This window comes from Paenibacillus sp. GSMTC-2017, assembly GCF_016019935.1.
In the GTDB taxonomy this organism is placed as follows: Bacteria; Bacillota; Bacilli; order Paenibacillales; family Paenibacillaceae; genus Pristimantibacillus.
Window position 1 is genome coordinate 230,686 of sequence record NZ_JAECMT010000006.1, and the last position, 52,793, is coordinate 283,478.

The window sequence follows — 52,793 nt, forward strand, 5'->3', positions numbered from 1 at the left end:
CATTAGATCGTAGAGTACGAATGCCTCGCAGTTCTTTCTCCATATGTCGTGCCAATATGTCCAGACTAATGTCCTGTCCTGTGATGACGATGGAACTGGACTGTACTTCAGTAGGTAGTATGGATAAGTTTATAGTTGCAGCCTTACTTTTTTGCTTGTATGCTTCCAAGTCGGAGGCGTCGACCCGCATTTGCTTACCTACTCGATAAGAGGATAATTCACCCTTTTTGATCAAGTCATAGACGGTCAGCTTAGATATTTTCAGTAACTTCGCTAGTTCGTCTACGGTATAAGATACCTCTTCTGACATTCAAAATCGCCTCTATTCACCTAAATGAAAGTCTTTTACGACTATTATTGTAACACACTCCAATTTGTACACGCGCCTGCAAAATAGTAGCTATACATATACATGTTTAAAGAAATAGATAGAGCTATATAAAAGAAACAGCGGCAGTTAAGAGTGAACATAACGCCCTAGACTGCTGCTGTTTTATTAAGTTATCGTTTTTTGTTAGTGCAACGATACTAACACTTGCAAATCATCAATAGGTTACCATCTGGATCTTTAAAGTTAAACCAATGTCCATTCTCTATTTCGGTAACAAGTTCTATTTTACGATCTTTTAAGAATTGGTAAGCCTTATGTATATCGTCAGTATTAAAATGAAAGGCAGGATTTCTTAAGTATGAATCGACATTGTAAATATTGCTGTCTAAGACAAGGTGCATTCCGTTATTATCAAATGGTATACAGCAAAGATGTTCAGCGATAATATCAAACGTAGGCTCTAAATCAAGAATAGAACAGTACCATTTTCTTGCTTCTTTAATGTCACTTACTGGGATGAAAATGGCTCCAACCTTACTCAAAATAATGCTCACATTACTCACACTCCCTCATTATCGTACCGACATAATATCGAATAAATTATACTATTTTTAGGTGAAAAAGGTTATTTTTTCATTTCGACTGCCGTTAGTTCATTAAAAAAGACTGCTTAACTTATACATGCAAAAGACGACCGTCTACGGCTGGCAGTCGTCTTTTGCATGTACCTAACAAGTTACAAACCTCTTTTTTGGGAAAATGATATAGTTGTATCAGGACAAATTATTTCATTTCGCTTATACTACCTATATCTATTTATATCTAAACATAACGAAAAGGGAGAATTGAGAATGAAGTTTTTCAAAAAAGGTGTCCTCTTAGTAACAATTCTTGTTATGGCCTTCACAATGAGCGCTTGCGGATCTTCAAAAGATTCGAGCGTTGCAAGTGGAGAAAAAGTAGAATTGACGATCTCAGCCGCGGCAAGTCTAACAGATGCGCTGAATGAGCTTGAGCTTACATTTGAAAAAGAGTATAAAACGATTGACCTCGTCTTTAACTATGGCGCATCCGGTGCTTTGCAACAGCAAATCGAGCAAGGTGCTCCAGCCGACATCTTTTTATCTGCAGCAGTCAAAAATATGAAAACACTCGTAGAAAAAGGGTTGGTTGAGAATGGAAAGCAACGTAATCTTCTATCGAACGAGCTTGTCGTAGTTGTGCCAAAGGATGGCATGCTGAAGCTGGCAGAGCTGAAGGATTTATTGCAAGAAGGCGTTAAGAAGATCGCAATAGGTATACCAGAGAGCGTACCAGCAGGAAGTTATGCAAAGGAAGCTTTAGTTAGTGCGAGTATTTGGGATCAAGTAGGAGTGAAGACGGTTCAAGCGAAAGACGTTAGAGGCGTACTTCAGTATGTAGAGACTGGCAATGTTGATGCTGGATTTGTATACAAAACAGATGCACTCGCTTCTAAAGCAGTGAGTATTGCGTTCCCTGTTGACCCAGCTACGTATTCGCCTGTACTTTATCCAGTCGGAATTGTGAAGGCAACTAAACATGCTGATGAAGCTCAAAATTTCTATGAATTCCTACAAACGAAAGAAGCAACTGACGTATTTGTGAAATACGGCTTTAACGCTGCAAAATAAGGGATGGTTATAGACTGGCCCCAATTTTGGCCACCGATTTTATTGTCGCTGCAAGTCACTTTGGTGGCAAGCGTAATAGCCGCTATCGCAGGAATTGCGGCGGCTTGGTGGATGTCGAAGAAACATTTTAGAGGGAAAATTATAGTTGAAACGTTATTTATGCTGCCGCTTGTTCTGCCGCCTACCGTTGTTGGTTTCTTGCTTCTAGTAGCACTCGGTAGACGAAGTATATTTGGTAAGTTCGCTGAATGGCTATTCTCTGCACCAGTATTGTTTTCCCCATGGGCAGCGGTTATCGCTGCCGTTGTTGTCGCATTCCCGCTCGTCTATCAGACGATGAGGGTTGGCTTCTCCTCGGTAGATCAGGAAGTAGAAGAGTCAGCCCGTTCAGCGGGAGCAAGTGAGTGGCAAGTGTTCCGCTATATTACGTTACCTATGGTAATACGTGCGGTCATGACGGGTTATATTCTCGGTTTCGCCCGCGGGTTAGGTGAATTTGGAGCGACTCTAATGATTGCTGGCAACATTCCAGGGAAAACACAAACGATCCCGACAGCGATTTATGTTGCTGTTGACTCAGGTAATATGCCAATGGCTTGGGCATGGACGATTGGTATGATTGCTATTTCGTTCATGATGTTGCTTGCAACGGGAAGATTAAAACGATAATGGTAGCAAACTAAAGACACCATTTTAGTAACAGCAAACAAGCGACAGAGCAGCGGGGTTAGTTCTCATCAACCGCTAATGTCGCTTTTTATCTCTCCATCAAATATTTTATAATACTTATTTTCTGATTGCTTGAAGGGCTTAAATACACCATTGTTGAAATCCGTACCATAAGCTTTGAAAAATAAACCTTCCTCTTCACCATTAGGTGCCGAGCCAAGTTTCAGCTCCTGGCCGTGTGTCATAGGAGTTAAATATGCTTTAACCCCGGGTTCATATTCGTCCTGAATATGAGCCTTTTCGCGTTCAACAGCAACGACATGTAAATCTATGAAATCGAGTTGTTTCAAAATATCATTGCTGATAGAACCCTTCATTATTACTTCCCAGCGAGTACGCGCGGATTGTCCCATAATGATATGGGTAATCTGCCTGCGCTTGGCCACAGCTACAATAGTATCAGCGATATGCCGAGTCTTGCTCTCTTCCGTTACAAACTCAGCTCGCAGCTCTGCAGCAAGTCCCTTCCATTCTGCAATGTAATGCAATTTCGTTTCGTTATACTCATTATCTCTAAGTGGATTAATGGTCAGAATGGTGAGTGTTGCTTGAAGAGCCGCGGCAATCTTTGCACCTCGACGAATTAACGTTTCTCCATTTGGCCCATAGCTGACACAAACTAATACATTTTCCTGTCGATATCGTTCACTCATTACAATAACCCCTTCTTTTGAGGACATGGCAAATAACCGTGGAAGAGAACAACCACAGTTTCTGGGGGTCCTCTCTCATTGTGTCTACGAGGTTAGCTGACGGATTCGGGTATGAGAGTACCCTACTCGGAACATTCCAAGATTCACCCCGCACCGATTCATGTATAGATTCGGTGATTGGTTCCCCCGATTTCCCTAATTGGAAATTCGACAATGAAGCTATTTTTTATTCATAATACTCGCTTAGTAATTTAATGTAAATATAAGATTTAGCCTAAATATGTTCTTGGTGCAGGCAGCAGCCCCTTAATTTGTGATAGTGAGAGATAACGAGAGAAAAGAAGAGTATTCTTTCGATAATGGTCATTGTAAACGCTAATTTCCATGTCAATATACGGAAAATGGAGCAAGAGGGGCCATTTATCAGCTTTGCACTTTACCAATAACAGGAGTAAGATTCGATTATGAATTGTTGCTTCCGAGTGGAGCAATGGAATTGCGTTCTTAATCGCTAAATTTCCCTTCGGGGAAAACGGGGGACCCAAACGTTAACTATCCGATCGGTGTGAGAGCCGTACGATAAGAGACATGGGGTGAATCACTTAAGTAGCCTTGCCATGGATAGGCGACTTAAGCGTAGGGCGACTCTCACTGCCCGAATCCGACAGCTAACCTCGTCAGCGTTATTTGAGAGAGGATGTGACTTGTGATCGTGTAAGTTAACGACCGCAGGGCGACATACGCCTCTGTGGTTTTTTGTTGTCTAAATTTCAATTTTCACATGTAAGACGCTGAGTTTCTGATATCAGAAAGCGGGGGAACCAACGGATTTCAATCATGAGAGAGTTCATGATTCGAAGTCCCGGGGTGAATCCGGACCTTGCTAGGTCCGGTAGGGCGACTCTCACGCCCGAATCCGACAGCTAACCTCGTAAGCGTACTCGAGAGAGGCAAATTGCTGCTCATTAGCATTAACGAAGTTTATTTCGTAATGCCTAAGAAGCCGTGAGGAACCCCTCCTCCACAGGCTTCTTTTTTTGTGCCCATTTGCTTCTATACACAAAGGAGGCTGCTGAAATGAGCGACACTAGGTTGACGCTTGTTTATGCACCGAACGAGAATGCTCGTCAATTTTTGAGATTACTAATGTCCAAAGGGATCCCAGTTGCCGCGGTTGTAAACAGTGGTCGGCAGAAGAGGGTTCTGGAAGGGTTCGGAATTAATAGCTTTGTACGACTCGATACAAAAAGTGCTGATTGCCCGCTGAAGAAGGGCTACATCGAAGATGTTTATTTGTTCGATGACTCTACACCGCTAACATGCAGGTATCTTCGATTATTCCGTCCGCTGGTTACTGGCCGAATTATAGTGGTTATGCAAGACGGAGGTATACCGGCATTGTATCGGTATCTTGGAGCAGATCGATTGTTTCATACAACGGCTCATCCGGCAGAGCTGGTCGTAGCAGAAGAAGAGATGATGAAGGAGGAAGCGGGATGCTAGATATTGCGATGATGGTTTTATTATTCGTATTAGTTCTCTCGATGTGGGGACTTGCGGCTTGGTCCGCAAAAGAAACAAAAAATGATGGGGGAAAAGAACAATGATGCTCTTGTTTTCCCTTATTGCAGCTATAGTTTTGTACTTATTGTATGTACTTGTGAACCCCGAACAATTTTGACGAAACGAGGGAATGGAATTGACCATGATAGGGATTGTTTCGATTGCCGTCTTATTATTGATTGCGGCACTGCTGGCGAAGCCAGTAGGTTTATATATTGCAAAAGCATTTGATTACTCGCCAACGGGTGTAGATAAAGCTTTCGGTTGGATAGAAAAGCCGCTTCTTTGGCTTAGTGGAATAAAGAATAACGATCAGAACTGGAAGCAATACGTTTTGTCGTTAATAGGCGTTAACGTTTTTATGATTATTATCGTGTATGCCATTTTCCGCTTACAGCATCTTTTGCCTTTAAATCCGAGTGGCATTTTGGCAATGGAGCCTACGCTCGCTTTTAATACGGCGATCAGTTTTATGGCAAATACAAACTTACAACATTATAGCGGTGAAAGTGGATTATCTTACCTCTCACAAATGATTGCTATTGTTTTCTTAATGTTCACGGCACCTGCTACGACGTTTGCAGCTGCAATTGCAATTATTCGCGGTCTAGCGGGTAAGCCATTAGGAAACTTCTTTATCGATCTAGTACGTGCAAATACGCGTGTTCTGCTACCTATAGCGTTTGTAACTGCGTTGATCTTTATTGCGCAAGGTGTTCCGCAGACGCTTGAGCCTACAGTTGTAGCAACTACACTTGAGGGTGCGGAGCAATCGATTGCCCGCGGACCAGTAGCTTCATTTTTATCTATAAAAGAACTAGGCAATAACGGTGGCGGCTTCTTCGGTGTAAACTCTGCCCATCCGTTTGAGAATCCAAACGTATTATCCAATATGCTTCAAATGTTGCTCATGCTGCTTGTAACGACATCACTTCCGTTTGTTTACGGTAAAATGGTCGGCAATAAAAAGCAAGGAAACGTATTGTTCGCGGCAATGGGCATTATGTTCGTTATTATGCTGACATTCTCTTTATTATCTGAAAATGCAGGTAACCCTGTTTTAAATGCACTTGGTATGGACTCCTCACAAGGTAGTATGGAAGGGAAGGAAGCAAGGTTTGGTGTCGCTCAATCCTCCGTATATTCGATTGTAACGACAGCTGCAGAGACGGGTGCAGTCAATACGATGCACGATACGTTAACGCCAATCGGAGGTATGCTTACCTTAACGAATATGATGCTGAACACCATTTACGGGGGGATTGGCGCAGGTTTCATCAATGTGTTGATGTATGCCATTATTGCGGTATTCCTAGCGGGGTTAATGGTTGGACGTACGCCAGAGTTTCTTGGGAAGAAGATCGAGAGCAGAGAGATGAAGCTAATTGCAATAACACTGCTGGTTCACCCAATTCTTATCTTGGTGCCTACAGCTATCGCAGTCACTCTTTATCCGGAAACGATATCAAACGGTGGTTTCCATGGACTAACTCAAGTGATGTATGAATTTACATCATCTGCTGCAAATAATGGCTCAGGCTTTGAAGGTCTTGGTGACAACACGCCGTTTTGGAATATTTCGACGGGAATAGTCATGTTCTTGGGTCGTTACTTTAGCCTTGTGACGCTGCTAGCCGTAGCTGGTTCATTGCTTGCTAAGAAGGCAGTTCCAGAATCTAGCGGAACATTCCGTACAGATAATTGGCTGTTTGCCACATTGTTCATTGGAACGGCAGTAATCGTTGGGGCATTAACGTTTTTCCCAGCGCTTGTGTTAGGTCCAATTGCTGAACAGCTTACCTTGAAGCCTTAATGAAAGAGAGGAACGTTCATTTATGAGTAAAAATAAATCTTCAATCACGGGAGCGATAGCACGTAAGGCGATGAAGGATGCCTTCGTCAAGCTTGATCCCCGCGTTATGATAAAAAATCCGATTATGTTCGTTGTAGAGATTGGCTTTCTAGTAACGCTATTGCTTGTTTTTGTCCCAGATATATTTGGTGCTTCACTTGTTACGACATGGTTTAATATAGCAGTTTCACTCATTCTCCTCTTGACGATATTATTCGCAAACTTTGCAGAAGCGCTTGCTGAGGGACGCGGCAAGGCACAAGCTGATTCTCTCAAAAGTGCTAAAAAAGAAATGTCTGCAAGAAAGCTTGTTCAAAATAGAATCGAAACGGTCGCTTCCCACACGCTTCGCAAGGGAGATATTGTCCTTGTGCAGCAAGGCGAGCTTATCCCTGGTGACGGAGAAGTAATCGAAGGATTAGCATCTGTAGATGAGTCGGCTATTACAGGTGAATCTGCCCCAGTTATTAAGGAAGCAGGCGGTGACTTTAACTCCGTTACTGGTGGCACTAGAGTCGTCAGCGACCAAATTAAAGTTCGTATTACAAGTGATCCAGGCGATTCGTTCTTGGATCGTATGATCACTCTTGTTGAAGGGGCGAAGCGCGGCAAAACGCCGAATGAAATCGCCTTGAATACGGTGCTTACCAGCTTGACGCTAATCTTCTTGATCGTTGTTGTGACGCTTCCCTTTTTTGGCAACTACTTAGGAATTGCACTTGAAGTGCCAGTACTTATTGCACTACTTGTCTGCTTAATTCCGACAACGATCGGCGGACTATTGTCTGCGATCGGTATTGCAGGTATGGACCGTGTTACACAGTTTAATGTTATTGCGATGTCGGGTAAAGCGGTAGAAGCTGCGGGCGACATTAATACGATTATTTTGGACAAAACAGGAACAATTACGTACGGTAACCGCATGGCTAGTGAATTTATACCAGTTGAAGGTGTGGAAAAGAAAGAGCTTGCTCGCTGGGCTGGTATCAGCTCCTCGAAGGATGAAACACCAGAAGGTCGTTCCGTTATCGAGCTTAATAAGAAGTTCAGCATAGAATGGGATGCTCTAATTACTGATGGCGCTGAAGTCGTTGATTTCAAAGCAGAGACGCGTATGAGCGGATTGAATTTGAAGGATGGCCGCAAAGTGCGTAAAGGTGCTGTTGACGCGGTTCGCCAATGGGTGGAATCACAAGGAGGCAAAGTCCCTGCTAGCTTGAAGACGAACGGGGATGCAGTAGCTATACAAGGCGGTACGCCGCTAGCAGTAGCTGTCGATGGACTCGTGTACGGTATTATTTATTTCAAGGATACAGTGAAGCCAGGTATGCGTGAAAGATTCCAGCAGATGCGCGAGATGGGAATTAAAACAGTTATGTGTACAGGCGATAATCCGCTTACTGCAGCTACCATTGCTAGAGAAGCAGGCGTAGATGAGTTTATTGCAGAGAGCACACCTGAAGACAAAATAGCTGTTATTCGTAAGGAGCAAGCTGAAGGCAAATTAGTTGCGATGACAGGCGATGGAACAAATGATGCTCCGGCACTTGCTCAAGCAGATGTAGGTATCGCGATGAATAGTGGTACAACAGCCGCTAAGGAAGCAGCTAATATGGTGGATCTAGACTCTGATCCTTCAAAAATTATCGAGGTTGTCTCGATAGGTAAGCAGCTTCTTATGACACGTGGTGCACTAACAACGTTTAGTATTGCAAACGATATTGCTAAATATTTTGCCATTATTCCTGCGATGTTTATGGTAGCCATTCCGGAGATGAACGGGCTTAATATTATGAAACTAGGTTCGCCAGAATCTGCAATATTATCGGCATTAATATTTAATGCTGTTATTATACCTTTGCTTATTCCACTTGCTATGAAGGGTGTTGCTTACAAGCCGATGTCATCGTCTCGATTGCTCAGTCGTAACCTATTTATTTATGGATTTGGCGGCGTGCTTGTACCATTCGCAGGCATTAAAGCAATCGATATGATTGTACATCTGTGGGTGTAACTAAGACGACAGATAGGAGAGGAAGCTAGACTATGAATAAAGCAGGCAATCATACAATTTCTATTATTATCCGGACCAGCTTTGTACTCATGCTGCTCTGCGGAGTTTTATACAATTTGGCTGTTACAGGAATTGCACAAGTCATCATGCCTAATAAAGCGGACGGAAGCTTAGTATACAACGAGGATGGAGGGGTGATTGGTTCAAAATTGATTGGACAATCATTTGCTGATCCGAAGTTGTTCCATGGACGTGTGTCCAGCATTGATTATGATGCGGATGGATCTGGTACGCCAAACTATGCACCTTCCAATCCTGATTTGCTGACACGTACACAGGAGTCGATAGAGGCATGGAAAACTAACAATCCTAAAGTCCCTGTTGATCAATTGCCAATTGATTTAATTACAAACTCGGGTTCGGGTCTGGACCCACATATTAGTGTGAAGGCAGCGTTGGCTCAAGTTCCGAGAATAAGCGAGCTTAGCGGAATGTCCGAAGAGGAGCTTGAGACGCTAGTAGAAGAACATACAGAGGGACGTTTACTAGGTTTGTTTGGTGAACCGACTGTAAATGTTCTGCTACTTAATAAAGATTTGAAAGATATTGCTTCATAAAAAAATAGAGAAAAAACGCCCTGACGTTAGCCTTTGCTGATCGTCGGGGCATTGTTGCATCTTGATCATACAAACCCATGAGGGAAGGAGGAAGTGTAGTGAATGAATATCGGCGTAAGACACCAGAGGAGCTACTCCGTTCCATTCACGATCTTCATCGTGGAAGGCTTAATATTTTTATCGGTTCAGTGAGTGGATCGGGGAAAACTTATCATATGCTGCGTGAAGGACATACGCTAGGGCGAAGTGGAGTTGATGTCGTTTATTGTGCTGTGTCAACTCTACGTAGACCGGATACAGTGCAGTTGCTAGATGGATTGGAGCGCATAGCCAGCATAAAGTGGAATGGTCATGGTGGGGAGAAAAAGGATCTTAATATTGAAGCAATTGTGGAGAGAAATCCCGAAGTCGTGTTAACCGATGGATTGGCTCACCGAAATCAACCAGGGTCAGCACGGGCGACGCGACTAGAAGATATTCGCTATTTGCAGTCACTTGGTATAAGCGTAATGGTCACGGTCAATGTCTATGAGCTGGAGGGTGTACGTGAACTTGCTAAGAAGCGGGTTGGTCTTGAAGCAGCAGAGACTGTACCGGACGATGTATTAGAACAAGCAGACGAAGTGAGATTGATCGATGTCTCACCAGAAACGATGTTGAAGCGGATGTCGGATGGTAGCTTAGGCGAAGGGATAAATAAAGCTCTCTTCCGAAGAGGTAACCTCGCTGTCCTTCGAGAAATTGCGCTTCGATTAATGGCTGAGGGCGTTAATGAAACGCTCGAGAAACATCGGGAAGAAGAAGGTCTTGAGGGGCCGTCTGGTGTAGCTGAGCGCATATTGGTCTCAACACAATACCATTGGAACGGATCCATTTATGTGCGTAGAGGACAACAAATTGCGAAGCGTCTGAACGGTGAATTGTCTGTTGTTGCGTTCGTTAAGCCGGGTATGAAGCTAATGGCCGAAGCCGAAGCATTTCGATCTTCAATGAAGAAGCTTTGCAAGAAAATTGATGCACCGTTCAACGAACTTCCTTTTCTTACGCGTCGTAAGTTGCCGAAGCAGCTTCTTCAGCATGCTCGGGAAATACAGGCGACACGTATCGTGCTCGGACATTCTAAACAAACGACATGGCAAGATATGTTGCGGGGTTCGGTCATTCATGGACTGCTTTGGAAGATAAGAGGGGTTGACCTCTTTATTGTGGCAGATCGGGCGGAGCTAGACGGTGAACGAATTCTTCCCGCAAAGACCATTGATGTTGAAGACCGAAGCGATCATTACCGTAGATTAAACGCTGCCCAGATCGAAGAGAAAACACAGTCGATCAGAAGAGGGAAGTTCAAAGTTTTTATTGGTGCTGCTCCCGGTGTGGGTAAAACGTATGCGATGCTGCGTGAAGGCAATTCTCTGCTTCAAGAAGGCGTCAATGTCATGATCGGCTTATTAGAAACACATGGACGTTTGGAGACCAAAGAGCAAGTTGGAAAACTTAGCAACGTACCGCTTAAAGTCGTCAGTTATCGAGGAACAACTTTGCAAGAGATGGATAAAGACGAAATTATTCGTCTTCACCCGGAGGTTGTGCTTGTTGACGAGCTTGCTCATACGAATGTACCTGGTTCGGATAACAAGAAGCGGTATGAGGATGTACTCGAGCTTCTTCAAGCTGGTATTTCCGTTATTTCGACGATGAATGTACAACATTTGGAGAGCTTGAATGATGCAGTAGAAGGAGTTACGGGGGTGCGCGTTAGAGAAACGGTGCCTGATAGTATTTTTCGATATGCAGATGAGGTGGAGTTAATTGATGTAGCGCCAACGGCGTTACGGCAACGGCTGCGTGAAGGCAAAGTGTATGCGATGGATAAGGTGGAGCAGTCGCTCAATCATTTTTTCAAAGTAGGCAATTTGATTGCGCTTAGAGAACTCGCACTTCGGGAAATTGCGGATGATGTTGATGAACGGCTGGAAGCGTGGGAACGAACAGGTTCCTTGCGCGGGCCTTGGAGAAGAAAGGAGTCTATTTGTGTCTTCGTGTCACTGAGTGACCATGCAGAAAGACTGATTAGGCGGGGATTCCGTATTGCCCATCGGCTGAAGGCTACATGGCATACCGTCTATATTGAGCCGTTTGGTAAGCTGGAATGTGAGTACGATGCAGACAGGATAGAAGCGATTCGATCTTTGACGGAGCGGCTTGGCGGCGTCTTTGTTAAACATGAGGCAGGGCAAAGATGTGAAATAGGCAGGGAAGTTGTCGGGATTGCAAGTAAACTAGGCTGCTCACAGCTTGTGCTCGGACAAACAAACCAGCCATGGTGGAAACGCTGGCTGAGCGGATCGACGATGAATGTAGTTGTTAATGAAGCAAGAGCGATGGATGTGTTGGTTGTGGCGCAGAAGCGGGTTGTAGTGAAGTAGCAGCTCCAACCATCCATTGCGGATGGCATTGGTAGGATGGTTGTCTTGGTGATGAGTGGGAAAAGAAGTTTCGGGTGAAACTTCTCTTGTAGCTTTAAATGCATCAACACTGTTGGGGAAATCAAAGTTTAGAAAGTTAAATAATAGAAGAATAGATTTATTTGTATGATTAATTCCATATTTTTGATGAGACATCCACAAAATTATATATTTAACTTATACTATAAAGGTAGTTAATGGTAGGGTACTCTCTAGACATATCATCTGACATACAAAATATATTAACAAGGAGTCAACTAGATGAGTATTCAGGGATTAGCACATTCGTGTGTTGTTGTTTCAAATTTGGATAAGGCGGTATCTTTTTATAAAGATGTACTGGGGATGGAAGTTTTGTTGCCTCCAACAGATTCATTCGAGGGAGAAGAGCTTTCCGCTTCTGTGGGGGTTCAAAATGCTAAACTTCGGTTGGCATTCCTGAAAATTGGTGAAAGTTTAATTGAATTGGTAGAGTTTCAAAATCCAGTGTCTGAAGCTCCTGCTTTACCATATGCGCCTACTGCTACTCTATTCGGTCTAGGGGTTACAAACCTTGAGCAGACAAGGCAAGAACTAGAGTCCAAGGGTGTTAAGTTCCTATCACCTATCAACATTGTTCATGAAGCGATGGTTCCGATTCTTAAAGCCAGCAAGTGGGTTAGATTCAACACTCCAGATGGCGGTCAAATTGAGTTAATTGAACTAGCTTAAACAAGTTAAGAACAACCTTTCTTCTGACTGTAAGAAGAAAGGTTGTTCTATTTAGGATCTAATGATCCTACTTCGAGTTTACTCCTCAGTTTTTTGTCCTTTTATTTAAGAGATCTAGTTCTCAAGTTTTTAAATGAATCCTCAATGTAATCAATATCGGTTGAGTCGTTCATTTCGTCAACGAGCCGCCCCTTTTGATCGATAAAATAAAGCGCAGTATATCGCATTGATCCCAATCACATCTATTTCGTCCTTGTATTTTTCATTAAGCTGGATTAACTTGTACAAGATACTTAAAAGTTGTTATTTGGAAAAACCTCTCTAAAATGTGGTACTATAGCGGCATATCATTTCGAGCGGAGGGTTAACGAATGAAAGAATCCATATTAATTGTTGAAGATGAAGATAAGATTGCGCGATTGCTAGAAATCGAGCTTGAATGTGAAGGATATCGTGTTGCAAAAGCAAGTAATGGAATCGATGCATTGGAGAAATTCCGTGAAGGTGGATGGGATCTTTTATTGCTTGATGTGATGTTGCCCGGCATGAGCGGGTTTGAGTTGTTGCGCCGTGTTCGTCAGACTGATACGGGTATACCGGTTATTTTGCTAACGGCGAAAGGTTCAGTCGAAGATAAAGTAGCTGGGCTGGATCAAGGGGCTAATGATTATGTCACAAAACCGTTTCAAATTGAAGAACTGCTTGCACGAATTCGAGCGGCACTGCGCTTGCGCCCGGTCGCAGTAATCGATTCCCCTGTTATACCAGCGGAAGATGCAGGGTGTCTACATGCTACAAACTTAATGGTTAATGAAAGCACACGAGAAGTAGTGCGCTCGGATACTTCGATTGAACTGACCCCAAGAGAATTTGATTTGTTAGTTTATTTATTAAAGAATAAGCGCCAAGTGCTGAATAGGGATCAAATTGTTCAAGCTGTTTGGGGTTATGATTATTTTGGCGATACAAATGTTGTTGATGTGTATATTCGGTATATTCGTAAAAAAATCGACAGCGGCTTTGAGCCGGAGTTAATCCATACCGTTCGAGGTGTTGGTTACGTACTGAAGGATCAAGCATGAAGCTGAAAAGTAAAATCCATTTCTACTCCTCCATATTATTTGCAGTCATGCTCATTCTTATGAATGTGTCGATTTATTTGTTGTTTAGTAGACTTTCTATTGATAGCCAGCTTAAGCAAACCGAAGCACAAGGGGTTTCGATTGCAGAAAAAATTCGTAAATCAGCGGGAAAAGTTGAGGAGGGTCAATTAATACGCGCATATGTCCCTGTTGATGGGATGGTTCGTATAGCCCGTCAAGGGAGCGCAGCTAAACCGAAAAAAGATATGTCAACTGTCACTTCTCCTTCTGAAATATCGTTAAGCCAATTAGCGGTAAACTATTCTGCAACGAAGCAAGTATTTGTTCTGGAGTATGAAGGTAGAAGTTATGCTAGTACATCTATACCGGTCATTTGGAGTACTGGAGAAGTCGTTAATATACAGCTTACAGAAAGTCTTAATCCGACGATGGAGCATCTAAAGGTGCTTCGTATGGTATTGGCGGTTGTGACGGCGATAGCACTTGTTCCTGTCGTTTTGTCTAGCAGACTGCTCGCACAGCTTATTATGCGGCCAATCTCAGCTATGACGGCTACAATGAAAGATATTAAGCGAAGCGGAAGGTTCAAGCGACTTGCGCAAGAAGGCCAATCGAAGGACGAGTTGTTCGAAATGGGCGAAACCTTCAATGATATGATCGAGTTGCTTGAAAGCAATTTTGAGAAGCAAAAACGATTTATTTCTGATGCTTCACATGAGCTCAAAACACCGCTGACGGTTATTGAAAGTTATGCTCATCTATTGTTAAGACGAGGTAAGGAGCGACCAGAGCTCTTCGATGAATCACTGCATGCGATTCACTCAGAAGCTGTTCGAATGAAAGAAATGACTGAGCAGCTGTTAATGTTAGCGAAACATCAGGAGCAATGGAATGTTGTGATCAAAAACGTTGTACTTAACGAGTTAGCGATGGAATCTGCTAAGGCGATAACAAGAGCATATGGCAGAGAAGTTGCAGTAGAAGCTCCGCTGGAGCAAATTATAGCATCTACTGATGAGAATAAATTAAAGCAGCTGCTCTTTATCTTTCTCGATAATGCGCGGAAATATAGTGAACAATCAATTACGTTAATAGTAACGTCGAGCGGCAACGAGCGGATGATAGCCATTAAAGATAGAGGGATCGGAATTCCGAAAGAAGACCTGCCGAAAGTTTTCGACAGGTTTTACAGGGTAGATGAGGCGCGCACACGTCAAGGCGGTGGGGCGGGCTTAGGATTATCACTTGCTAAGGAGATATCGGATGCCATTGGTGCACGTATTACGCTAGATAGTGTACAAGGCATCGGTACAACGATAACTATTATACTCACTGATAATCGGGAAGAGTGAGTTAAGTCTACTTCTCACCCGATTCTAATGTTGACCATTTATACTGACTACAATTAATTAAGAGTTGGAGGTGCCTGCTTGAACATTTCAAAGAAAGTATGGCTCGTTGCAGCTGTAATGGCAGTCAGTGCTTTGTTAGCAGCGCTTTTCACATGGTCACCATGGGAAAAAGATTCACTATTGACTGAGGAGGAAGCAATTGAGGCTGTACTTACACAATACCCGGGACAGATTACGGATTCCGTCCTTAAAGGTAAGTGGTATCATGTCAGTCTAAAATCTTCTACTGGGGTGTATGAAATAGTAGTCAATGGCAATAATGGCTCGATTCAATCGGTTACGCAGCTTGAAGGAACAAATGATCCGACAACAAAGCCAGGAACTACTGCAACTCCTGTACCAACAGATAAGCCTAACCCAACCGCTACGCCAAAGCCAACAGAACCGAACGCCAGCAAAAAACCAGTGGATAACGGAAAACCAACTGGTACGAGTAAACCGGCAACAGAAAAGCCAACTCTATTGACCTCGTCAGACGCTGGAAAGCTCGCGACAAAATATCTGAAATCTAAACATATAAATGGCGTTATAGAAAAGGTGGAACGAGGAAGCGAAAATGATTATTTAGTAGAGATTGAAGTGGATGATGGCAGAGAAGCTACCGTTCAGGTAAACGCAATCTCAGGTGAGATTATATCCATTGTTTGGGATGATGATGAAGATGATGGATCAGAAGAAGCGGATGACGATGTTTAAGGAATAGAACAGATGTAGTAGAAGGTTTATCGCTTTATGAGAAGATTCACTTTCAATTCTCATCAAATTCTAATGTGACTCTTATGTTGCTCTCATCTAGGATGGTTATATTTAAGTCAAGCAAGAGACAAACATAAACGGAGGCGTTAAAAAATGATGAAAACAAAATTAGCTTTGGTAGGCGCATTATCGGTAGCAGTACTTATTGGTGGAGTAATTGGAGCAAGTGCAGTACAACCAACATTAGCTAGTGGCACAGCAAAAAAAGAAGTACTAATTGGGGTTAAAAAGGCAAAGGAAGCAGCAACAAAGGTTGTTGCTGGTCGAGTGGAAAGTGTGGAGCTTGAGAGAGAAGGCGGCCGCGTTTATTACGAAGTAGAGATTGAAACAACGAAAAAAGTTGATTATGATGTGTTAATCGATGCATACACGGGTGCTACATTAAGCTCCAAGCTGGATGATAACGACGACGATGATGATCGTGTAAATACAACGGTTACTGCGGTAAAACCAGTTGAATCTGCTAAACCAACTACGAATACAAAACCAGCACAATCGATTACTGCTGAACAAGCAGGCAAACTAGCTGCTGCTCATGTAGGAGGAACTGTTGTTAAGGTAGAGACTGACCGTGATGACGGACGACTTATCTATGAAGTGAAGTTGACTGTTAATGGCGTTAAAACAGAAGTAGATGTCCTTGCATCTAGCGGTAAAATTATTGATGTTGACAGAGATGATGACCGCGATGACGATTTATTCGATAATGACGATCAAGACGATGATGATAATGATGATGATGATAACGATGATCTATTCGACAACGACGATCAAGACGACGACAATGATGATGACGATCGTAAATAATGTATAGTAGCAAATAGTTAGAATAAAATTTGATAATAAGTTGCTAATGAGAGATTGTTCAAGGTCAATAACATTGACTAGGAACAGTCTCTTTTTTATGTTAAATCTATAAAGTTTAGTGTGATTGTCATTCTAGAGATAACCAAGGAAAATATGATAGAATTGGATAAATTGGAATAGTTTTAAACGGAGAGGAGATGTTTAGTTGCTGCTAATCGCTATATTATTAATTGTCATTAGTTTATTGTTAGTTATCATCTCTAGATTACCAAAGAGGGATATTGTTCAAGAAGCGATAGATCGTTACGAAAAGGGTAAGAGATAATCTTTAATTTACATATGATGGAACATATAACGAGTTTTGAATCTACTAAAAACAGGTTTTGAATATTTTTTTGAAATATATGCAACTTTTTTTAATATATTTGAGTTTATTAATTGTAAATACATAGGACATTTAAAGGAGATGGATTCAATGACAAAGATTGGACGTTCTACTAAAGTGAAAATTGGTTTATTGATTATTGCTGCACTTCTATTGGTTCCACAAATGGCCTCGGCAGCTAGTTTCACACCACCGAAAACAGCTGCTCCGACAAGTGGAATATATCCGAGTGCAGTTTTTCCAGGTTATAAATATTTAAAGAGCTCTTCTATCTATGTTTATGATAAGAAAAACCAGTATGTTGAGGTAACAGTATCGGCTGAAACAAAGGCTATTGTTGATAGAATAGGCATATCAGTACAATTAGAGAAATGGACAGGATCAACTTGGGTTAATTTTGATTCTAATAGCACTCAAAATACTCTTAACACGAGCGCTGCTTCCATTTTAGTTACAAAATCAGTACAGAGTGGTTATTATTTCAGGGTAAAAGCAACTTATTCAGTGAAAAAAGGAACTGAAACGGAGCAAGCAATAGAATATGGAGATTCATTTGTTGCGGAATAGTTATACAAAAAAAGGAGCCTCGAAAAGAAAGGCTCCCTTTTTTATGGTCATTTTTGAACTAAATCGGTAGCAATCTTAATCGCTTCCTTTTTTGTTATTGCTCCAACGATGGAAACATGATAATTAGCGTTTAGAAACTCCATACTTGTTGTTCCATCATTTGTAATAAACAAGTACGCTGTATTATCACCAATCTGCAATGTTTCCATAATAATATCATTTTTAGAAGTGTCAGCTCCCGACTGTATCATTTCAGCTGGTACGAGCTTTTTAATTTTAATGTGATAGTTCTCAAACTCTGATTTGTTGTACTGCAACGTTGTAAAGATCGATTTTTCTGAGGTTTTTCCAACTAAAGTTTTAATATTTTCTAATTTGTAATCAGTCGGTACATATATATCCTTAGGTATCGGATAATCTACAACCGTTGACGCTTCATCCCATGTTTTGAATTCCTGATGATATATTTCTTCGCTAGTTGAACTATTCCCAGCACCACCTGAGTTCACATGACCCGGTGGCGGCGGTGTTCGAGGTTTTGTATTGTGCGTTTCCCCAGTTCCCCATATGATGTTAATTACTCCATCTTTAATTGAAGTGATCGCCTTGTAAAACGGTTGGAATGCATTAGTTACAGTTGGTGTACCGAATACAATAGCACCAAATATAAATGCAGCTGCAATATATGGCAACAGACGAAGTTGGCGTTTTCTTCGGGACTGTTTGCGAAGTTGTTTTTGCACTTTTGCCCATGAATTGCTGGAGTCAGGTATGAATTCGTAGGTGTTGACACTCTCATCGAAGGCTTTGTCAAACAATTGATCGAATTCTTCTTTATTCAATACTGTCACCCCATCTCTTGAAGAGCTTTTTCTTCAAAGCTTCTCGTGCTCGATACAACTTATATTTCACAGTATCCTCGGATGTATCAAGTTCAGTAGCCATTTCTCTGTAACTTAAATCCTTTTTCCATCGTAACTCAATCAAAGCTTTATATTCCGGTTTCATTTCGTTTAAGCATTGGCCGATTTCTTCAGTCATCAACTTTGTCTCAATTTCGCGTTCCAGCGAAGCGGATTCTGTTGCGTAAACAATGCTCTCACTTATATAAACACTATCTGAGTCGATATCGTTGCGGCTTTTTTTCGTTTTTCTAAAATAATTATGTACACAATTTCTTACAACTACTTTAATCCAACCTTTTAACTGTATCTCGGTAAGCCCATGTGGGATTTTTTGAATCACTTTCAAGAATGAAACTTGAATAATATCTTCAGTGGTAGCATGATCACGCACCATAAAAATAATCGAAGAATAAACAAATTGATAATATTCATTATAAATGTCTTCTTGAAGTTGTGCGGACAAGGCTTGAAAGTCCGTGCTGGATAGGAGAAACAACTTGCTTTGCTTCATGTATGAATGGACCCCCCTGGGGAATGCACGATTTCGAATATTTGGAAGAACGTACCTATTTGCTCTTCCGTAATTATAACCGATATGAACCTCTTTGTATTTGTGAATTGTTGAATTAAATGAATAATTGCTACATTTTCTCCATTGGAAGTGTTGTCTATTATGTGGGAGTAAAGGAATGGGTATTAAGATCCAATTGTGGAATGCTGCATGAGTTTACCCGTTGTTTGCTGGAGGTGAAAGATGAAGAGGTGGGTATCCCTATTTCTTCTAACGATATTTGTATGTGTCCTCATCATTTATTCGCTAAAGGAAGCGGAGATTATTAGGAATATGGTCGCACATGATGCAGGTTATTATAGTATTTATGTGTTCTGTGATGACAACTCAACAGATTCTAAGTCTATTACAAATAATGCTATAAGTGCTATTGAACCGGAGGATATGAGATTATGGTTAGAGGGAAGCAGTGTAACATTTGTTAGCCTGAGCGATGAAAAGAAAAGAAAAAGTTATAGCAAGATCATAAATATTACGAAATCACCAACGTATATTATTATGGATCACCGTGAAATTGTTCTGGAAACAAATGACCCTAAAGCTATTTCCAAGATGCTTATGGAGAGGAAGGGTACAAAGATAAAGGGCACAGCTTAAGATAAAGAGCCGATACAGTTCTATAAGAACGGAGGACTTACCCCTGTTTGTGAGACAGAGATCCAAACACCTTGCAAGTTTAAGCAGCCAGTCGCCTTAAATCAATCGGCGACTGGTTGTTTAGTTTCGCTTGAATTTTTGTCTATATACCTTGATCAGTCTGTTGATGATCAGTCATCAAAAACCTTTCTCTTGTCCTAGTTAATGGTTTTTTTCATCATTTGTACTAGGTTTGCTCTGCAATAATTGTAAGTAATCGTCCATTCGTTTGAATCGGTCCGCCCACATGGTACGGAATGTGTCCAGCCAGCTGTCTAGTTGTTGAAGAGGCTCAGATCGTAGACTGTAAATTCTTTTGTTTGCTTCCTGCTTCACCTCGACAAGACCAGCATCGCTCAGCGTCTTGAGATGTTTGGAAGCTTGAGGTTGCCTAATAGACAGACGGTCAGCGATTTCTCCAACGGTTAATGGACCATCAAGAAGCAATTCCACAATTCGTAATCGATTTGGCTCTGCAAGGGCCTGTAGTGTAGTATTCATCTTTTTAATATATGCTATATTGAATATTCTTGTCAAAGAATATAATATCCCTTGTGTTATAATGTAACGATGGTTTCAATCGGCTAATAAGGGAATTGAGATAGATGAAAGTGATCGATCATTTTTTGAAAAGAAAAGAAAGAGAACTGGGTGTTCATTTGAATGATGTTCAAACGAAGGCGGTATTGCAGACGGAAGGGCCGCTGCTACTGCTCGCTTCACCAGGCTCAGGCAAAACGACTACGATCATTATGAGGATCGGCTATTTAATAGAGGAAAAGGGTGTAGATCCGTTACGCATAAAGGCAGTAACGTTCAGTCGTGCATCTGCAAGAGATATGAAGGAGCGATTTAGCCGCTTCTTTCCGGAACTTAGGCCCGTAGACTTCTCCACTATTCATAGCTTAGCGTATGAGGTTGTTCGAGAGCATTTCCGTAAGAACGGAATCGTATATCACATTATCGAAGGTGGGACAGATGCAGAGGGTCAACCTGGTGAAGAGCTCGGTGAGAATGGGTTGCCGCTTCACAAACGAATTATTTTGCGTGGATTGTTTAAGGAAATTGTTGGTGAAAATGCTACGGATGATGGTATGGAGGAGCTAACGACCTATATCAGCTATATCAAAAATAAGATGATTCCGCCCGAAGAGTGGAGGCGAGTCAAAGTTGACGTACCACAAGCGGAGCGGATATTACGAGAATATGAAGCGTTTAAACGTACAGGCCATCCGAAGCTGCTAATCGATTTTGACGATATGTTGACGATTGGCAATGATATTTTGGAAAAGGATGAGATGCTTCTCCGCAAGTATCAACGTCGGTATGATTATGTGTTAACGGACGAAAGTCAGGATACATCAATGGTACAGCATGCGATTATCGAGAAGTTAGCAAGAGTTCATCGTAACCTATGTATTGTGGCGGATGATGATCAATCCATCTATAGCTGGCGGGGAGCGGAACCTTCCTATTTGCTAAACTTCAAGGCTGTTTATCCGAACGCTACTACATTATATATGGAGCAGAACTATCGTTCATCGCATGAAATTGTTACTGTCACGAACGAGTTTATTAAGCGTAACAAAAATCGCTATAACAAAAATATGTTCACCAAAAATCAAAAGCACAAAGAAATAGGGTTCAAAACGTTAGCGGATTACCGTGCACAGGCAAAATATGTGGCGGGACAGATGCAGAAGCTGGACAACTTGTCTGAAGCGGCTATCCTTTATCGCAATAACTCGTCTTCCATTGCACTTATGAATGAATTTGATCGGGCGGGAATTCCGTTTTATATGAAAGATGCTGACAACCGCTTTTTCTCCCACTGGATTATTGAAGATATATTGAACTTTATGCGGATGACGTTTACCGATAAACGAGCAGACATATTGGAAAATATTCATCTGAAGTTTAATGGGTATATAAGTAAACATCAGATGGCGGTTTTGAAAACAATCGACAATAATGAGTCTGTGTTCGATAATCTGCTTAACGTTGTACAGCTTCAGGATTATCAGAGAAAGCCTATAGGTGAGGCAAAGGAAACGTTTCAGCAAATGAGTGGGATGCCTCCGCAGCAAGCTATCCGGGTTATTCGAACGAGACTAGGGTATGAAAAAGCGCTTGAGAAAATGTGTGAAAGACTTGGATTCCGTAAAGAGTATCTGATCGGTATTCTAAATACGCTAGAGGATATTGCTGAGGGACTTGAGACGATGGCTGACTTCGCGAACAGGTTAAAGTATTTGGAGGCAGTACTTAAGGGAGCAAAGTCGAGAAGAGGACAAAACGTTGTAACGTTTTCCACTTTTCATAGTGCAAAGGGATTGGAGTTCGACCATGTCTACATGATCGATCTTATAGAGGGTATTATTCCGTCATCAGACGAAATGAAATCAAGTGTTGCGGATGGTAGTCAGCCGCTTATGGAAGAAGCTGTTCGGTTATTTTATGTTGCAATGACACGGGCGCGTAAGCACTTGGAGCTTGTTGCATATGGTCAGCGGGATGGGGAGAAGAAGTCGGAGTCCTCCTTTATGTCGGCTGTGAAAGATATTGTAGATCCGAGCAGAAGGAATGATGTAGCTATATCCGTTCGAGAACGAAGTAGTGGTGTCTCTTCGGTATCAGTAACGAGAGAAATGACCGACAGCGGAGTGAAGTTTAAATCGATTTCAGCGGGGCGGGTTGCAACTAAAGCTACACCTAATCCAAATGCCATTCAGTCACGATCACTATTTGAAGAAGGAGTTCAGGTTCGCCATCGCGTATTTGGCTCTGGTGTGATTGAGAAGCTGGAGGGGGAACGAATTAGTATTCGATTCGGGCCAAACAATGTAAAAACATTAGCTATTTCAATGTGTCTGGAGATGGGATTGCTAGAGCAGGAGTAGCAGTAGCTAAATAGAGGTAAAAGGGACGAAGCAGATTGAGTCTGCTTCGTCCCTTTTTTGTTTGCATTCTATTATTTGCTCGCTTGCTCCGATGCCAATACATCCAGCAATCTGATAACTGCAACTACTGCTTGTGCTTTAGTTACTTTGGAAGCTGGATCAAATTTTGTAGCAGATTTACCTAACAAAATTTTCTCTTGTACCAATAGAGCAACTGCAGATTTGGAACTTTCTGCGATAGAAGACTGGTCTTTGAAAGATCCAAGTACTGAAGCATCTGCATCTTTTACTTCTTTATTAAGTTTTAGCACTTTGGATAAAATAATAGCCAATTCTTGTCTTGAAACTGTTCCTTGTGGATCAAATGTTGTTGCTGTTTTACCTGAAACGATTCCTAGTTCTTTCGCTACTGCAATTTCTCTAGCATACTTATAATCAGCAGGTACATCGGTAAATGCTGATCCTTCGATGTTAGGGATAATACCCAGACCTCTTACGATAATAGAGATCAGCTCTGCGCGAGTAATGCTGTTATTTGCACCAAAAACGTCGTTTGTTTCCCCAGAAACAATTAGTTTCGCAGCAGCTCGCTCAATTGGAGTTTTAGCCCAATCAGCAGTAAAATCTTTGAAATTGAAGTTTGATTCAAGGATGGTGTAAATACTGTTGCCGCTACTAGTCAGCTTCGCAGTCACACTGCCGAGTTCACCTTTTGTGAAGACAGTTGAAATTGGACGGAACTCGTTTAAAGCAGGTAAGTACACAACACCGTTTGCACGGTTGGTATCAATTTCGTTTGCATGCAACTGATAGATGCGGCTGAATGTAAACTTGCCGAAATCAGTTATTTCTTCATATTTGTTATCAGCTAAAAGTTTAAAGATCTTAAAGTCTAGCGGTGCAGTTTCCACTGTAAATCCACTGTCTTTTGCTAATTTGTTAATTTTATCAGTTGTAGCAGTATCTGTAGGCGAGATCGAAATTTTGATATCTACATTTTGATGAACCGCATGTGCATTTACTACATAAGTGACTCCATTCCAGATGATCGTTATAGTTGCAGGATCGCCTTTAGCACCAATTGCAGCAATAACTTCTTTTGGAATGATTACATCCACTTGTGTAGCTTCTTTCTCTACAGTTACTTTCAAATCACCAGAAGATGCAGCTTGGATCGTTTTGATTGCTGCGTCTTTTGTAATGCTGATCGTATGTTTGCCATCTGCTTTCGTGACTACCGAATCGAGCTCGTTATTGGTCACGACAGGAGTCGTTGGAGTTGTTGGAGGTGTGTAGTTTCCTCCACCTTCATTAAAACTCTTTGGTACTGCACTCAATATTTGTGAGAAAGGCGATACTTCGAGAATGCGATCCGCTTCTTTTTTGATAGCAAGTACATTAATATCTGCTGCTGTATTAGCAACAAGGCCATCAACAGTATAGCTTGTATCAGTTGTGTAACCAACATAGATATGATTGCGGAAAATCTCATACCCTGATGCCCCAGTTACAGCATCCCATTTTACTTGTACATCGTAATAACCATTTTTTACAACTGCAAGATTTTGAGGAGCTGTTAGTGCTGATCTATTTACTTTACCGTCAATTGGAAGATCTTTAATCAGTTGTGTAGTAAGTGTTTTGTTACGGTCACCACTGATATCCCAACTCATAACACCTGCCAAATTCATTGATTTTACAAGTGAGCTACTGTACATCATTGACGTTTCATCGTTATAGGTAACAAAAGTACCGGTATCTGGGTTAAATACATAAGCAACTTTTGAATAATCATTCCAGTAGCGAGTATATCCATTTTTATTGATCATTGTATTTTCAATATCGTAGAAGTCAAACAGACCTGGGTCAGTCCATGTTCCTTTAGGAATGGATTGGCAAGTTTGATATTCTCCAGGATCAGGACAACCAGCCCAACCTTTACCATAGTAAGGTATACCCATGTTTAGTTTATAGGTTGGTACTCCACCATTTAAGTGACCAAGTAAAGCGGCTCTCACATTATAACGTGGTGCAGTGCTTCTGAGGTTAGCTGGATCTTGATATAGTGGTGAGTTGTGTAACGCCAGTGGTCTCCAGCTGCCGCTATAGTCGTAAGTCATAATGTTGATCATATCTAAGTATTGTACAGAATTGGTGAAATCAGCATTGACAGTAAAGCTATCAGCTTGTCCAGACGCAATAGTAAGTAAATAATATTTACCGTCTACTGACCCAGCTACATCCAGTGCTTCACGAATAGTTTTCATCAGTAAGGTGAAGTTTGGTTTATCATCCGGAGAATGTCCAGTGTCGTCTTCTCCACCAGATACTGGATATTCCCAGTCGATATCTAGACCGTCAAAATTATACTCGCGTAAAAATTTCACCACAGAATTAGCGAAAGTCCTACGGGTTACCTCTGATGCAGCAGTGGCTGAGAAATTGTTAGAGTATGTCCAACCCCCTGTAGATGCCATTAATTTCAGGTGAGGATTTGCTTCCTTTATGGTTTTAAATTTAGCAAGGTTTGCAATATCTACCTCAGTGTCACCTAATACGATTTCACCATCGTAAACGTATTTATTTTGTAGAGGAATATCTTTGTTTTCACAAACTACACCTTTTGAACCAACTTTGCGCCAGCAAATATCAGAGAAAGCGTAATTGATATGTGTAATTTGCGAAAAGTCAACTTGTTCAGGTGAATAATTGCGTCCATCTTCATAGATCATCCAAGAACCGTAATAGGAGAAATTGATATAGTTAGATCCAGGTACGATTGTTGCTACTTTACTTGCTGATGAGCTCCACAATGCATTTTTGGCTACAACAGTAAAGTTGTAGGTTTGTCCTTCTGTGAGCCCAAAAGCAACATAACGATTGGAATCACTAGAACCAATGAGAGTACCGGAACTAAAAATATCGTAGCTTGTCGCACCTGGTGTAGGTGCCCATCCTAGTGCCGCTGTAGTACGATTAGTAGTAACAGCCTGAAGGTCTACAGGAGCTGAAAGCTCTCCCCACTTAATTGAAACAGGTGCAGCCTTTACAGCACCTTTACCCGCTTCGAAATTTTGTGAGCCGACGATAAATTGGAAATCAGATCCTTTTGCAGGGGTTCCATTTTTAAAAGTGTAGGTAACGGTATCTGATCCGTCCCAAATGCCTCCAGCCCATCCACCGTTAACGTAAAAGTCGTAAGCGTTTGCATCTGGGCTTCCTTTCCATTGAACCGTAATGCTAGTGTTTGAAATATCAGTTATCCGCACGTTATGAGGCGGAGTAAGTGGAGCTTCTTTGTATTCACTTGTATCTTTTGTTGTTGTGAATGTGATGGTATTGCTTTTTTGTTCAGGTTTAAGGTCAGGATATTGTATCCCATCTGGTCCGACTAGGAAAGTGTAAGTAGTTTCAGGTTTTAACCCACCAATAGTTGTCCCACCGAGTTGTGAATGAGTTACATAAGGGGTTACATTAGAAGGAACATTAGGGTTCCAAACCCAATAATGATCAATTTTATGAGCTGGATCATAAGAAATCGTTACGGAATTGTGTGTAACATCAAAGAATTGAAGATTTCTCGGACCTTGATTTCCAGTAGGTTCTGAAGAAGCGGGACCATCCAAAGTTTTGAATTCAATGTAGTTGCTTCTTTCGACTCGATTATAGGGTCTTTTGTACCAGGTTGTATACAATTTATAAGTTGTATTAGGCTGCAAATTTTGAAGTTCTACACTGCCGCCTGTTCCAGTTGCTAGATAGTTTTTTGTATCTTCAGTATTTGGCTCACCACTAGGGAGAACATAATACCATACATCAACGCTAGCTTGATCAGGATGAACATCCCAAGTTAAGGTTGCACTCGTTGCAGTTATGGAATCGTTTATAACAGAAAAATTTTGGGGAACGGGTGGAAGTTGTCCGTATACCGCTTGAGTTACACTTGAATCTTCTTTACTAGGTGAGGCTTCCTCAATAGGTGAGGATTCCACAACTTCGTTCGCGTAGGAAGTAGTAGTATTTAATAATGGGCTAATTAGTATAGCAAAAGCTAGGAATACTAAAAAAACGATTTTTAATTGCTTTTTTTGCATAGAAAAATTCACCTTATCACCTCTATTTGTCATAGTCGAACGGTCAGGCAGTTTAAGAACAAGTAATTTTAGATCTAGATGTCGGTTTAATTGAGTGGATTCAATCATTGAAAAATTAGTATGTTACAAGAGGAAATGTGTAAGTTGGCCTATGTAATAAAGTAGTTTTTGAGGTAATAACTAGATGAGTTTGTGTCGAATTCACAATAATACGCTTTTCGCTCGTTAGAAGATGAGCTGGGTGTTCGATAAACTGAAATAAACCTATTATTATGTCGTCCTAACTTCTGGTAGATATAAAATCTCGACAATCACCATAAGTTAAGAATCGAAAAGCTATATTCTAGTCTCACCTCCGTTGCTGTTGATAAAGATATATTTCTATAATGAGACGTCACCAGGACTAGAGGAAGGGTAAATTCCTCTGATAAAAGGGGTAAATTTATCCAAAATTGTAAAATTGTCGAAGTTTGCTGTCGGATAAAAATGAATAATAGGAGTATAGATCGAAATAGGTAAAAGCCTCTATCGCTTTTTATAAGTGGATGGGCGGATGAAGAGATGGTAAGGTATGGTTGTAAGTGGTTTGTGCATTAAATCTCTAGGCATGATACGATATATAAAATACTAAACTGTTATCATTAGAAGGAGCGAGCGACTATGTCTTCAGCTTTAAAACCACAGTTAAATAGAGAGTATATAATAAGTAAGCTGAACGAATTACTTAATATTCCAAGTCCAAGCGGCTACTGCATGGAAATTATGAACTATTTGCGAAATGAAGTTGAACAATTCGGTTATACGATGGATCAAACACCTAAAGGGACAGGTATTATCGTAATACCAGGTCAAGAATCTGGTGAGGTTATTGGTATTTCCGCTCATGTTGATACGTTAGGAGCAATGGTTCGCTCAATCAAGTCGAGTGGTATGATTCGATTTACTCCAATTGGTGGCTATGCGATGCAAACGGTTGAAGGAGAATATTGTGTAATCCATACCCGTGATGGTCGCAAGTACGATGGTACTGTATTGTCTAGTAGACCATCCGTTCATGTATATAATGATGTTCGTGACTTCAAGCGTGAAGAAGCGAATATGGAAATTCGTATCGATGAACTAGTAAAAACGAAGGAAGAAACGGAGAAGCTAGGTATTTCGGTAGGAGACTTTATTTCATGGGATCCTCGCACTCGTATATTGCCGAATGGCTGGGTGAAGTCGCGGCATTTGGACGATAAAGCAAGTGTGGCAGCCTTATTAGGATTGCTGGAATGGTTGAAGCGTGAAGGGGTAACTCCTAAGTATACAATTAAGCTGCTTATTTCTACGTATGAAGAGGTTGGACATGGTTGTGCTTATATTCCGGAAGATATAACAGAGTTAATCGCTGTTGATATGGGAGCAATCGGGGATGACTTGTCTACGACTGAAATGGATGTATCTATCTGTGCGAAGGACTCTTCTGGTCCATACGATTACGGCATGACCTCCAAACTTATTGAATTAGCTAAGCGTGAAGGAATGCCGCATGCTGTAGATATTTATCCTAATTATGGCTCAGATGCATCAGCGGCATTAAGAGGCGGAAGTAACATTCGTGCAGCATTAATCGGTCCTGGTGTACATGCTTCTCATGGAATGGAACGTACTCATGCTGATGCAATCGTAAATACGTCTGCATTGTTGCTTGCTTATATATTGGAAGCTTAACGATTAAAATATAACCTTTGAAGGCTACATGGTTTTGTCCGTATTATTGGGAACAGAGCCATGCTATGTTATAGTGGAACATACGATGAGGAATACGGGAACGGAAATTCGTAACAATTTTTTCTGATCGATCGAAGCAGGAGGCATTACACATGCAAAAAAATAAGAAGCGGAATTTCCAAAAGCCAGCAAGCACTTCAAGACCATTTGGCACTTCAGGTACATCAAGCGCAACGAGTGAATCAAGGTCATCAAGAGGATCAAGAGCGTCAAGTATATCAAGTGAATCAGAGTCATTAAGTCCTACTAGTGAGTCATGGTCTACAAAACCATCAAAACCATCAAGAACATCAAGTAAAGCAAAGTCATATAAGACAGCAAACGGACCAAAACAAGCGAAGTCACCGCGATCCAATACGAGTCAACACATCGTCAAGGAACCAATAGAGTTGTTGCAATTTTTGCTCTTAACACGTTCTGATCTTGGACGTAATTCCGTTAAGTCGATACTGGCTCGCGGACAAGTATCTGTTAACGATCGCGTAGTTAAAGCATACAATTTTCCTCTTGAGCCTGGAAATACGGTTACGATAAGTATGAATCGAATTGTTGAGAAACAACCGCTTGTTGGACTAAATATTCTCCATGAAGATGATGACATAATTGTCGTACGGAAAGAGGCAGGTTTGTTATCAGTCGCTTCAGAGCAAGAGAACGAAGTAACGGCTTACCGTCAGCTTATGGCTCATGTAAGAAGCAAGGATTCCAATAGTAGAATATTTATCGTACACCGTCTGGACCGAGACACATCCGGCGTAATGTTGTTTGCAAAAAGCGAGAAGGTGCAGCAACATCTTCAGAATACGTGGCAAGTTTCAGTAAAGGAACGATCATATGTTGCTTTAGTTGAAGGCTGGGTTAGGAAGACGGAAGGAACGATTACATCGTGGCTTAGAGAAAGCAGCACGATGAAGATGTATTCGAGCTCACGTCCTAATGATGGACTACATGCGGTGACGCATTACAAGACGATCCAGACGAACAAGGCATTTACTTTGCTCGAAGTTGTACTCGAAACGGGTAGGAAAAATCAAATTCGCGTTCATATGGAAGACATCGGCCATCCGATTGTCGGCGACAAAAAGTATGGTTCCAAATCACGTATTATAGGGCGATTAGGACTTCATGCGAGAGTATTGGCCTTCGAACACCCAACAACTGGCAAAATTATGCGCTTTGAGACAGATATTCCGAAGATGTTCCTAGGTCCATTCCGTCAAACAGACAAGAGGAGTTAAACAATGGCTACAACAATTACAGCTAAACCATTTAATAAAGAGATGCAAACCATTTTAAGTGAGTTGACTTCTGGTTATCATGCAGGTGAACTGAGCGAGAAGGACAGCTCAGAGCTACCTAAAGATATTTACCTTATTGAAGATGATCAAGAGATGGTCGGATATGCGGTAATATGGGAGTATCAAATTGGGAATCAGTTGATTCATAAGGCGGAAAAGGATTATTTTAAAGTTGATGAGAAGTATTTAGAAAGAGACTTCTATATGGATATTAAGGACAAAAGAGATTACGTGTTTATAGAAGCATTAGATATATTGAAAGAACATGAGGGTAAAGGTTATGCGAAGTTCTTTATCAACTGGCTTAAGGTAAAATACCCAAACAAAAGAATGTACGTGTACACACTAGATAAAACGCGGAACTTCTGGTTTAAGCAAAATTTTGAGGTGCTCGGGAGTACGGTATGGATGTCGTATAACTAAAGCTGCTAATTGTGAAGAGGGGTGCTGAACCCCTCTTTTTTTGTGCGAAAAATTAAAACTCGACTCCGCGAACTTTAGAAAATATCATCGTATCCCTTAGTAAACCGTCTTCATCATATTTATCGTTACGAAGAATTCCTTCCAATGCGAATGCTAGACGTTCAGCAACTCGAGCACTTTGCTTATTTCGGGAGTCACATCGAATTTCAATACGATTCGCCTGCAATTGTTGTATGGCATAATTCGTTATCGCATCTACTGCTTCAGTGATGTATCCTTGTTTGCTAAATGATGTGCATACCCAATAGCCAATTTCAAACTTGCGTAAATGCCAGTCTATCCGGTGTAGGCCGCTGCTTCCAACTAATTGACCAGTTTCCTTCAGAAATAGCAGCAGTCTTAAATCAGTCTGCTCCAAAAATTCTAATCGAGATTGCCTTATGCTTGATTCGGATTCTTCAATTGTAGGAATGTTTTTTGCCCATGGCATCCATGGACGCAATTCTTCTATACTGCCTACAACAGCCCTATGTACAGCCGGACCATCTCCCCATAACGGAGCACGTATGAGCAGACGTTCACTCTCGAAACTTTCAGGTATGGATAACAAATTCGGGTCATTGTTAGTTGTGCCCATCTGCTTCGCTCCTCAGAAAATATTTCAAATAAACGTAACATAGTGGAACTTTTTTTTGCAAGATGTATTTTGGAATTGTTGGACATCAGCATTGAACGGGTGATTTTTGTTGACAGTATATTCCTATTGTATTATTATCTATTTTTATAATATTCTAATTAGATATTCATTAAATTAATTGAATGGTAGAATCCGTACAACAAAATGGATGCTTATAAGAGTGAAGGAGGCAATCGTGAACACGGTAGGCATTTTGGGAGTAACCCATGACAATGAACTTAGGAAGAAATATCATTTAACGCTGGATGTCATTAAAAAATTAATAGTAGAGTTTAATCCTGATGTGATCTGTGGTGAGGTACTTCCATGTAGTTGGGAGCAATACAATAAGGATCGTACCCTTTGCGGATATTTGGGAGAACCAGCTAGTGAATATGGGGATTTGATCTTTCCATTATGTGAAGCTAAAAATTATGAATTTGTACCTATTGATTGGCTTGAGCTTGATGTGTGGATGGATTTTGACCCGTTACACCTTTACAACGATCAAAAAAAGCAACAATTAAACGTTGAGCTAGAGCGATGGTCGCACATGCAGCTTTCCACTTGGGATGCTGGTATAGTCCCATTAAATTCAGTAGAATATGACAACGTTACAAGACAGAAGTACGAATGGCTTGAGCGAATTAACCCGCAAGCTCATTTATTTAGATGGGTGTGCAGACACCTAATCATGATTCAGCGTATAAAAAATGCGATCAAGAAGCACTTGGGAAAACGAATTCTAATTATTGCAGGGGCAGATCATAATTATATGTTTTATGAAGGATTATTGGCGGAGCCAAATATTCAGCTTGTATATCCTTTGAAGTCATAGATGATACAATAAGGAATGATTCAGAAAAAATGATATAGAAATGATGTTGATGATGAAGATTGAACTTGGAGAGCAAACAATTGAGTTTCATGTTGAATACGGATCGAGAAAAAAGATATCCATTCAAATCAATTCTACAGGACTAATTACGGTGAAAGTTCCGAATGGTACTAGTGACGAAGTAGTAATGAACGCTGTGAAGCAGCATGGACAAGCCATACTAAAGCAAATGGATGCAATTGAGAAAACCCGTGAAGCTCCAAAGATTAAGGAGTATGAGGATCAAGGTAAGTTTCTTCATTTGGGGAAATACTATATGCTTCATGAATTAATAGAGACAACCGATTTGACTGAAGAGGAGCTTAAACGCGACCTAAAGAAGTTCTATTTCCTCAGCTGTAAGAAGGTAATAGCCGAACGAATCAAAATATATCAAAAGCAACTTAAAGTAAAACCAAAAACGATTGAAATTGTGGAGTCTAGAACGAAGTGGGGAACATGCAGTTCGGATAAAGAGTTAACCTTTAACTATCGTCTAGCGATGGCACCAATAGATGTGATTGATTATGTCGTTATCCATGAATTATGCCATCTTACTCATATGAATCATGATCGATCTTTTTGGAGGCGTGTCGGAAGTATAATGCCGAATTACAAAGAAAAAGAAGAGTTTTTGGGTCGGTATGGGCAAGCGATGACGTTATGAAACTAACATAATTCAGCTTATTCTTAATTCCGTCAGACAGAGGTAACGATCAAGTGACCTCTGTCTTTTTCACGAATGCCCGATCGATTATTTCAGAAGCATTCCAAACTTAAACTTCGTACAAGCAAGCGATCACCCCTCTTTGATCACTTACACTTCCGTTCAAAGTATGTTAGCACTTAGGACATTTTTCTACGATAGGCATCTTCAACAAGTTGTTTTAAACCTTCAGTCCTTATTGCAATAAATGTCTCCCAAAATAGTTTACCTTTTTCACGTAATTGATCTTCAGAATAACTGCCTTCTTCAAAATTCCCCCAACATCCGTCTTCGGTTAATTTGTCCCAACCCATATAATCCGCATAAAGTCGACTTTCAATAGGAACGTTTGAACCCATGGAACGCAGTTTGACATGTTCGGGGCAGAGCCACATAGCTGTGCAAACCGATAATAACCCGCCGTGCATCTCATTCAAACCTTCGAGCCCTGCTCTTTTCGCTGCTTCTTCCCAAGCTTTATGATTATTATGATTTGGTGCAATTATTATAATGTGAGGGTATTTGTAATTGATATGTTTAACGAAAGCTGCTTCCCAATAGGCTCCGCCATGTCCATTGCAGACGATAAATTTTACGAATCCTTGTTTCGCCAAGTTAACGATTATATCTTCTAACATTGCTGTCAAAATCGTCGGGCTGACAGTTATCGTCCCTTTAAAGTTGGCATGTTCTTCAGATGTGTTAAAGGGGAGAGTAGGCAGTACGTAAGCATCTAATTCCTTTCCGTACGATTCAGCATACAATTCGGCGATAAGAGTATCCAAGTGCATCGGAAGGAAAGGCCCGAATTGTTCTGTCGCTCCTACTGAAATAATGACAGTATCGATTTCACTGCTTGCAATCTCGGTTGTTGTGTTTCTATAACTAAACATATAAAACCTCCTGTTAGTTTGGGCTATTTTCTTTGCTATTAGATTTGTTCCGATAGGGTTAAATCGTTTATGACAATAGACACTCTATAATTCGCGATAAGGTTTAATTTGTTTAAAAACGTATCAAGCATCTCGTTAGACGGGAATCTGCATTCGAGGAGATAACAGCCTTCACCGCTTATTTTGAAATTATGTACGATATATTGCTGTTCAGTCTCTGTGAACAAGAGGTAAGGTTTATGATTATAGTCTTTCATCAGAACGGTAATGATCGAATGAACAGGGTAGCCGATTTTAGCTTGATCCAGGAGTACGGTGTAACCTTTAATCACTTTGTTTTCTTCGAGTTTAAGAACACGGTTTGTTGTTGCTTGACCTGTCAGATGTACTTTTTCGCCTAGCTCCTTCATAGAGATCCGCGCATTTTTCCTCAACTCTTCTACTATTTTCAAATCAGTAAGGTCTAGCAAATTGGCTAACTCCTTTCAATAATCAACTTTTTACCTTCATTTACTTGATTAGATGTAAGTTCTTATTTCACTGTAATTATTATACTAAAGGGAGGTTGTTAAAGGTAACTAATTGATAGCGAAGGGGGGGATGGAAATGAAGATTAGACTAATAAGAAATGCAACAATTGTTTTAAGTTATGGGAAAAAAACGTTTTTAATCGATCCTTTTTTTGCGCCAAAAGGGGCTTATGCAGCCTTTCCTAATACTGCGAATCAAGTTGGTAATCCAACTGTAAATCTGCCACTTCCTATCGAAGAAATGATTGATGTGGATGCAGTTATTGTTACTCATTTGCACGTAGATCATTTTGATCCAACAGCAATTGAAGTTCTTCCAAAAGACATTACTGTAATCGCACAGTCAGATGTCGATGCAGAAGTTATTAGAGAGAAGGGTTTTCACAACGTACAAACTTTGTATGAGACGTCTACTATTGGAGATATACGTCTAAATCAAACAAGTGGTCAACATGGGACAGGTGAAATTGGTCTGATTATGGGACAGGTATCTGGTGTTGTCTTTCAGCATCCCGATGAGCAGACGCTTTATATAGCTGGAGACACCATTTGGTGTGAAGATGTTGAGAAAGCAATAGAGACGCATAAGCCCGAGGTTATCGTCGTTAATGGAGGCTCTGCCCAGTTCCTGCAAGGGGATCCCATTACGATGAGCAAAGAGGATATCTATCGGACGTACGAAGAAGCGCCGGAAGCCTCAATAATCGTAGCTCATATGGAAGCTGTAAACCATTGTTTGTTAACAAGGAAGGAATTAAGAAGCTTCATTGAAGAGAAGAGACTTTCTTCGAGCATCTTAGTACCAGAGGATGGAGAAACGATATCATTTTAAACAAAAGAGAAGGGCGGAGTGATTACAGTGAAATGTAATCTCTCTGCCCTTTGTTTTGATCAAGCACTATCGGATTCTATTTTAATAAAAAAAGAAGCAAGCAATCCAACCGCAACAATAGAAGCTAACGTCCCGAAGGTGACTGTGCTGTTTCCTATCTTTATCAGGTTGATCGCAACGATTGGCCCAAGAGTAGCTCCGATAAACAATACGAATGTATACAACGTAACCGCTAATCCTCTAGCTATTCCAGATATGCTACCAATCAATGAGATTAAAGAAGGAACAACAACCGAAATGCCCGTAACATAAATAACGCTCATACCAATTAGAACGGGAAGACTTGTGCTAATACTAAGTAAAGTAAGCCCCGCTATTGCAAGGAGTAATCCGCCATGAAGTACATGAATAGCTCCAAACTTCTTTACAAATAAGCCTGTAAACGGAGAAGCTAACATGCCAACGATACCTGCCGCTCTTATCATCAATATATGGTCGTCGCTTAATTCAAAAGGAGGAATTATTAAATAATTTCCTAACGCGACATACATCCCTACAAAAGATAGAAGAAGTGTAACCGTCACAATATAACAATATCGTAATGATGATATTGACCGAATTATTTTAAGTTGCTGGCGGAGAGTCCCTTTATCCACATCTTTCTGAGGAAGTTCGCTTTTAGGTATAAGGATGCCGAGTAAAATAGCTGACAACAAGTAAATGACACTAAGCGTAAAAAATACGTATTGCCAGCCTACGTTTACCTCAATAATTCCGCTGAACAATTGCCCGATAATACCTGCTAAAAGAAACCCCATACTTACAAAGCCAATTGCTGTCACCCTTTTTTGGACTGGGTATGCTTTAACAATGTAAGTAAGAACGGCTGGTGCAAATGTTGAGGCTGCTAAACCTTGAATTGCTCTTAAAGCGGTGAGTAAAGTCAGATTTTGAACTAGACCAAGTAAGGGTGATACAACGGATAAGGCTATTAATCCATAAAACATCATTTGTTTTGTGCCGAATTTATGTGAGAGAACACCATTGAAGAGAAAACCTATTGCATAGGCTAATGAGAAGGCACTGCTTATCCATAGTGCATGTGAAGGAGGAACGCTAAACGTTGTTGCAATAACGGGAACTAAAGGAATAGTTACATATAAGGCACATACAACCGCTAGTCCGCACCACGTTAAAATTGCTGTAACTCTGTAATCGTGGTGGAGTCCAGAAGTTCTGTTCAACTTGAAGCTTCTGTTATCCGACTTTTATTAAGAAAATCGGGATCGGTTGCAATTGCGCCTGCTTGCCCCCAGTTCGTTAATGGCGTTTCTCTCAAAATAACGAGAACTTTATCAGGGGGTAAATTGAACAGCTTTACAGTAACATCGGTTAATTCCGTAATCCATTTCGCCTTTTGCTCAGGAGTAAATCCTTCCCAGCTGTCAACATTGATAATTGGCATACAAACATCTCCTTTAAAATAAGTGATTAAGGTGTGTAACCTCATAACGTTAATTGTAACTAAATTACAATGTATGTCAATAGGTTATTATTGATTGTCACGATAGTGCAATTGTAGTAAAATGTAAATATGAGACATACTCGGTGAAGGTGATGACATGAATTCAAATGAAGAATTAAAAAATGTGTTATTGGATGTAGATTTTATTAGCAAACTAGTTGTAGGCATTGGTGAAGTGGCTGAAATAACTGACGTTGCTACAAGGCAAATTCGATATTGGGAAGAGAAGGGGATTATTAGCTCTTCCAAAGAAACAGAAGGAACGACAAGGAAATATGATTACTTGAATGTGAAAAAGATCATTTTGATAAAAGAACTGTTGGACGATGGTTATACGTTAGATGCAGCTGCAAAAAAGGTGGAAGACAGAATGAAGGTTATTAACGAGGCGTTTGCTAAATTAGCAAAACGTTCTTAACTTTGTGGTTGCTGCACGATAAATTTTTCTGCCCCTGTGGTTAGGATTAACGATTATAAGAGCATATGTAGAAGGGTCGAGAAGCCTTGTGGGTTTTGGAATTTTGCTCGTATTAAGTGCAGGGTTTCTTCATTCGATTTGGAATCTGTATACAAAGAGAAGTATAAACAAATACGTTTTTTTATGGTATTGTCAGCTCGCATCTATACTCATCTTTTTGCCATGGACCATTGTAGAATGGGGAAATACGGAGCTAACAAGTACGGGCTGGTGGATCATAATTGCCTCTATGCTTCTCCATGGACTATACCTCGTTTTATTAGCCGCAACATATTCAATAGGTGATTTATCACAGGTGTATCCAATCATGAGAGGTACAGGACCGTTATTAGTGCCTCTTCTCGGAGTCACTTTACTAAACGAAAAGTTATCTGTATTTGGGTGGATAGGTGTTGTTTCTATTGTGATTGGAATTGCGATGTTAAGTAACATTTCATTTAAACGTAATGAAACTTCTACTTTGAAGGCTCCATTATTAGCTCTCACAGTAGGGATATGTATTGCTAGTTACATAATCGTTGATAAGATAGCGTTAGAATACGCTCCGGCAGTAGTCGTTAACGGAGCAAGCAATATAGCAGGTGTAATTGCACTTTCATGGTTTGCATTTCGTTCGACAGGTATGCAGAATGAGCTCAAAGTAAATTGGAAAATTATATTGTTAGGTGGACTCATTGCGCCTGGAGGGTACCTCTTATTTTTGTTCGCCCTTAATTACGGACCAGTTGCACAGCTCGCCCCTATGAGGGAAATAGGAACCGTATTTGGAACGATTATGGGTATCTACATTTTGCGAGAGAAACAGGGTAAGAGGCGACTAATTACTTCCATATTCATTACAGCTGGAGTTATTGTGTTAGGGTTGTGGGGATGATAAAGGGAGGATGAAGCATATGGATACTTATACGGAGATAGCATTAGCTATTCGCAAGGCGAAAAAAATAACGGTCCTAACAGGAGCAGGAATCAGCACAGCAAGCGGTATACCTGACTTCCGATCAAGGGGCGGATTGTATGACAATAAAGTTAACGTTGAAGATGCTCTATCGGAACAACAATTTCAAGAGAATCCTGAGCTATTTTGGGAATATTATAAAGATATTTTTAATATTAAATTAACTAATCAGTACGAACCTAATTTCGGGCACACGTACCTCAGAGAGTTAGAAGAAGGCGGGAAAGGAGTTACCATTTTAACTCAGAACGTTGATGGGTTACACCGTAAGGCAGGAAACAAACATGTATATGAACTACATGGCACAATCGAAAAAGCATATTGTCCGTATTGTCATCAAGCGTATTCGTTAGACGATGTGCTTAAGGGAAATGTTCCTAGATGTCTAAATGATTCCACGATTTTAAAACCAGATGTTGTACTGTTTGGTGGGGTAGTCAAACATATGGAGGAAGCGTACGAAAAAACGGTGGAGTCAGATTTGTTTTTGACAATGGGTACTTCATTAAATGTATATCCAGTGAGAGATATCCCAAGTTACGTTCAACATGCTAGTAGAACTACAAAGATTATTATTAATAAAGAGGGTACACGCTCTGACTATATGTTTAATCACGTTATCCATGAGGATATTAATGCAGCGCTAAAGAAAATAAAGAATGCAGTAGAGAACATAAAAAACGCTTCCCAATAAGGGAGGCGTTTTTCTTTTTTAGCATTGTTTCCATACTTGGATTTATTTTATAATAGCTGATAAAAGGGAGGTTGGTAGTGATGGCAAATCAGTTTGTCAGAATAAGTAACGACTCATGCAGAGCCTGATTCTAGGGGCGATACTTTGCGTGGGGTGAACAGTCGCGATTAATAATGTCGCCCGAGATAGCTAATATCGTTTCTAATAATGGGCTCTGCACCTTATTTATTCGCAAATAATAAAAAGGGACTGAGAAAATGACTAATCCATTTATTAGAAACCATCAATATAATGTAATTAAGAAGCAGGCTAATCAACTACAAATTGCCTGTAACACCGTCTCTGACCGAAAGGTAGTAGAAGCGCTTCGACAAAGCGTTCTGTTTAGAATTTTGGAAGCATTCGAATTTGCGACAGAAATTCAGAAGCAATTACTGGAGAAAGTTTCGACGTTAAATACGGCAGGAGAGTTTCAACAATACTTGCAGTCGCTTGAGCCATATATCACAGAATTCGTGCAAGTCACTGAACCACAACTTAAGAAACTATTCCCGAAAGTAAAAAAGCTGAAGGTTCCCCATTTAGCTACTATTGATTACCGCTATATCACTTATATGGGATGGCACGATATAGCAACGGATAAAATGTTTCTTGTATACCACCTAGACGGTCAGCTTATAGGAATAGAAGGTAGATTCAATCGAGTGAACAAAAAAAGCGTTTGTTTTGTATGTAATCGACATGCAGAAGTTGCGTTATTTTCGGCGGTAGCAAAGTCGAAGCCTGCGAATGCTTCGTCGGATTACTATAAAGCTATCGGCAACTATTTGTGTGTGGATAGCGATAACTGCAATAAGAACATTATGGATGTCGGCTCGCTGGAAGCTTTTTTCCACGCTGTTACGGGGAAGCGACATACGTAACATGGCTGAGTCCCCTAAATGGGAGTAAGTTTAAAAAACAAAGAGACGGCTTATATGGTGCCGTCTCTTTGTTTTTTGTATTGGGTAATGGAGCCTGCATACTGTTATCTGTTTCGGCCCGAATTTACTGAACCTCCACAACATAACGCTCCCCTTCATAGGTAACATAAACTTGAACATTATGATCGTGCAGCAACTCATCTAGTTCCATTTCCGAGTATTCCCTGTATCTCGATTCGAATGAAAGGACGTAGAGATATTGAGTGATACATCATATCTGATTCCTTTGGGCTTTGGATCGAATGCAATATCGGTGAGGGTAACTGTTGTTGAATCGATTTTAATTATTTTAAAAGGGACTTGAAACTCTTTAGGCTCTTCAGTAGCTTTAATCGTTACAGTCGGTTCTATTTCCACATTCTCTACTATTTCTTTTTGAATGATAGCCTTATCATTTCCTTCCGAACAACCAACTAATAGTAGCCCCAATATAACAAATAGAAAATAGTTATTTTTCAATGAAATTCTCCTTTGGCATATCGTGCACATAACCAACAGTGTAAAGGTAATTATTTACAATAGCAAACTCGATTAGGTGGAGGAATAATTCAGATCATGATCGGCTAGTGCATATAGAAGATGGGGAGATGTGTTATTATGGTGGAGTGGCTGGGATTGATAACATCCAGAGGCTATTCGAGAGTAAACTGGAGGAAATACAATGAACGATACTGTGAATGAAATAGCAGGATGGATGTTTAATGAGTTAAGAAATGCGGGGATGTTATACCAAGAAGCGGCCGTCGAATACATTAAGAGCCATTATGGCGAACAATATATTTACGTCAACGAAGCAGGACATACTTCGATCGATAAAGAGGTCAAGAAGGCGTTCAAGAAATTGCATGGCGGTAAAGCTGCTTGGGATCGGGACGGATTTTTCTGGGCATGGACATCAGCTATTAAGATGTAACTATAGGAGCGATGATTGGAGTAATTCCAACATCGCTCTTTTTACGTGTGGTCAATAAATGGGGTTAGGTTCATCATTCTTATCTAAATTAGATGCACGTGACAAGCTGTTCGCCTATAGACTGTTCGTATATGAACTTGAGGAGCGTGTCATTCAATGATGTATGGAACTACCCCATATCATTATTACTATTATTACGTAAGGCAAAGTCATCCTAGTTTGTGGCCATCTTCAAAAGTAGCTTTAAATCAAAAGCTACGCACTTTATGGGAGCAACATGTTTTTTGGACGAGATTAACGATAAATAGTATCGTGGATCGACTTGCAGACGAAAAACAAACAACAGCAAGACTACTCCGAAATCCTAAAGATTTCGCAGCGTTGCTTGAGCCATTATATGGACCCGATATTGCTCATAAGTTCGAAGTGTTGTTCACTGAGCATTTAACAATTGCAGCTGAACTCGTCAAAGCATTGCAGGCTGGGAATACAGCAGCTGCGGCGGATGCACAGAAGCGTTGGTTTGCTAATGCAGAAGCCATCGCAATCTTTTTGAACCAAATTAATCCCTTCTGGTCAAGAGCAGAATGGAAAGAAATGCTTGATGAACATCTCAAACTTACAGCTGAAGAAGCGACAACCCGTTTAGCTGGTAACTATGATAAAAATATCGCATTAAGCGATGAAATCGAAATACAAGCACTCCATATGGCAGATATGATGATGGATGGTATTGTAGCACAGTTTCCAACCTTATTTACGATGTGATGTTGAGAGATTGTCATAGATAAAGTGACTAGTAAAATTCCATTATAATGAAAATTGGAGTTGATACTGGTCTATGTGATAGTTATGATAAATGAAGAGATGAAACGAGATGGGAATCTAAATTCCCCATGCGGATACCCCTGTGTATCTGCTTTTTGTTGTCTAAAGGGACAAAACATCTCGATAGACCTATACCATCGTGTCCTATTCATTGGAGGGATCGTTTGATGACTCGTAGCAATAATAAAATAGCACTTGTTACCGGAGCAGGTAATGAGAATAGTATCGGTACTGCCATTTGTCGTAAATTAGCTTCTCAGGGTATAGATATTTTCTTCACATGTTACAAGTCGAATGTTGATTGGATTGAAAGATTTCAGAATGAGCTCATAAATAGTGGCGTTCGGAGTGCAGGTTTAGAGATAGATTTTTCTCAAAGTGATGCCCATCTACAACTATTGGATACAGTATCACAAAAACTAGGTTTTCCTACTATACTCATTAACAGCGCCGCACATTCAATAGATGCTAATTACTTAGAGTTAGATGCGAAGTTATTAGATGATCATTACGCCATTAATGTGAGAGCGACTTGTCTGCTAAGTGTTGAGTTTGCCCGTCGTTTTGAACAGTTTAAGGAATCATCAGGTCGAATTATCCATTTAACATCAGGACAAGGACTAGGCCCAATGCCAGGGAACTTAGCTTATGTTGCATCAAAAGGTGCAATAACCGCATTTAGCCAATCGTTATCAGCTGAGTTAGCTCATTTGGGTATAACTGTGAATGCGGTTAATCCCGGGCCAACAGATTCAAATTGGATGACGGATGAAATTAGAAGGGATCTTTTGCCCAAATTCCCAATGGGACGCATAGGACTTCCAGAAGATGCTGCACGAACTGTGGCGTTTCTTGCAAGTGAAGATGCAAGCTGGATAACAGGGCAGGTCATTCATTCGGAGGGCGGGTTTTCGCGGGGGTAAGTATAAGCGGTGGATATAAAAAATAAAATGACCCCTTTATAGGGGTCAGACATCAATTTGATAAAGTTTGCGCAACTTGATGGTTATGAATATTATTTCTGCGTCTTCTCTTAAGTTTGCTAAGTGGGGGAATTTGCTCTATGCTAAATAATTTTGTTTTATCTAAATTCAGCAGAATTAAAAATGCGCTCGTATATAATGTCAAACTAAGTAAATTCATGTTACCTGATAAAATAAAGTTAATATGCATAAACATACAAATGAGTACAGAAGGTAATATTCTAAAGCCTAATATAATGAATACGCCCAAAATAATTTGGACAATGGGTATCGTATAATTGAAGGGGATGACCCAATGCATACAGAAGTGTTCGATGAAAAATTTGTAGAATTCAGGAACTTGTGGTTTTAAAGTAGATGCTTGTAAATACTCCGATAAAAATTGCCCAGGAAATTGAAACCAAGAAATTTCGCCTGATTTCCCAGTTATTTTAGTTATTCCTGCAAGTAACCAGCCGAATCCAAACATCAGTCGCATTAGAGTAACTAATGTTAGATAGATTAAAGAGGGAGTTTTATTCAATTTATTCATTTTTCTCATTGATCTGGATATGTACACTCTATATGCACCCCTAAACAATAATCAGTCGCATTGTTCTTACTCTTCCTCGAAATAGATACAAGGATACAAGAAGACAAAAAAGAACATAATCTACATATCGACGGCAGTTGCGGAAAAGAAAGCGCTTTATGTAATTTATTGCAACTCCTTTATCTTACATGAAAATTCATCCATTGTCTTTGGACGATTTTGTATAGTTTTGTCGATATTTAACATAATTAACACATATTTTATATCGAACAACTAGGACCAAATACTTATGTTCGACATGTCTAAATAAGAAGAAGCCAACTTAACATTGACTATCGATTTAATCGGGTGTATATTAGATGTGTAACCGGTTACTTATCTAGGGTGGAGTGAGAGAATGGCTTCTATAAAAGACGTTGCAGGGCTTGCGGGTGTATCTGTTGCAACCGTATCCAGAGTGCTAAACGACAAAGGATATGTTGGGCAAAGCACAAGGGAAAATGTTGAACAAGCAATTAAACAATTGAACTACAAGCCAAATGAAGTAGCGAGAAGTTTATTCAAGAAAAAGTCGAATACGATTGGTCTAATCGTACCGGATATTATGAACCCTTTCTTTACAGAACTTGCGAGATCTGTCGAAGATACAGCAACTAATCTTGGCTATAACGTTATATTGTGCAATTCTGATGGAGATAGTGAGAAAGAACAATCGTATTTAGAGGTGCTTAGGCAGAACTATGTAAACGGTATTATCGTTTCCTCAAACACACTAACGGCTAATCAAGTGGAGGAGCTTAATATCCCGGTAGTCAGTATTGACCGCGAGATAAGTAAGGGACTACCGACAATTGTTGTAGAGAACCATAAGGGCGCAGTGCTAGCTACTCAGTTTTTGCAAAGTAAAGGCTGTACCAAAATTGCTCATATTAGAGGGACAGATGGAGTCGTCAATGCTGAGGAACGTTGTAGCGGTTACTTAGAAGTTGTTTCTAACGAACCTTGGTTTAGTGATAGCTGCATCGTAAATGGAAACTTTGATATGCAATCGTCCATTGAGGCGACGAAAGAACTTTTTATGAATCATCCTGATGTGGACGGAATATTTGCAGCTAATGATATTATGGCAATCGGTGCTATAAAAGTAGCTCACCAGTTGGGTAAGAAAGTACCCGAGCAAATTAAAATAGTTGGATTTGATGGCATCACACTTTCTACCGTCATGACACCAGAGTTAACGACCATTGTACAACCTATTTACGAACTAGGTGAGAAGGCTACGATCGTGTTAGTTAATCAGATGGAGCAGCAACCGCTAGAAAAGACATATTATAGATTAGATGTTGAACTTATAGAGAGAAATTCAACTTAAGGAGCTTTGGCATGGAGCAGAAACCGACAATTACCGTTGTAGGAAGTATTAACATGGATCTCGTTACCATTACTTCGCAAGTGCCGAAGGTAGGTGAGACGCTATTTGGACAACATTTTCAAATGAACCCAGGTGGCAAAGGCGCAAACCAAGCAGTTGCGGCAGCGAGACTTGGCGCTCATGTGCAATTGATTGGCTGTGTAGGCCAAGATAGATTTGGAACAGATTTAGTGGAGCATCTTCAAAAAGAAGGTGTTAATGTAGCAAATGTGGAACCGGTTACAGAAATAACAGCAACTGCAACGATCATCGTATCTCATGGAGATAACAGTATTATTGTAGTACCAGGAGCTAATAACTATGTAACAGCTGCTTTCGTAGAGTCCAAACGAGAAGTCATTGCGAATAGTGATCTGCTTATCGTTCAGCTCGAAACACCACTTGAAGGTGTAATGAAAGCGGTAGAAATTGCAAAAGAAAATGGTGTAACGGTCATTCTTAATCCGGCACCTATTCAAGATCTCCCTTCTGAACTCATTCGTAATATTGATTATGTGACGCCAAATGAACATGAACAAATGTTGCTGAAGCAAAACCGTGAAGAAGATGAGCTTTATGGAAAGCTGATTGTAACGAAGGGAAGTCAAGGTGTGTCCCTTACTGAAGAAGGTAAAGAACTTATCATTCCTGCTTACAAAATAGATGTTGTTGATACGACAGGTGCAGGCGATTCGTTTAATGGTGGACTAGCTGTTGGTCTCACTAAAGGACTGAGTTTGAGAGAGGCTTGCGAATATGGCAATGCAGTTGCAGCTCTTTCGACGACGAAGCTTGGTGCACAGACAGGAATGCCTACTGCTGAAGAAGTAGAAGCTTTTATTAATAGTAAGGAGTAGTCGAATCAAGTTCGGCTGCTTTATATAACATTTGTGAAATCGCTTACTTTACAACCCTAAGGAGGATTAACAACATGACAAAGAGACCAGTTATTATTGATACAGACCCGGGGATTGATGATGCAGTAGCACTGGCAATTGCACTATATAGCGAAGAGTTAGAGGTTCGGTTAATTACGACTGTTGCAGGCAATGTAGGACTTGAGAAAGTAACGAAAAACGCACTAAGATTGCTACAGTTCTTTGGCAAAGATATTCCAGTAGCACTTGGAGCTGCAAGACCTCTTATTAAAGCACCAATTGATGCTAGTGATATTCATGGGTCTACAGGTATGGATGGTTTCGAATTCGAAGAACCGACTAAAGATCTTGTCCTTAAAGAACATGCTGTAAACGCTATGCGTCGTGTCTTAATGGAAAGTGTAGAACCGATCACACTTGTACCAATTGGCCCACTAACGAACATTGCTTTACTTCTAAATATGTACCCAGAAGTGAAAGATAAGATTGCTGAAATCGTATTGATGGGTGGCTCTACAGGGCGAGGCAATATGGGCGTTATGGCGGAATTTAATATTTTTGCAGATCCAGAAGCGGCGAAGATTGTGTTCCAAAGTGAACTGCCAGTTGTTATGCTGCCACTAGATGTTGGACTTAAAGCGCTTGTTTATCCAGAAGATAGTGAGAAGCTAAAAGGGATGAATGAGACAGGCCGTATGATTTATCAATTGTTCCAAAAATATAGAGGCGGCAGCATGAAAACAGGGCTGAAAATGTACGACAGCACAGCAATTGCGTACTTGCTGAAGCCAGAAATGTTCCAAGTTGCAGACACGTTCGTTGATGTAGAATTAAGCGGAACGTTAACAACAGGATGTACAGTAGTTGATTTGAAAGGGTATCTGGGTAAGCCAAGCAACGCAAAGGTTTGTATCGATATTGATGCCGATATGTTCAAGCAATGGTTTATGGAAAGTTTGCAAAAGTGTAATTAAACACATCAAGATATTCGGGGAGGAATTTAGGCCATGGATTCTAATATCGTCATGTATGCCTCTGCTATTATTGCTGTATTAATCGTTATCTATATGCTAATCAAAAAAATGGATATAAAAATTACACTTTTCCTAATGGGTATAATCCTAATTTTCATTAGTATGGGAATGGGTAACGAAATTGCTATTAAAGGGTTTGAGTCAACGGGATCGTTCCTATTAGATCCGCTGCAAGTCATCGTCGCACAGTTTAAACAAACGTTCGGCGCGGCAGGATTTATCGTCCTTATTCTTGGTGGTTACACAGCATATATGTCATCCATCGGTGCAAATGAAGTAACGGTTAATGCCTTAACGAAACCGATTTCAAAGATCAAATCAGTATATGTTTTGGTTCCAATCGTATTTTTGCTAGGAAATGCATTGTCTCTTGTTATTCCAAGTGCTTCAAACCTAGCGATCATCTTGCTCGCTACGTTGTACCCGATTTTAAGAAAAGCAGGTATGACAGCACTAACAGCAGGTGCAGTTATTGCGACATCGGCAACGATCGTTCCTACACCGCTTGGCAGTGATAATGTTGCGATTGCTGAGGAACTTGCGAAACATTCTTCTTTCGCTGGACTTAACGTAACGGATTATGTATTTAACTATCACGCACTAGTTTCCATTCCAACATTGATCTTTATCGCTGCTGTTCATTACTTCTGGCAGAAGAGAATGGACAAAAAAGCTAATCTGCGCGCTGGAGCTGGCAATGATGTTGAGAACGTGGACGCACCGGCAATTGCTGTAGTTAGTGGCGGCAAACTATTCAAAACAGTGTATGCGATTCTTCCTGTATTCCCGATCATTCTTCTACTTGGTGCTTATGGTGTTCAAATGGCAACAGGCAACACAATTAACATTAGTGTTGAAGTAGCTACGTTAGTATCATTAATTCTAGCAATTGTGTGTGAGTTGTTTAGACATAAATTTAACAAGAGTGTATTGGTTAAAACAGAAGCATTCTTTAAAGGTATGGGCGATGCGATTCCAATCGTAGCACTACTCGTTGCAGCTTCTGTGTTTGTAACTGGTTTGAAATCGATTGGTTTGGTAGATCAACTTCAAACGTCGATGCAACAGATGCAAGGTAACGGATTAGACTTTATTTTACCGCTTATCTTGGTTGCACTAACGGCTCTTATCGTTATTCTTAGCGGTAGCGGAACAGCACTAATCTTTGCAATGGTACCATTGATTGTTCCTTTGGCAGTCGCAGCGGGTATTAGCCCAATTGCTATTTCCGTACCACTTGGTCTATCTGGTAACCTGTTCAGAGCTGTGTCTCCAGTTGCGGCAGTTATTCTAATCGTAGCAGGTACAGTGAAAGCAGATCCGATAGCTATCGTAAAAAGAACAGCCGTTCCGATGATAGCTGGGGTAGTGTTTATGTTCATCTTATCGATGATTATGTTCCTTTAGTAAGTAGTTGGGATTGTTATAAAATGAGGGAAAGAGCAGGCCTTGGGGCTTGCTCTTTTTTTGTTGTGTTTCGTAACATTTGTACGGTCATTGTCAAAATGTAAATTCTAAAATGAAGTTAGTTACAAAAAAATACAAAATAGAATGTAATTAGACAAAACCTCCTAATGAAAATATATACAGTTTTAGATAATATTAGGTGTGGTCAAATTCAGATAAGGATGTGTCATAGTGAGTAATGAAATGAACAAGGAAAAACATTTGGGTAAAAGGCAAAAGCTTTTTCTGCTAGCAGTAATTGCGATGTTTATATTATTTACGGTTTTTAGTTTAGGTAAAGTGAAGGCGTATTCATCCGTAGGGAAGGAACCTAATATAAAGATCGCAATCATTAAGGATAATAATGAGCTGAACAAAGTTATGTATACGGAGAAGTCTACTCTAACAATTAATGCAGTAACAACTAACATGTTTGCAACCAATGAAAGTTTGAATCAAACCAATGTACGGCAGCACTTTGAAAGTACTGGTGAAGTGGAGACTCACATTATACATGTATCTGGGAAGTCTGATTCTTTAGCCAAAGCTATTGAATGGTCTATTAATAATGGGATAGGAGTGTTGGAGCTACCGAGTCAAACAAAAGCATTTTCGAAAAATGATTTGGCCTTATTAAAGAAAGCTAGAGATCTTGGCATCATATTCATTCAAAAAAGTGATTTGAGTAACAAAATTGATCAATCAAATTCTGTCATTGCAGCAATTGAAAATAAAAATATGGATCAACTAAACAAAGATACTTATCAATATAGCGCAAAACAGGGATATTTACTAAAAAATGTAGGCTCAACTGAAGTTAAGACTAAAGGGTTGCCAATCATTAAACTCATATCGGCAGAAGGTACAAGTTTAATGGATACTATACTATTTATGCTAACATTAGATTCCTCTTTAACTCAAGATCAGATCCTCAATATTTTAGTTACAACAGCTAACCCCTACGGAATTGCAGAAGATTATTTCTACCTCATAAATGTAGTAAGAGCTTCTGAAGTAATTATTATGGAAAAAACAGAAGGGAAGACTTTAAGGCAACAGAAAGCACCTGCAAATACAGCAAGTAAGAACTTAATAGCAAACACCTCAACAACAACCCTTCCAACGATAACAGCTTCAGCTATTACACCTACGTCCATTACATGGCAAGTAACTTATGAAAATCCATCTGCTTATGGAAATCGATTAGAACTTTTTCACGATGCGTCAAGGCAGTGGGTGAACGTTTCAGGAACTCACTATACTCAAAATGGTAGCTATACATCCAATAATTTGCTACCGGGACATAGATATACGGGGAGATTAACTTATTACAAAAATAATGCTTGGATCACCATCGATCATGAATTGAACACGATAGCAACAGGCACACCTAGTCTTACAGTTAGTCCAATAACAGATAACTCAGCCGTTATTAATGTTACCTATCCGACGAACCAAGTGTATGGCAATCGGTTGGAGCTTAAAGATAAGAAGACAGGAAAATGGACGTTTGTTACTGACTATAGGGCAAAAAGTGGTAGTTATACGTTAGACAAGCTGACGCCCAAAAATGATTATTTTGCAAGAATGTTATGGATGAGTGGTACGGAATGGAAAGTAGTTGATGTCCACTTTAGTACTCTGGAGGCAAAAAAGCGGATTGAGTATGTCTATGATGCAAGTGGGAAATTGATGTCGGTGAAGGATGCGAGAACAAATACTACGATTACTTACAATTATGATTTGAACGGGAATCTTGTTGGAACAGTAAAGCAAATGACGGGTAATAGTAAGACTGTAACGATAGAAAATACGAGTAACATAAACACATTTCCTGAACTCGTAATCTATAATCAAGATGGTTTTAAAGGGACATTACGCAAAGATGGGGCCGCCATTGTAATATCGGGATCTTTTACTCAGGATAGCTATACTCGAACAACATTATGCCAGTTTTTTAGGACTGGAACTTATAATGCACAGGGTAAATGGATGTTAACAAATGAGACTAATTGTCCAAGACATATTGAAGTTTCTGACAATGGATATAGCGGTGTTTTATTTCCGACGATAACAATGGGACGTCAATTTTGTCCATCGAACGCTAGTACTCCTAATGCGGCTTGTACAGAAATTTGGGAAGTAACCTATTCAGGAAAAGTAGCTAAGCCAGCGGTGGATACTAGAATTTGGAAGCAGGTATATAGAGGTTTAGTGTATTTGCAATCATAAGCAAAATAGTGTTGGAGATTATAAAATTTTACTAGTGAGGGAGTACTGAAAGATGAAAAAGATAGTTTGGACTCTTATTATCGTAATGTGCTTAGAGCTTGTAATGCCGAGCTTATCAGGAATACAACAAGTAGCAACAGCTGTAGGAGAGCAGCAGATAGAGAAGGAGGTAAACGAACAAGGAGAATTGTTAACAATTGATAGTTTATCTGCAAAGTATAACTTACCCCCTTCAACTATTGTCGAATTGCTGAATCAAGAGTATACACTGCAAGACCTTTTGGCAGCGTTAAAAGTGAACTCAGACATTACTTCATTATCCGAAACGCTAACACAATTGTTTCCTGGCAAAGGGAAACTAAATCTACAAACTACGGTGACCGATGCAACGTACAATCTAGATGTATCACTTCCAGTAAATTTAAAAGAGTTTATGAGTGTCACTCAAGCGGTATACGGTGAGAAGACGGTAACAGATTCTGTCTATCAACATACACAGAGAAGTTTAATGAGTAGTAATTCTTATGATGAATTAGGACTAGGTAATCAACACGTCAAACTGGATCAAGCCCCATACAGCGTAAGTACAGGCGTGGAAAATATCTCAACACAAGATGGATCATTGAACTTAAAGTCGACGGATATTGGCATCCCCGGACGAAACGGACTCTCTTTCAATTTAACACGTTCCTATAACAGTAATGCAGCAGAATATTACAATAAAAATGTGCGACAAGTAAAAGAGTATCTAGCTGATTTTAATATCATTTATAAATTAGTAGTTAAAGTATTCGATCAGGTAAATACGGTGACCTATACCGATTACGTGCCAGGAAAGCCAGGTGTGTTTCAATATTTGGGACGGGAATTTACAGTTCCTGATAGGAATATTATACAAGATTATAATTTTTTAGATGTGAGTGAATATATTAAAAATCTTAAATTAGATGGAAATGTAAGGGCAGCTTCTTACCGCGCAAGAGTAAGCGGAGTTACGTTTGACTTGGAGATATATCCTACACAAAATACGTATCTTAACAGCTACACTGAACAATATTATTATGGCTACGCATCAGAGACTAAAGCAGATATGATGGATAGTCGAATACGCTTAGGTAAAGGCTGGTCTTGGGATATTCCATATGTAAGGGTAGAAGGCACGAATACTCAATATGTATCTCTGCCGAGTGGCGGTGGAGTTTATAAAGCTGGGATCTATAACGACTTAGAAAATTATCCATGGAAGGATGTTTATTTTGCCAAAGATAACACAAAGTTATTTAACGGTGAAGCTACAGCATATGTTCTGAAGTATAAGCGAGGAATGACGTATTATTTCTCTAGTGAAGGATATTTAATTCGCCAAGAGGATGCGTATGGTAACTATTTGGATTATAAGTACGAGCTTTATGGCACACAGTTTGTTCTTAAGAGAGTGACGGATCCACTCGGCAACAACGTTACGTTAACGTATACAGGGGATAAGATTACAGCATCGAACGGAACAGACAGTGTTGTGTATCAACTGGGATATGTTCCAAATCATAATTTGCAATATTTGCAGTCTGTTACTGATGTATCTGGTAGAACAACGTATTATAACCATCAATTTGCAGAGTCAAAATTTTCTGTTACACGTAGAAAGACACCTTACGCTCGGAACGACTTTGCACTTATTAATGGCATTCATCATCCAACAGGCGCAAAGACGGAGTTTAAGTACGATTCTATTCTTCGTAACCCAAGTGACGGGACAAGACAAACGCAATTCCGTGTTGTAGGGCGTAAAGATGTGACCAGTTATACGGATGGGCGTACAGTAGAGAGCAATATAAACAATTTCAGTTATCCAACAGATGCGTATGAATCACCAGGTAGTTACAACTATCAAACGATTATGTCTAACGGAGATTTAACGTCAACGTTTACGTACAAAAAAGTAAAAAGAAATCATTATGATTATAAGTTTTACAACGTAGAAACGATGCAAGAGGGCGGCCCTACTAAACAAGTTTCACAGCAAACGTATGACGAAGTTCTCGGCCATTCCTATCCGATTCAAATCATCTCGAAGAAAATAAGTGGCGGTGCAGAGAGTCCATCCGTTATCGTCAATCGTCAGTATGACCAAGATGGAAATGTAACAAGTGAAACGAACAATATGGGTGGAAGCACCCAAACAACCTATGATCCTACGTTTGCTCTACCACAAACGGTGACAAGCAAATTAGATACAACCAAGCAGTCCTTCACACGATTTGTCAGAAACGGACAAGGTTCAGTTGTAGAATCGAAGACATATGCAAACACAGAAAGTGGTCAGCTGCTACGCCATACCAACTTTGAGTACGACGGATATGGCAATGTTACGAAAGTAATTGCTAACAACACGAATGGAAAATCGGGGGTGTACAAATACCTTTACGGCCCGGAATACCAGCATGCTTATATGACACAGCAGGAAATGGAAGTAACAAATGTAGACGGTGAGAAAACGAACATTGTCGAGAAGGCAACGTATGATCGACTCACAGGAAGATTGCTAACGTACACGGATGGGTTAAATCAGACCACATCCTATACGTATGACCGTCTTGGTCGGACAACCTCGGTCAAGATGCCGAACCAAGCACAAGCAAGTTATGTTTACAATGATAGTACCAACCACATAGTAGCGAAAAACACGCTTGGAGAAGTGCAACAAGTTTGGTTCGATCCGCTGGGCCGCAAAGTACGAGAGACACAAGGGCTAGGTGAAGTGAAATATGGTTACGACGAACGGACTAGTCACTTGTTATGGCAAGATGATGCTTATGACAATCGTACCAATTTTAGTTACGATGCGTTTGGTCGTCCGACAGTAACTACATTTGCTGATCTAACCTCTTCACGGGTGGAATATGATGATATTGGGCTTACAGTAACAGCAGTTGATGCTGAAGGGAATCGTTCACGTGTAACATCAGATATCTTTGGCCGTGAAGTTATGGTTGAATCGTTACAGAACAAGCAGAACTATGTACCGATTATGAAAAAAGAATACAATGTGTCAGGTGCTGTTGTTGCTTCAATAGACGGGAATGGCAATAGGACCACGTACAACTATGATACGTTAGGACAACTAAGCGCGGTTATCGATGCGCAGAAACAGACGACAAGCTACCAGTATG

Annotated in this window: 50 protein-coding genes and 3 riboswitches (1 of these 53 running past the window's edge); of the genes, 36 read left to right on the forward strand and 14 right to left on the reverse strand. The window is 40.3% G+C overall.

Annotated features, from left to right (window positions below):
* Positions 1-310: the 5' portion of a helix-turn-helix transcriptional regulator gene (locus I6N90_RS21835; protein ID WP_197937785.1), read on the reverse strand. It extends 608 nt beyond the left edge of the window; only the first 310 of its 918 coding nucleotides appear in the window; the start codon lies at positions 308-310; its stop codon lies off the left edge, out of view.
* A 218-nt stretch (positions 311-528) separates the two neighbouring features.
* A complete protein-coding gene (locus I6N90_RS21840) occupies positions 529-885 on the reverse strand; it encodes a VOC family protein (RefSeq protein ID WP_197937786.1) in 357 nt (118 codons plus the stop codon).
* 297 nt (positions 886-1,182) lie between these two features.
* On the opposite strand from I6N90_RS21840, the gene modA reads away from it, so the two are divergent.
* The gene (modA, locus tag I6N90_RS21845) at positions 1,183-1,983 is read left to right on the forward strand and encodes a molybdate ABC transporter substrate-binding protein (protein ID WP_197937787.1); all 801 of its coding nucleotides are present in this window, start codon (positions 1,183-1,185) and stop codon (positions 1,981-1,983) included.
* A gap of 3 nt (positions 1,984-1,986) precedes the next feature.
* Entirely contained in the window at positions 1,987-2,652 is a 666-nt protein-coding gene (gene modB / locus I6N90_RS21850; RefSeq protein WP_197937788.1) for a molybdate ABC transporter permease subunit, read from the forward strand.
* A gap of 68 nt (positions 2,653-2,720) precedes the next feature.
* Here the strand turns inward: modB and I6N90_RS21855 are convergent, their stop codons facing one another.
* Positions 2,721-3,365, reverse strand: a complete 645-nt coding sequence (locus I6N90_RS21855; protein ID WP_197937789.1) for a universal stress protein — start codon at positions 3,363-3,365, stop codon at positions 2,721-2,723.
* A 65-nt stretch (positions 3,366-3,430) separates the two neighbouring features.
* A riboswitch (cyclic di-AMP (ydaO/yuaA leader) is annotated at positions 3,431-3,588 on the reverse strand.
* Between the two features lie 276 nt (positions 3,589-3,864).
* A riboswitch (cyclic di-AMP (ydaO/yuaA leader) is annotated at positions 3,865-4,064 on the forward strand.
* An 80-nt stretch (positions 4,065-4,144) separates the two neighbouring features.
* Positions 4,145-4,318, forward strand: a riboswitch (cyclic di-AMP (ydaO/yuaA leader).
* Between the two features lie 124 nt (positions 4,319-4,442).
* Between I6N90_RS21855 and I6N90_RS21860 the strand changes: the two genes are divergently transcribed.
* The 13 genes from I6N90_RS21860 (at position 4,443) to I6N90_RS21920 (ending at position 17,617) form a co-directional block, all read left to right on the forward strand.
* On the forward strand, positions 4,443-4,868 hold the full coding sequence (locus I6N90_RS21860; RefSeq protein ID WP_197937790.1) for a hypothetical protein: 426 nt from the start codon (positions 4,443-4,445) through the stop codon (positions 4,866-4,868).
* A complete protein-coding gene (locus I6N90_RS21865) occupies positions 4,862-4,972 on the forward strand; it encodes a hypothetical protein (RefSeq protein ID WP_197937792.1) in 111 nt (36 codons plus the stop codon). The genes I6N90_RS21860 and I6N90_RS21865 overlap by 7 nt, the downstream gene beginning before the upstream one ends.
* Complete coding sequence (locus I6N90_RS25500) at positions 4,972-5,046, forward strand: potassium-transporting ATPase subunit F (protein ID WP_442950979.1); 75 nt, start codon at positions 4,972-4,974, stop codon at positions 5,044-5,046. The genes I6N90_RS21865 and I6N90_RS25500 overlap by 1 nt, the downstream gene beginning before the upstream one ends.
* Positions 5,047-5,079: 33 nt before the next feature.
* A complete protein-coding gene (kdpA, locus tag I6N90_RS21875; protein ID WP_442950980.1) occupies positions 5,080-6,741 on the forward strand; it encodes a potassium-transporting ATPase subunit KdpA in 1,662 nt (553 codons plus the stop codon).
* A 22-nt stretch (positions 6,742-6,763) separates the two neighbouring features.
* On the forward strand, positions 6,764-8,794 hold the full coding sequence (gene kdpB / locus I6N90_RS21880; RefSeq protein WP_197937794.1) for a potassium-transporting ATPase subunit KdpB: 2,031 nt from the start codon (positions 6,764-6,766) through the stop codon (positions 8,792-8,794).
* Between the two features lie 32 nt (positions 8,795-8,826).
* Positions 8,827-9,411 carry a potassium-transporting ATPase subunit KdpC gene (gene kdpC, locus I6N90_RS21885; RefSeq protein ID WP_197937796.1) on the forward strand — a complete coding sequence of 195 codons (585 nt, stop codon included), beginning with the start codon at positions 8,827-8,829 and terminating at the stop codon, positions 9,409-9,411.
* A gap of 98 nt (positions 9,412-9,509) precedes the next feature.
* Positions 9,510-11,837, forward strand: a complete 2,328-nt coding sequence (locus I6N90_RS21890; protein ID WP_197937798.1) for a universal stress protein — start codon at positions 9,510-9,512, stop codon at positions 11,835-11,837.
* A 300-nt stretch (positions 11,838-12,137) separates the two neighbouring features.
* On the forward strand, positions 12,138-12,587 hold the full coding sequence (locus I6N90_RS21895; protein WP_197937800.1) for a VOC family protein: 450 nt from the start codon (positions 12,138-12,140) through the stop codon (positions 12,585-12,587).
* A gap of 371 nt (positions 12,588-12,958) precedes the next feature.
* Positions 12,959-13,669: a response regulator transcription factor gene (locus I6N90_RS21900; protein WP_197937802.1), complete on the forward strand. Its 711-nt coding sequence runs from the start codon at positions 12,959-12,961 to the stop codon at positions 13,667-13,669.
* On the forward strand, positions 13,666-15,042 hold the full coding sequence (locus I6N90_RS21905; protein ID WP_197937804.1) for a sensor histidine kinase: 1,377 nt from the start codon (positions 13,666-13,668) through the stop codon (positions 15,040-15,042). Before I6N90_RS21900 ends, I6N90_RS21905 begins: the two co-directional genes overlap by 4 nt.
* Positions 15,043-15,120: 78 nt before the next feature.
* Positions 15,121-15,798 (forward strand): PepSY domain-containing protein, encoded by a 678-nt coding sequence (locus tag I6N90_RS21910; protein ID WP_197937807.1) that lies wholly within the window; start codon positions 15,121-15,123, stop codon positions 15,796-15,798.
* A 153-nt stretch (positions 15,799-15,951) separates the two neighbouring features.
* The gene (locus I6N90_RS21915) at positions 15,952-16,665 is read left to right on the forward strand and encodes a PepSY domain-containing protein (protein WP_197937808.1); all 714 of its coding nucleotides are present in this window, start codon (positions 15,952-15,954) and stop codon (positions 16,663-16,665) included.
* 475 nt (positions 16,666-17,140) lie between these two features.
* A complete protein-coding gene (locus tag I6N90_RS21920) occupies positions 17,141-17,617 on the forward strand; it encodes a hypothetical protein (RefSeq protein WP_197937809.1) in 477 nt (158 codons plus the stop codon).
* A gap of 47 nt (positions 17,618-17,664) precedes the next feature.
* Here I6N90_RS21920 and I6N90_RS21925 read toward each other — a convergent pair whose 3' ends face one another.
* On the reverse strand, positions 17,665-18,459 hold the full coding sequence (locus tag I6N90_RS21925; RefSeq protein WP_197937810.1) for a DUF4367 domain-containing protein: 795 nt from the start codon (positions 18,457-18,459) through the stop codon (positions 17,665-17,667).
* Positions 18,452-19,033 carry an RNA polymerase sigma factor gene (locus I6N90_RS21930; RefSeq protein WP_197937811.1) on the reverse strand — a complete coding sequence of 194 codons (582 nt, stop codon included), beginning with the start codon at positions 19,031-19,033 and terminating at the stop codon, positions 18,452-18,454. The genes I6N90_RS21925 and I6N90_RS21930 overlap by 8 nt, the downstream gene beginning before the upstream one ends.
* Before the next feature lie 243 nt (positions 19,034-19,276).
* Between I6N90_RS21930 and I6N90_RS21935 the strand changes: the two genes are divergently transcribed.
* Positions 19,277-19,690, forward strand: a complete 414-nt coding sequence (locus tag I6N90_RS21935) for a hypothetical protein (RefSeq protein ID WP_197937812.1) — start codon at positions 19,277-19,279, stop codon at positions 19,688-19,690.
* A 201-nt stretch (positions 19,691-19,891) separates the two neighbouring features.
* Here the strand turns inward: I6N90_RS21935 and I6N90_RS21940 are convergent, their stop codons facing one another.
* Entirely contained in the window at positions 19,892-20,230 is a 339-nt protein-coding gene (locus I6N90_RS21940; RefSeq protein ID WP_197937813.1) for an ArsR/SmtB family transcription factor, read from the reverse strand.
* Between the two features lie 104 nt (positions 20,231-20,334).
* Here I6N90_RS21940 and I6N90_RS21945 point away from each other — a divergent pair, with 104 nt between their 5' ends.
* Positions 20,335-22,629, forward strand: coding sequence for an ATP-dependent helicase (locus I6N90_RS21945; protein ID WP_197937814.1), 2,295 nt, complete (start codon positions 20,335-20,337; stop codon positions 22,627-22,629).
* Between the two features lie 71 nt (positions 22,630-22,700).
* Here the strand turns inward: I6N90_RS21945 and I6N90_RS21950 are convergent, their stop codons facing one another.
* The gene (locus I6N90_RS21950; RefSeq protein WP_197937816.1) at positions 22,701-26,723 is read right to left on the reverse strand and encodes a glycosyl hydrolase family 18 protein; all 4,023 of its coding nucleotides are present in this window, start codon (positions 26,721-26,723) and stop codon (positions 22,701-22,703) included.
* Between the two features lie 660 nt (positions 26,724-27,383).
* On the opposite strand from I6N90_RS21950, the gene I6N90_RS21955 reads away from it, so the two are divergent.
* From I6N90_RS21955 to I6N90_RS21965, 3 genes are all read left to right on the forward strand, one after another.
* The gene (locus I6N90_RS21955; RefSeq protein ID WP_197937818.1) at positions 27,384-28,436 is read left to right on the forward strand and encodes a M42 family metallopeptidase; all 1,053 of its coding nucleotides are present in this window, start codon (positions 27,384-27,386) and stop codon (positions 28,434-28,436) included.
* Positions 28,437-28,588: 152 nt separating this feature from the next.
* Positions 28,589-29,734, forward strand: a complete 1,146-nt coding sequence (locus tag I6N90_RS21960; RefSeq protein ID WP_197937820.1) for an RluA family pseudouridine synthase — start codon at positions 28,589-28,591, stop codon at positions 29,732-29,734.
* A 3-nt stretch (positions 29,735-29,737) separates the two neighbouring features.
* Positions 29,738-30,217: a GCN5 family acetyltransferase gene (locus tag I6N90_RS21965; RefSeq protein WP_197937822.1), complete on the forward strand. Its 480-nt coding sequence runs from the start codon at positions 29,738-29,740 to the stop codon at positions 30,215-30,217.
* A 52-nt stretch (positions 30,218-30,269) separates the two neighbouring features.
* Here the strand turns inward: I6N90_RS21965 and I6N90_RS21970 are convergent, their stop codons facing one another.
* Complete coding sequence (locus I6N90_RS21970) at positions 30,270-30,854, reverse strand: GNAT family N-acetyltransferase (protein WP_197937824.1); 585 nt, start codon at positions 30,852-30,854, stop codon at positions 30,270-30,272.
* A 235-nt stretch (positions 30,855-31,089) separates the two neighbouring features.
* On the opposite strand from I6N90_RS21970, the gene I6N90_RS21975 reads away from it, so the two are divergent.
* Both I6N90_RS21975 and I6N90_RS21980 read left to right on the forward strand, forming a co-directional pair.
* On the forward strand, positions 31,090-31,731 hold the full coding sequence (locus I6N90_RS21975; RefSeq protein WP_197937826.1) for a hypothetical protein: 642 nt from the start codon (positions 31,090-31,092) through the stop codon (positions 31,729-31,731).
* A 52-nt stretch (positions 31,732-31,783) separates the two neighbouring features.
* Positions 31,784-32,437 carry a M48 family metallopeptidase gene (locus I6N90_RS21980; protein WP_197937886.1) on the forward strand — a complete coding sequence of 218 codons (654 nt, stop codon included), beginning with the start codon at positions 31,784-31,786 and terminating at the stop codon, positions 32,435-32,437.
* Between the two features lie 179 nt (positions 32,438-32,616).
* On the opposite strand, the gene I6N90_RS21985 is transcribed toward I6N90_RS21980, so the two are convergent.
* Both I6N90_RS21985 and I6N90_RS21990 read right to left on the reverse strand, forming a co-directional pair.
* Positions 32,617-33,369, reverse strand: coding sequence for a creatininase family protein (locus I6N90_RS21985; RefSeq protein ID WP_197937828.1), 753 nt, complete (start codon positions 33,367-33,369; stop codon positions 32,617-32,619).
* Between the two features lie 38 nt (positions 33,370-33,407).
* Positions 33,408-33,839, reverse strand: a complete 432-nt coding sequence (locus I6N90_RS21990) for an Lrp/AsnC family transcriptional regulator (RefSeq protein WP_197937830.1) — start codon at positions 33,837-33,839, stop codon at positions 33,408-33,410.
* Positions 33,840-33,975: 136 nt separating this feature from the next.
* Here I6N90_RS21990 and I6N90_RS21995 point away from each other — a divergent pair, with 136 nt between their 5' ends.
* A complete protein-coding gene (locus I6N90_RS21995) occupies positions 33,976-34,731 on the forward strand; it encodes an MBL fold metallo-hydrolase (RefSeq protein WP_197937832.1) in 756 nt (251 codons plus the stop codon).
* Positions 34,732-34,790: 59 nt separating this feature from the next.
* On the opposite strand, the gene I6N90_RS22000 is transcribed toward I6N90_RS21995, so the two are convergent.
* Positions 34,791-35,975 carry an MFS transporter gene (locus tag I6N90_RS22000; RefSeq protein WP_197937833.1) on the reverse strand — a complete coding sequence of 395 codons (1,185 nt, stop codon included), beginning with the start codon at positions 35,973-35,975 and terminating at the stop codon, positions 34,791-34,793.
* A complete protein-coding gene (locus I6N90_RS22005) occupies positions 35,972-36,196 on the reverse strand; it encodes a tautomerase family protein (RefSeq protein ID WP_197937834.1) in 225 nt (74 codons plus the stop codon). Before I6N90_RS22005 ends, I6N90_RS22000 begins: the two co-directional genes overlap by 4 nt.
* Positions 36,197-36,353: 157 nt before the next feature.
* Between I6N90_RS22005 and I6N90_RS22010 the strand changes: the two genes are divergently transcribed.
* From I6N90_RS22010 to I6N90_RS22025, 4 genes are all read left to right on the forward strand, one after another.
* On the forward strand, positions 36,354-36,674 hold the full coding sequence (locus I6N90_RS22010; protein ID WP_197937835.1) for a MerR family transcriptional regulator: 321 nt from the start codon (positions 36,354-36,356) through the stop codon (positions 36,672-36,674).
* Between the two features lie 88 nt (positions 36,675-36,762).
* Positions 36,763-37,608 carry a DMT family transporter gene (locus I6N90_RS22015; RefSeq protein ID WP_197937836.1) on the forward strand — a complete coding sequence of 282 codons (846 nt, stop codon included), beginning with the start codon at positions 36,763-36,765 and terminating at the stop codon, positions 37,606-37,608.
* Positions 37,609-37,627: 19 nt separating this feature from the next.
* Entirely contained in the window at positions 37,628-38,383 is a 756-nt protein-coding gene (locus I6N90_RS22020; protein ID WP_197937837.1) for an NAD-dependent protein deacylase, read from the forward strand.
* Positions 38,384-38,640: 257 nt separating this feature from the next.
* Complete coding sequence (locus tag I6N90_RS22025) at positions 38,641-39,306, forward strand: FusB/FusC family EF-G-binding protein (protein WP_197937838.1); 666 nt, start codon at positions 38,641-38,643, stop codon at positions 39,304-39,306.
* 201 nt (positions 39,307-39,507) lie between these two features.
* Here I6N90_RS22025 and I6N90_RS22030 read toward each other — a convergent pair whose 3' ends face one another.
* On the reverse strand, positions 39,508-39,825 hold the full coding sequence (locus I6N90_RS22030; RefSeq protein ID WP_197937839.1) for a hypothetical protein: 318 nt from the start codon (positions 39,823-39,825) through the stop codon (positions 39,508-39,510).
* Between the two features lie 202 nt (positions 39,826-40,027).
* On the opposite strand from I6N90_RS22030, the gene I6N90_RS22035 reads away from it, so the two are divergent.
* The 3 genes from I6N90_RS22035 (at position 40,028) to I6N90_RS22045 (ending at position 42,030) form a co-directional block, all read left to right on the forward strand.
* Positions 40,028-40,279, forward strand: coding sequence for a DUF6953 family protein (locus tag I6N90_RS22035; protein ID WP_197937841.1), 252 nt, complete (start codon positions 40,028-40,030; stop codon positions 40,277-40,279).
* 156 nt (positions 40,280-40,435) lie between these two features.
* Complete coding sequence (locus I6N90_RS22040) at positions 40,436-41,047, forward strand: acetylglutamate kinase (protein ID WP_232243237.1); 612 nt, start codon at positions 40,436-40,438, stop codon at positions 41,045-41,047.
* A 227-nt stretch (positions 41,048-41,274) separates the two neighbouring features.
* Positions 41,275-42,030 carry an SDR family oxidoreductase gene (locus I6N90_RS22045; RefSeq protein WP_197937843.1) on the forward strand — a complete coding sequence of 252 codons (756 nt, stop codon included), beginning with the start codon at positions 41,275-41,277 and terminating at the stop codon, positions 42,028-42,030.
* 52 nt (positions 42,031-42,082) lie between these two features.
* Here the strand turns inward: I6N90_RS22045 and I6N90_RS22050 are convergent, their stop codons facing one another.
* Positions 42,083-42,622 carry a hypothetical protein gene (locus tag I6N90_RS22050; RefSeq protein WP_197937845.1) on the reverse strand — a complete coding sequence of 180 codons (540 nt, stop codon included), beginning with the start codon at positions 42,620-42,622 and terminating at the stop codon, positions 42,083-42,085.
* Between the two features lie 397 nt (positions 42,623-43,019).
* Here I6N90_RS22050 and I6N90_RS22055 point away from each other — a divergent pair, with 397 nt between their 5' ends.
* The 6 genes from I6N90_RS22055 to I6N90_RS22080 all read left to right on the forward strand — a co-directional run.
* Positions 43,020-43,994, forward strand: coding sequence for a LacI family DNA-binding transcriptional regulator (locus I6N90_RS22055; RefSeq protein WP_197937847.1), 975 nt, complete (start codon positions 43,020-43,022; stop codon positions 43,992-43,994).
* Between the two features lie 11 nt (positions 43,995-44,005).
* Positions 44,006-44,890, forward strand: coding sequence for a ribokinase (gene rbsK / locus I6N90_RS22060; protein ID WP_197937849.1), 885 nt, complete (start codon positions 44,006-44,008; stop codon positions 44,888-44,890).
* 74 nt (positions 44,891-44,964) lie between these two features.
* Positions 44,965-45,885, forward strand: a complete 921-nt coding sequence (rihC, locus tag I6N90_RS22065; protein ID WP_197937851.1) for a ribonucleoside hydrolase RihC — start codon at positions 44,965-44,967, stop codon at positions 45,883-45,885.
* A gap of 33 nt (positions 45,886-45,918) precedes the next feature.
* Entirely contained in the window at positions 45,919-47,352 is a 1,434-nt protein-coding gene (dcuC, locus tag I6N90_RS22070) for a C4-dicarboxylate transporter DcuC (RefSeq protein WP_197937853.1), read from the forward strand.
* Between the two features lie 231 nt (positions 47,353-47,583).
* Positions 47,584-49,623: a hypothetical protein gene (locus tag I6N90_RS25320; protein WP_332262494.1), complete on the forward strand. Its 2,040-nt coding sequence runs from the start codon at positions 47,584-47,586 to the stop codon at positions 49,621-49,623.
* A gap of 52 nt (positions 49,624-49,675) precedes the next feature.
* On the forward strand, positions 49,676-52,793 hold a 3,118-nt coding region (locus tag I6N90_RS22080; protein WP_197937858.1), incomplete at its 3' end, for an RHS repeat protein.

Excerpts from the sequence above, each read along its gene's own strand:
- modA (WP_197937787.1), top strand. The coding sequence starts at position 1,183 with ATGAAGTTTTTCAAAAAAGGTGTCCTCTTAGTAACAATTCTTGTTATG.
- modB (WP_197937788.1), top strand. The coding sequence starts at position 1,987 with ATGGTTATAGACTGGCCCCAATTTTGGCCACCGATTTTATTGTCGCTG.
- I6N90_RS21855 (WP_197937789.1), bottom strand. The coding sequence starts at position 3,365 with ATGAGTGAACGATATCGACAGGAAAATGTATTAGTTTGTGTCAGCTAT.
- I6N90_RS21860 (WP_197937790.1), top strand. The coding sequence starts at position 4,443 with ATGAGCGACACTAGGTTGACGCTTGTTTATGCACCGAACGAGAATGCT.
- I6N90_RS21865 (WP_197937792.1), top strand. The coding sequence starts at position 4,862 with ATGCTAGATATTGCGATGATGGTTTTATTATTCGTATTAGTTCTCTCG.
- kdpB (WP_197937794.1), top strand. The coding sequence starts at position 6,764 with ATGAGTAAAAATAAATCTTCAATCACGGGAGCGATAGCACGTAAGGCG.
- kdpC (WP_197937796.1), top strand. The coding sequence starts at position 8,827 with ATGAATAAAGCAGGCAATCATACAATTTCTATTATTATCCGGACCAGC.
- I6N90_RS21895 (WP_197937800.1), top strand. The coding sequence starts at position 12,138 with ATGAGTATTCAGGGATTAGCACATTCGTGTGTTGTTGTTTCAAATTTG.
- I6N90_RS21900 (WP_197937802.1), top strand. The coding sequence starts at position 12,959 with ATGAAAGAATCCATATTAATTGTTGAAGATGAAGATAAGATTGCGCGA.
- I6N90_RS21905 (WP_197937804.1), top strand. The coding sequence starts at position 13,666 with ATGAAGCTGAAAAGTAAAATCCATTTCTACTCCTCCATATTATTTGCA.
- I6N90_RS21915 (WP_197937808.1), top strand. The coding sequence starts at position 15,952 with ATGATGAAAACAAAATTAGCTTTGGTAGGCGCATTATCGGTAGCAGTA.
- I6N90_RS21920 (WP_197937809.1), top strand. The coding sequence starts at position 17,141 with ATGACAAAGATTGGACGTTCTACTAAAGTGAAAATTGGTTTATTGATT.
- I6N90_RS21930 (WP_197937811.1), bottom strand. The coding sequence starts at position 19,033 with ATGAAGCAAAGCAAGTTGTTTCTCCTATCCAGCACGGACTTTCAAGCC.
- I6N90_RS21935 (WP_197937812.1), top strand. The coding sequence starts at position 19,277 with ATGAAGAGGTGGGTATCCCTATTTCTTCTAACGATATTTGTATGTGTC.
- I6N90_RS21940 (WP_197937813.1), bottom strand. The coding sequence starts at position 20,230 with ATGAATACTACACTACAGGCCCTTGCAGAGCCAAATCGATTACGAATT.
- I6N90_RS21945 (WP_197937814.1), top strand. The coding sequence starts at position 20,335 with ATGAAAGTGATCGATCATTTTTTGAAAAGAAAAGAAAGAGAACTGGGT.
- I6N90_RS21950 (WP_197937816.1), bottom strand. The coding sequence starts at position 26,723 with ATGCAAAAAAAGCAATTAAAAATCGTTTTTTTAGTATTCCTAGCTTTT.
- I6N90_RS21955 (WP_197937818.1), top strand. The coding sequence starts at position 27,384 with ATGTCTTCAGCTTTAAAACCACAGTTAAATAGAGAGTATATAATAAGT.
- I6N90_RS21960 (WP_197937820.1), top strand. The coding sequence starts at position 28,589 with ATGCAAAAAAATAAGAAGCGGAATTTCCAAAAGCCAGCAAGCACTTCA.
- I6N90_RS21965 (WP_197937822.1), top strand. The coding sequence starts at position 29,738 with ATGGCTACAACAATTACAGCTAAACCATTTAATAAAGAGATGCAAACC.
- I6N90_RS21970 (WP_197937824.1), bottom strand. The coding sequence starts at position 30,854 with ATGGGCACAACTAACAATGACCCGAATTTGTTATCCATACCTGAAAGT.
- I6N90_RS21980 (WP_197937886.1), top strand. The coding sequence starts at position 31,784 with ATGAAGATTGAACTTGGAGAGCAAACAATTGAGTTTCATGTTGAATAC.
- I6N90_RS21985 (WP_197937828.1), bottom strand. The coding sequence starts at position 33,369 with ATGTTTAGTTATAGAAACACAACAACCGAGATTGCAAGCAGTGAAATC.
- I6N90_RS21995 (WP_197937832.1), top strand. The coding sequence starts at position 33,976 with ATGAAGATTAGACTAATAAGAAATGCAACAATTGTTTTAAGTTATGGG.
- I6N90_RS22005 (WP_197937834.1), bottom strand. The coding sequence starts at position 36,196 with ATGCCAATTATCAATGTTGACAGCTGGGAAGGATTTACTCCTGAGCAA.
- I6N90_RS22010 (WP_197937835.1), top strand. The coding sequence starts at position 36,354 with ATGAATTCAAATGAAGAATTAAAAAATGTGTTATTGGATGTAGATTTT.
- I6N90_RS22020 (WP_197937837.1), top strand. The coding sequence starts at position 37,628 with ATGGATACTTATACGGAGATAGCATTAGCTATTCGCAAGGCGAAAAAA.
- I6N90_RS22025 (WP_197937838.1), top strand. The coding sequence starts at position 38,641 with ATGACTAATCCATTTATTAGAAACCATCAATATAATGTAATTAAGAAG.
- I6N90_RS22035 (WP_197937841.1), top strand. The coding sequence starts at position 40,028 with ATGAACGATACTGTGAATGAAATAGCAGGATGGATGTTTAATGAGTTA.
- I6N90_RS22040 (WP_232243237.1), top strand. The coding sequence starts at position 40,436 with ATGATGTATGGAACTACCCCATATCATTATTACTATTATTACGTAAGG.
- I6N90_RS22045 (WP_197937843.1), top strand. The coding sequence starts at position 41,275 with ATGACTCGTAGCAATAATAAAATAGCACTTGTTACCGGAGCAGGTAAT.
- I6N90_RS22050 (WP_197937845.1), bottom strand. The coding sequence starts at position 42,622 with ATGAATAAATTGAATAAAACTCCCTCTTTAATCTATCTAACATTAGTT.
- I6N90_RS22055 (WP_197937847.1), top strand. The coding sequence starts at position 43,020 with ATGGCTTCTATAAAAGACGTTGCAGGGCTTGCGGGTGTATCTGTTGCA.
- rbsK (WP_197937849.1), top strand. The coding sequence starts at position 44,006 with ATGGAGCAGAAACCGACAATTACCGTTGTAGGAAGTATTAACATGGAT.
- rihC (WP_197937851.1), top strand. The coding sequence starts at position 44,965 with ATGACAAAGAGACCAGTTATTATTGATACAGACCCGGGGATTGATGAT.
- dcuC (WP_197937853.1), top strand. The coding sequence starts at position 45,919 with ATGGATTCTAATATCGTCATGTATGCCTCTGCTATTATTGCTGTATTA.